Source organism: Ruegeria sp. B11, from assembly GCF_056539785.1.
In genome coordinates this window covers 1,287,241-1,343,003 of the sequence record NZ_JBQFVO010000001.1, presented here as the reverse complement: position 1 = coordinate 1,343,003, position 55,763 = coordinate 1,287,241, and the positions used below count along the sequence as shown (strand labels likewise).

Below are 55,763 nucleotides of genomic sequence, written 5' to 3'. Positions count from 1 at the left end.
GCAGCTAATCGGCCAGCTGTTCCAGGTCGCGCTCAAACGGCGGGAAGATCGCGTTACCATTGTCGGCGCGACGAGCGGTGACACCGGTTCAGCCGCCATCGAAGCGTTCCGTGGGCTGGATGCGGTGGATGTGTTCATCCTGTTCCCACATGGCCGTGTTTCAGAAGTGCAGCGCCGTCAGATGACTACGCCTGCAGACAGTAATGTGCACGCTTTGGCGGTAGACGGCGATTTCGATGACTGTCAGGCAGCGCTCAAAGACATGTTCAACGACTTTGATTTCCGCGACGGTGTGAAACTTGCAGGCGTCAATTCGATCAACTTCGCCCGCGTGTTGGCACAGATCGTTTACTATTTCTCCGCCGCCGTCAGCCTCGGCGCGCCGCATCGCAAGGTCAGCTTTACCGTGCCGACCGGCAATTTCGGCGATATCTTTGCAGGCTACTTGGCCAAGCGTATGGGCCTGCCCATCGATCGTCTTGTCGTGGCGACCAACCAGAACGACATTCTGCATCGCTGTCTCTCGGGTGAAGGCTATTTCAAGGGCGATACGATCCCCTCGATCAGCCCGTCGATGGATATTCAGGTCAGCTCGAACTTTGAACGCGCGCTGTATTATGCCTATGGCGAGGATGGTGGTGCCGTTGCTCAGTTGATGGATGAACTGAAGAACGGTGGCTTCAACGTCAGCCAGGGCGCGATGGAAGCGCTGCGCGAAAACTTCGACTCGGATCGCGTGTCCGAGGATGAGACGCTTGAGACGATCAAACACACGCTGGCTCACAGTGCGGAACTGGTCTGCCCGCACACCGCCGTTGGGATCAAGGTCGCCGAAGAACATCGCTCCGCAGACGTTCCGATGATCACTCTGGCCACCGCGCACCCCGCGAAATTCCCGGCGGCGGTCGAGAAGGCAAGCGGCGAACATCCGCCTCTTCCATCCCGCATGTCTGATCTGTATGAACGTCCGGAACGGGTGACACGGATTGCCAACGATCTGGGCACCCTTGAGGATCATATCAGAAGGCATATCGCTGAGTGACAGTCAGACAGGACCAACTGAAGAACGGTTTTCGTATCGTCAGTGAACATATGCCGGGGCTGCAATCTGCGGCCATCGGCATCTGGGTAACCGCCGGTGGGCGGCATGAACGGATCGAGCAGAATGGCATCGCCCATTTTCTTGAGCATATGGCGTTCAAGGGAACCGAGCGTCGTTCCGCGCTGCAAATCGCCGAGGCGATCGAGGATGTGGGCGGCTATATCAACGCCTATACCTCACGCGAGGTGACGGCCTATTATGCGCGCGTTCTGAAGGACGACGTGGCGCTGGCGATGGACGTGATCGGCGACATCGTTCTGAACCCGGTTTTTGATCCGCGCGAGATTGAGGTCGAGCGTGGCGTGATCCTGCAAGAGATCGGTCAGGCTTATGATACGCCCGACGATGTGATCTTTGATTGGCTTCAAGAGCAGAGCTATCACGACCAGCCTCTGGGCCGGACCATTCTGGGGCCGACCGAGCGCGTCAGTGCGTTTTCCCGCGAGGACTTGTCTGGTTTCGTGGCCGAACACTACGGGCCGGAACAGATGATCCTGTCTGCAGCTGGAGCTGTGGACCACGATGCGCTGATGAAACTGGCCGAAGAGATGTTCGGCCACCTGCAGCCGCGCAAGGGTCTGATCCCCGACGCTGCGCGGTTCACTGGTGGTGAGGCGCGGCAGGAGAAAGAACTGGAGCAGGCGCATTTCGCGCTGGCGCTGGAAAGTCCGGGCTATCGCGATGATGCGATCTATACGGCCCAGATTTACTCGACCGCTCTGGGTGGAGGCATGTCCTCGCGCCTGTTTCAGGAAGTGCGCGAAACTCGCGGGCTTTGTTATACGATCTTTGCTCAGACCGGTGCTTATGCGGATACCGGTACGACAACGATTTACGCAGGCACCTCGGCCGATCAGGTGGGCGAATTGGCGACGATTACCATCGACGAGATGAAGCGCGCTGCCGAAGACATGAGCGCAGAAGAGGTTGCCCGCGCGCGGGCCCAGATGAAGGCCGGGATGCTGATGGGGCTGGAAAGCCCGTCGAACCGGGCCGAACGTCTGGCGCGGCTGGTGCAGATCTGGGGACGTGTGCCCTCGCTTGAGGACACCGTGGCCAAGATCGATGCGGTCAGCACTGAGGACGTGCGTGCCTTTGCCGAAGACATGGCAGTCAAAGCCCCTGCAGCGCTGGCGCTGTATGGGCCGGTCTCGGGCGCACCGACGCTGGTGGATCTGCAGGAGAGGCGTGCGGCGTGATGCTGTTAGGCAGACGCAAGCTGAAACTCGAAACCGAGCGCTTGACGCTGCGCCCGCCCATGCATTCCGACTTCAACGACTGGACCGCCTTGCGGCGTGCTTCAAAGGACTATCTGGTGCCGTGGGAGCCGGTTTGGGCCAAGGACCATCTGAGCCGAAAGTCGTTTACCAACCGGGTCTATTGGGCCCAGCGCTCAGTCGCGGGTGGTACGGCGATACCTCTGTTCCTGTTTCGTCGCACAGACAATATTCTGCTGGGGGCGATCACGTTGGACAATGTTCGCCGTGGTCCGGCGCAGGCTGGCACCTTAGGCTATTGGACCGGGCAGGCCTTTGCGCGTCAGGGGTTCATGCGCGAAGCAATTGGCGCCGTTGTTCATCACGCCTTCACCCGTCTGGATTTAAGCCGGATCGAGGCCGCGTGTTTGCCTGAGAACAAGGCCTCTCGCGGTCTGCTGGAAAGCTCAGGCTTCAAATACGAAGGCGTGGCGCAGTCTTATCTGCAGATCAATGGGCGCTGGCGAACACATGTTCTGTATGCCAGCTTAAGGTCCGATCGTCGGGGCAAGACTGAGGCAGGCTAGAGGGCACTGCCGCCAGGCATGGCAAGCCTCCTGTCCTGGAGATATCCGTGGCCAGATCAACAAGGGCATGACTTGTTGGCCCATTGCGCTACACTTGCCCTATGTGGCGGTTTGTTGCGGGACTGATGATGATTGCAGGCGGGGCTGTGGCGCAGGAGCGGCGGCCTAGTCACTGCATCGCCATCGCAGATGCGGCACCGGGGATTGAATATCTTCACAAAGCGGCGTGGCAGGATCCCGTGCCCGAGTTTTCGGTTCGTATCAGCTATGTCGCGCATGCATCGTTTCTGATCCAGACACAGGGCGGGCTGAACGCGGTGACCGATTTCACCGGTTTTATCGGCGGCGCTGCGCTAATTCCTGACGTGGTCACAATGAACCATGCGCACAGCACCCACTGGACTGCCCATCCCGATCCGGCCATCCCGTATGTCTTGCCGGGTTGGGGAGAGTTCGGCGAAGGCATCGAGCACCATCTTGATCTGGGTGAGATGCTGATTCGCAATGTGTCGACCGATATCCGTTCGGCCTATGGCGGTATTGAAGATCGCGGAAACTCGATCTTTGTGTTCGAGGTCGAAGGGTTGTGCATCGGCCATCTGGGGCATCTGCATCACATTCCGTCGGATGAACAATTCGCTGCACTGGGTCGGCTGGATGTGGTCATGGCGGCGGTGGACGGAGGCACCACGATGCCCTTGCCCGAGATGGTTCAGGTTCTGAAACGCCTCAAAAGCTCGGTCATTATCCCGATGCATTGGTTCTCGGACTTTTCGCTTGAGCGGTTTTTGGTGGATATTCGGGATGAATTCCCGGTTGAACGGGATGGGGTGTCCGAGATTGTCGTCTCGTTGCGCACGTTGCCCGACAGGCCGACGGTTGTGGTGCTGGAGCCTCAGTACCTGATAGAGCTGGAATAGGGCTTGTCGCGGCCCGTGGCCTTTGGCAGGGAAGAGCCATGAAACTGAACCCTGCAGACAGCCGCCTTGCCGAAGCAATCAGAGCCCGATTGGGTGCTGACGTTTTGCGCCCGATTGCAGATCGTTACCTTGAAGAGCCGCGTCAGCGGTTTGTCGGGCAGCCCGGTTTGCTTGCCTTGCCGCGCACCGTGGAAGATGTGTCGGCTCTGGTGCAATTGGCCGCAGACGCTCGGGTGCCTGTTGTCCCTTATGGCGGCGGCACCGGTCTGGTAGGAGGGCAGGTTGTTCCGGATGGTCCTGTCCCTTTGATCGTTTCCCTGGAACGGATGACGGCGATACGGGCGACTTACCCCACCGAGAACATACTTGTGGCCGAGGCCGGTGCCATTCTGGCCGACGTCCAGACTGCCGCTGAAGACGCGGACCGTCTATTTCCCCTGTCGCTGGCTGCGCAGGGTTCTTGCCGGATTGGCGGCAATCTGGCCACTAATGCGGGTGGCGTGAATGTGCTGCGCTATGGCAATGCACGCGATCTGTGCCTGGGGCTTGAAGTGGTATTGCCCAGTGGTGAGATATGGCACGGGCTTAGCCGGTTGCGTAAGGACAACACCGGTTATGACCTGCGTAACCTGATGATCGGGTCCGAAGGGACACTTGGCATCATTACGGCGGCGGCGTTGAAGCTGTTCCCGCGACCCAAGGGCGTTGGAACCGCAATGTTTCAGGTCTCCTCACCCGAGGCTGCCATTGATCTGTTGTCAGTGGCGCGGGATCAAGTGGGGGAAGCGGTCAGTACGTTTGAGTTGATCCATGGGCAGGGCCTCGAATTCCTGACCGAGGTTTTGCCCGACGTGCGGCAACCCTTTGCGGCAACACCTGAATGGAGTGTGTTGATCGAGCTGGGCCTGTCTGTCGGCCAAGACCCTTCGGACATGCTTGAGGCGATTTATGTCGCCGCTGATGAGCGCGATCTGGTCCGCGATGCGGTTATCGCGCAGAGCGAAGCACAGCGGTCCGAACTCTGGGCCGTGCGCGAGCGCATCCCCGAGGCCAACCGGCTGATCGGATCAGTTTCCAGCCATGATATCTCGGTCCCGATTTCCCGCATTCCAGAGTTCATTCGGCGCGGCGCGGATGTGGTGGCCGGGCAGGGGCCGTTTCGCGTGAACTGCTTTGGACATCTGGGCGACGGTAATCTGCATTATAACGTGTTTCCACCCGCCGGGCAGGACAAGTCAGAGTTTGTTGCGCAGCGGGGCGCGGTCAAACGCGCGGTACATGATCTGGTTCATGAATTTGGTGGATCGGTCAGTGCCGAACACGGTGTCGGTCGGCTCAAGACAGATGATCTGGAACGCTATGGCGATCCGGTCAAGATGCAGGCCATGAGGGCGATCAAAGCAGCGCTTGATCCTCAAGGGATTATGAACCCCGGGGCGGTTCTGGCCTAATAGACGCGCCCCGGACGTATACCGGGGCGCTGCGGTTCTTTACGAAGCGGGCAGAATGACCTTGTCGATCACATGGATCACGCCGTTCTCGGCTTCGATATCGGCTTGCACAACGTTGGCATCATTCACCATGACGCCATTGTCGAGATCGATGGTGATATCTCCGCCCTGCACGGTGGCGGCGGTCATGTCATCGGACAGATCACCCGACATCACTTTGCCCGGGACAACGTGATAGGTCAGCACTGCGACCAACTGGTCCTTGTTTTCGGGCTTCAGCAGATTTTCGACCGTGCCCTCGGGCAGCGCTGCAAAAGCCTCATCCGTTGGGGCGAAAACGGTGAACGGCCCTTCGCCTTTCAGCGTTTCAACCAGTTCGGCGGCCTGAACGGCAGCGACGAGCGTTTCAAAACTGCCCGCGCCCACCGCAGTATCGACGATATCCTTGGCGTGCCCATCTGCCAAAGCAGAGGTGGTCAACAGAAGACTGGCAACTCCAGCAACAGCGAATTTGCGCAACATGACATGATTTCCCTTGTTGAGAATGCCCTAGGTGGCATCATTCGGGGTACGCAGTCAGGTCGCGACAAGATCACAGAATCCAGAGGCAACTGTTTCTTGAATGTGACCCCAATCGCGCTAAGCCTGCGGCGCACGCGATTTCCAGTCACGAGTTTGTGAAGTTTGTGGAGATCAGAGCCCTTCGAACTCGCAAAGAACGTGCACGTCCATGCCCAAATCTTCCAGCGCTTTGCGACCACCCAATTCGGGCAGATCGATGATGAACGCGCATGAGATGATCTCGCCGCCCAGCCGTTCGATCAGCTTGATCCCCGCGGCGGCGGTGCCTCCGGTAGCCAGAAGATCATCAACGACCAGGATCTTCTCACCCGGCTGGATGGCGTCATCGTGAATTTCGACGATCGCCTCGCCATATTCCAGCTTGTAGTCCTGGCTGATCGTGGTGCCGGGCAGTTTGCCCTTTTTGCGGATCGGCACGAATCCAACGCTCAGCTGGTGGGCAATCGCACCGCCCAGAATAAAGCCGCGCGCCTCAAGGCCTACAACCTTGTCGATTCGCTCACCGGCGTAAGGGTGCAACATCTGGTCGATTGCCATGCGGAACCCGCGCGGGTCGGCAAACAGGGTGGTGACATCGCGGAACATGATCCCTTCATGCGGGAAATCGACGATGGTCCGAATGTAATCCTTGACCGTTTTGTTTCTGGACATGGGCCACCCCTTTGGCATCAAACACGCGCGGGGTATTTCGCCCATAAGGTGCGGTCATGCAAGAGAACTCTGGCCCCTGCGGCTACTTGCTGCGGCCGCGCATGTCGTTAGGCAGGCCGTAGTAGCGATACAGCGCGTTCGGAAGCCAGGCTAGGTGCGGCTTGCGCCAGTTGCGTTGATCCCGAAGAAGAATGGCTTGCGCGACATGAAGGTTCATTGCTTTAATCTCACTTTTGCTGTTATGTGCGCGATATCTACATTTTATATTCTATGTATATACAATGCATCGCACTTAGAATCAAGGGCAGGACGGGGACTGGACGTGTGACCAAGAAAGATGGAAAGAAATCTACCAAGAAAAACAGTCAGTTGGTTTTGCGCCTCGACAAGGATGAGCGCGATGCATTCGTCGAGCTGTGCAGGGATCTGGACACCTCTGCCGCCCGCGAAATCCGCCGGTTTATCCGGGGGTTCATGAAGGAAAACGCTGAAAACTGAAATCACGCCGGGCGGCGCAGAACCGCTGTGGCGATGCCCATTCCGATCAGGGTCAACCCTCCGAACCGGGTCATGGTCGTGATGACATTCGCACGTCCGATCATACGGCGCAGCTTGTCCGCCAGCAGCGCATAGGCCAGCGCGTTCAGCCCCGCGAGACCCACAAATGTTGCGATCAGGATCGCGAATTGCGGACCCAAAGGTTCGGCTGGACGCAAGAATTGCGGTACGAAAGCGATGAAGAAGGCAATGGACTTCGGGTTCAGCGCGGTGACTGCAGCGGCATGGCCAAAAACACTGCGGGCGGTCACGTCACGTTCGGTTTCAATTGCTTGCAGCCCGCCCGACGGCGCGCTGCGCAAGAGTTTGACACCCAGCCAGACCAGATAGGCTGCCCCAACCCATTTCAGCACGGTAAACAGTGTGGCAGAGGCCAGCACCAGCGCCCCCAGCCCCAGCAGCGACGCGGTCATCGCCACCAAATCCCCCAATGCGACCCCAGTGGCCGAAGCAACCGCCACACTGCGTCCTTTCGACAGCGCATAGCTAAGCACCAGCAACACGGTCGGGCCTGGGATCAGCAGCAGCGCGGTCGAAGCGGCCACAAAGGCCAGCCAGATTTCAATGGACATGGAGTATCCTATTAGAGTGTTTCCCACACCAAGCCTTGGCACGACGTATTGGTCAAGGCTTTGCGGGCGCATTCTCGTGGTGAAACACCGACTCCAACGGGTTGGCGTTCGGATTTGCGAAGCCGGGGTCGCCTAAACACCGAGGACATGGGGCAGGGAATTCAGGCGTGCAATGCGATCTGGGATTGCCGCAACAGGTTTAAGATTGGATGAAGCTTGGCTTATGCATCTTGAAACGCCTCCAATGTACCCCACTCTCGCAATGCGACCCAAAGGAGGGAGCCATGGTTCAAACCCAACACGCTGAGGCCGATACCGGCCGCGCCAGATCCGGAGTCGAGCGCCTCAAAAGCATCTTGGTAGGACTGCTGTTGACCGGGGCGATCTTGTATGCGGGCGTCCTCGGATACATGTTTTTCAACCAGCAATCTCTGCTGTACAAACCCGAAGGTACGTTACCGGATCCGGCTTCGGTGGGGTTGGCGGATGTTGATGCGCTGTCGCTGACAATGGCTGATGGTACTGCCCTGACGGTCTGGGCTGCACCCGCTGCAATCCCGGATGCACCGACCGTCCTATTCTTCCACGGCCAAAGCGGCAATCTGGGGGACCGTGCTGAACGGCTGCGCGAAATCCTCAACTCGGGCTACGGGCTGCTTGCCCCCAGCTATCGCGGCTTTTCGGGCAGCGAAGGCGAGCCCTCGGAACTGGCGCTGATCTCTGATGGAGTTCAGCTCTATGACAGGCTGGCGGGTCAGGGCAAAGCTGTGGTGCTGCACGGTCAGAGCCTCGGCACCGGCATTGCTGCCGCTGTGGCAGCCGAGCGTCCCGATGCAGAACTTCTGGTGCTTGAGGCCCCGTTCACTGCAACCGTTGATGTCGCGGCGGAACGCTATCCTTTCCTGCCGGTCTCAGCCTTGATGAGGGATCAGTTCGCCACACGTGATCTTATCGAACAGATCTCGGTGCCGACGTTGATTTTTCACGGCACCGAGGATGAAACTATTCCACTGCATCACGGAAAAGCTCTGGCCGAGATGTCCGATACCGCGCAGATTTACGTGATCCCCGACGGTACCCACAACGATTTGTGGTCGCATGGCCTATGGGACGAGGTGCAAAAGAACCTGTCTCAGAACTGAGTTCATAACACCCGCCCAGCCACAGCATCCAGCTTGGCCAACAATTCCGGATCGCGCTTTTCAGGCGCGGTCAGGATGGCATACTCCAGCGCCCGGTCGCAGCCATGCGGGCAGGGCGCACGGTCGGTCCCCAGCATAGCGGGCAGACCTTTGACCAATGCCCGGCCTTTTTCCGCATTACCGGTCAGCGTGGCGATGATCGCGGCCACGTCGACTTCACCGTGATCAGGGTGCCAGCTGTCATAGTCGGTGACCATGGCGATTGAGGCATAACAAAGCTCGGCCTCGCGGGCGAGTTTCGCTTCGGGCATGTTGGTCATGCCGATCACGTCGCACCCCCATTGTTCGCGATATAATTTGGATTCCGCCAATGACGAGAATTGCGGTCCTTCCATCGCCAGATAGGTTCCACCTCGGTGGATGGTGATGCCAGCCGTCTTGCCAGCAGTCTCGCAAGCGTCCGACAGGCGCGGGCAGGTCGGATGCGCAACACTGACATGGGCGACGCAGCCAGTCCCGAAAAAGCTCTTTTCACGGGCAAATGTTCGATCGATGAACTGATCCACGATCACGAAATCACCCGGCGCCATATGTTCGCGGAACGACCCGCAGGCCGAGACCGAGATCACATCCGTTACGCCAAGCCGTTTCAACGCGTCGATATTGGCGCGATAGGGCACCTCGGTCGGCGAGTGCACATGTCCGCGACCGTGACGCGGCAAGAAGGCCATTTCGACCCCATCCAGCGACCCGGTCAGGATCTGATCCGACGGATCGCCCCATGGCGTTTCTACTGTGACCCACTCGGCATTCTCCAGACCATCGATGTCATAAATGCCCGATCCTCCAATGACGGCGATTTTTGTTTGGGTCACGAGTGCTCTCCGTTGAAAATTCCTGCTGTGTGAGTTCTGCGGGCCACAGCACCTTTTGACAAGTGGGTTCAACGGTTTGTGTGCGCTTGGGTCAAGCTATGCGCAGGGCGCATATCAGGGTCCCGCCTGGCGCGGTATCTCGAGACCGGTTTGACCGCTAGAAGGCCCCTTTCGCGCGAACAATACCGACCAACAGGACCGATCCATGCCCCGAGCCATGCTGGCAAGCTTTGCCAATCGTATAGCCAAACCCGATTTGCGCTGGGTCCCGGATGAGGGATTGACCTTTTCCCGCCTGCGGATCGAACTGCTGTCCGGTCTCACCGTCGCCTTGGCGCTGGTCCCCGAAGCCGTGGCCTTTGCCTTTGTCGCCGGGGTGCACCCTCTGGTCGGGCTTTACGCGGCGTTTCTGGTCGGTCTGATCACTGCGTTGATCGGTGGTCGCCCCGGCATGATCTCGGGCGCGACCGGGGCGCTTGCGGTTGTCATGGTCGCACTGGTCGCACAACACGGGGTCGAATACCTGTTCGCAACGGTGGTGCTGATGGGGATTATGCAGATCATCGCAGGTGCGATGCATTGGGGCCGGTTCATCCGACTTGTGCCGCATCCGGTGATGCTGGGCTTTGTGAACGGCCTGGCGATTGTGATCTTTCTGGCGCAGCTGGGGCAATTCAAAGTGCCCGGAACCATGGAAAATACCGGCCACGGCATGGGCGGTGGCGAGTGGCTTTCAGGCCTACAGCTCTACACAATGCTGGGTCTGGTTGCTCTGACCATGGCTGTGATCTGGATCATGCCCCGCATCACCCGCGTCATCCCAGCGCCTCTGGCCGGGATTTTTGTTGTCGCTGCTTTGGTCATTGGCATTGGGCTGGACGTCCCGCGTGTCGGTGATCTGGCTTCGATCGAAGGCGGCCTGCCCAGCTTCCATATACCTATGGTGCCGCTGAACTGGGAGACCTTTGAAATCATCCTGCCCTATGCCCTGATCCTTGCCGCAATCGGTCTGATTGAATCCCTGCTGACGCTGAACCTTGTGGGTGAGATTACCGGCAAGCGCGGTGGTGCCTCGCAGGAATGTATCGCGCAAGGCACAGCGAACGTGGTCACTGGCTTCTTCGGCGGTATGGGCGGTTGTGCGATGATCGGTCAGTCGATGATCAACGTGAAGTCAGGCGGGCGCACGCGTATCGCAGGTATCGCTGCAGCGCTGTTTCTGTTGCTCTTCATCCTAGTGGGTTCGCCTCTGATCGAGCAGATTCCACTGGCCGCACTTGTCGGTGTGATGTTCATGGTGGTGATCGGAACCTTCGCCTGGAATTCGCTGAAGATCATGCGCAAAGTGCCTTTGATGGATGCGTTCGTGATCGTACTGGTGACAGTCGTCACCGTGATGGAAGACCTTGCGGTGGCTGTTGTGGTCGGTGTGATTGTCTCTGCCCTGGCTTATGCATGGAATAACGCCAAACGCATCCACGCGGTTACGCGCGACTCGGAAACGGAAGAAGGGGCGAAGGTCTATGAAATTCAGGGCCCGCTGTTCTTTGGTTCGTCCGAGGGCTTCGTGGAGCTGTTCGACGTAAGAAACGACCCCGAGACCGTCATCATCGACTTTGCAGCCAGCCGTGTGGTGGACCAATCCGCGCTGCAGGCTATCGAAAACATCGCCGCCAAATACGAAGCGGCTGGCAAACGCGTCATGCTGCGGCACCTGAGCCGTGACTGTCATACACTGCTGAACAAGGCCGGCCATCTGATGGTCGACAGCGATGATGACCCGGATTACGAACTGGCTGTGGATTATTCGGTCCGCACCGGTATTCTGGGCGGGCACTGAATACGCGAAAGGGCGGCCGGATTGGCCGCCTTATATCTCGGAAGCAATGCGCTCCAACGCATCGATATTGCCTGAAAGCAAGGCATCTTCGGCCCGAGTGATGGTTTCTGCGGGCCAATCCCACCATCGCAAGTCTTGCAGCCTTTCAATCACATCGCGATCAAAACGATAGCGCCGGACTTTTGCCGGATTGCCGGTAACGACTGCATAGGGTGGAACCTGACCCCGCACGACCGAGCCTGCGCCAACAATCGCGCCATTTCCGATCTGCGCTCCGGGTAAAATCAAAGCTCCGTAACCGATCCAGACATCGTGCCCGATAACGGTATCACGTGTATCAGGCTGGTAGCCTGACATGCGATCCGGATCGAAGATTGGAAATGGAAAGCAGGTCAAGCCATCGGTCGCGTGATTTGCGGAGGCAGTGATAAACCTTACTCCATGAGCGATTTGGCAGAACTTGCCCAGCATCAGCTTTTCTTCTGAAAAGGGAAACAGATACGGTGCAAGCCGCTGCGCCCAGTCCTTCGGTGCATCGAAATCCGACGCATAAGTGTAAGCTCCTGCCTCAAAGCGGGGATGATCGATGGCCTGAGACAGAAACACTGTTCCGTTGTGGCTAGAGCCGTCGGGCAGAACAATCGGATATCTGCGTGTAGGATCAGGCAGTGGCATTAGTCATCCGGGCGTGAAAGGCTGAACAATTCTGTCACCACAGAATAGTCCCGATAACCCAACCGCGCGAGCGGGTTGAATGAGGTCACGTCAAATTTGCCGTCACGGATGTGGTCATCGTGCAGGTGCACACCAGTGACCTCTCCGAACACCACCCGATTGGACTCACCCGGCAGAGTTACGATCTGGGTAAGTTTGCATTCCAGCGCTGCGGGCGCTCCCTCGACCCGAGAGCAATTTATGGTTTCGCATTCAACGGGTGTCAGCCCAGCATGAGTGAACTCGTCGACGTGCTTTCCCAAACCCTCTGAGCTGGCATTCATTGCGTCGCGATGCGCATGGGCCACCACGTTGACACAGAATACCTTCGTGGCCTCGATATTGGCGATGCTGTCCTTGCCGCCATCCTGATCGTGTTTGGAGCCGGTTGAGGCGAACATCACCTGGGGCGGTGTATAAGCGACACCATTGAAGAAGGAATACGGGGCCAGGTTGTTGATCCCGTCAGCATCGCGCGTCGAAATCCAGCCGATCGGGCGTGGGGTTATGATGGCGTTGAAGGGGTTGTGCGGCAGGCCGTGGCCGTCTTCGGGGCGATAGAACATATGGACTCCAAGCGTTTGCCCAAGGCCTATCGAAGTGCTAGGGCGATTTCCAGCAAGGATAAGAGGGCGCGCGTGCAGCAATTCAAGATCAGGCCGGAAGAGCCGGAAGACTGGTGGGAGGTCGAAGCGCTCTATGACCTGTGCTTTGCTCCGGGGCGCGAGGCGTTGTCGTCTTATCGTCTGCGCGATGACGTGCCGCCTGTCGCTGGCCTGTCGCAGGTCGCGCGCGATGGGCAGGGCATTCTGGCTGGTGCAATCCGGTTCTGGCCCGTGCATGTGGGTGAACATGACGCGCTGCTGCTAGGTCCAGTGGCGGTCCACCCGACCCATCAAGGCGAAGGGTTGGGCGGATATCTGATCCATCAGGGGGTAGAGGCCGGGCGCGCCAAAGGGTGGGATCGCGTCATGCTTGTGGGCGATGCGCCCTATTATGCCCGGTTCGGGTTCACCCCGCTGACGGGTGTCGAAATGCCCCCGCCCACCAACCCTGATCGCATACTGGGTTTGGAACTGACCCCCGGAGTTTGGTCCGAAATTCAGGGGCTTGTTAGTCGCTGGACCCGTTGACCCATTGAAAACCCGCTGCAAAGTCCCGATGTTTTCAGGACAGGAGGGCACAGATGCAGGACGTGGTTCTTGTCGAAAAACTCGATCCCGAGGCCGAGCTTGATCGGCTTGCGCAGCTGTACGGTGCGGCAGGTGGCGCAGGAGTGAATCTGCTGAACAAGCTTGGTGGTTCGGCGGAATCCTTATTGGATCAGTTACCTAAGCCGGTGCGAGAAGGTCTGACCGAAGCAACCGAACAGGCGCTTTGGCTTGCCATGCATGCGGCCGAAGGCTCTCGGCGTGCCGTGCCGGACCAGAAACCATGGGTCAACACAGCCTTGACTACTGCCATGGGCGCAGCCGGAGGTCTGGGTGGAGTGTCCACAGCACTTGTCGAGCTGCCCGCGACAACCGCCATGATGCTGCGCGCGATCCAAGGCGCAGCGATGCGGGAAGGATTTGATCCGACCGCCGAGAACGTGAAATTCGACTCGATCCGAGTCTTGTCAGCCGCAGGTCCTTTGGCCGAGGATGACGGGGCTGATCTGGGCTTTTTCTCAATGCGCATGACCCTGACCGGACCGACCATGCAACGCTTCATTGCGATGGTGGCGCCGCGCCTGTCCGTAGTGCTGGGCCAGAAGCTGGCGGCGCAGTCTGTACCGTTGCTTGGGGCGCTTGCCGGGGGCGGTACAAATTTTGTCTATACCCGCTACTACCAGCAGATCGCGCATGTGCATTTTGGGCTGCGTCGATTGGCGATTGATGCCGACATCCCTCATGACGAGCTGGTGCGGCGTTTGTCGGGGCGGATGGCTCTGAACAAGGGGGCTTTCCCGTAAAGCTTGGCAGACTCTGCCGGATATGATAAATATCACTTTATAAACCGCAACATAAGCGGAGCGAGCAGTGGATATGAACCGTGTTTGACGGGCGCAGTATTGATGCGATTGCCGGGCTTTCGGCAGAAAACCTCTCCCTTTCCGGGGCGCTGCCTGTTTATGCACAATCCGCTGCGCTTTGCTATCGAACCAATGATGACCTGCCAGAGATTTTATTGATCACAACGCGCAGGGCACGGCGCTGGATCATTCCCAAGGGTTGGTTGATCAACGGGCTGACCCCGTCTGAAACAGCCGCCCGCGAGGCCTGGGAAGAGGCTGGTGTTTTGGGGCAGTGCGGAAGCGAAAGCCTTGGTCGGTTTGCCTATATCAAGAACCGGCCTGGCAAGCCATCGGCGCTGTGTCTAGTTGATGTGTTTCCGCTGCATGTGCAGCGATTGGAGGCGCAGTTTCCCGAAGCGGGTGAGCGCAGGCGCAAATGGGTTTCGCCCAAAAAGGCATCGTTGAAGGTGTCGTCGCCCGATCTTGCTGCGCTTTTGGGCGGATTCGGGTTGCATCGGCAATAGCGGGCCAAGATCAAGACTTGATATTGCCATGTTGGTCGGTATCTATTCGCCAACCGGACTTTGGATGTGATATGATTCAATACGCATTGAAATGCAGCAATGACCACAGCTTTGACAGTTGGTTTCAATCCGCAGCCGGCTTTGACAAACTGTCAGCGGCCGGGTTGGTAACCTGCGCGGTATGCGGCTGCGACAAGGTGGAAAAGGCGGTGATGACACCGCGTGTCCGGCCTGCGCGCAAGGCGGTGACCGAGGTTGCACCAGCGCAGCCTTCTGCGGATGAGATCAGCATGGCAACACCTTCGCCCGAGATCGCTGAGGTCCTCAGCGAACTGCGTCGAAAGGTCGAGGAAAACTCGGACTATGTGGGCAAGGATTTCGCCAAAGAAGCCCGCAAAATCCATCTGGGGGATGCGCCCGAGCGCGCGATCTATGGTGAGGCCAAGCCCGAAGAGGCGCAATCGCTGATTGAAGACGGCGTGCCGGTCGCACCGTTGCCGTTTGTTCCTAGCCGCAAGACCAACTGACCCATGCACATCGTTATTACGGGCACGAACCGAGGGATCGGGAAATCCATTGCGGATCAGTATCGTGCAGAAGGTCATGAAGTGACCGGAACTGCCCGGGACGGTAGCGCAGATATCGTGCTGGATGTCACGGACCCAGAACAGCACGCTGCAATGGCCGAGCAACTGCGAGGCCGCCAGATTGACCTGCTGATCTGCAATGCGGGCGTTTATCTGGACAAAGGACACGACATTAGTGGCTATCCCGCCGAGATGTGGGCGCAAAGCTTCGCCGCCAACGTGACAGGCGTGTTTCTTACCATCCAGTCCTTGTTGCCGAACCTGTGTACCGCGCGGGGCCGGATCGCCATCGTTTCGTCTCAGATGGCGTCACATACGCGCGCGCCGGGTGGCAGCTATATCTACCGTGCGTCAAAGGCGGCGGCGCTGAATTTGGGCCGCAACCTAGCGACTGACCTACAGGCGGATGGCATTGCGGTGGGAATCTACCATCCGGGCTGGGTGCAGACGGACATGGGCGGAACTGCGGCAGAGATCACGGTCGATCAGGCGGCAAACGGCTTGATCGAGCGATTTGCGGCTCTCTCGCTCGATACTACCGGTTGTTTTGAAACCTGGGATGGTCGGGCGCACCCTTACTGAGAGTTCAGGGCCGCCTTGGGGATTTCGTAGACTTCACCGGGATCAATGAAGATCACCATGATATCACCGCGTGTCTCATAGGTCAGTTTCGATGTCGAACTGCTGGAATCCGGCACGCCTTTGGTGAAGTAAATCCGCCGAACCTCGCCAGTGTTCAACTGAACCGCCAACGTCGCCGTTCCATCTTCGCGCTTCCGCAATTCGGCCGGACAACTGGCCAGTGTATCACCTGCCAATGCAGCGCATGGAACGGTGCCTAAAGAGTTCTCGCCATCCGTTCCCGATAGGGTGGCCACTTGGGCATTTGCGGCAGTCGAAACCAGGCTTAGGGCAAGGGCAAAGCGGAACATTGAAATCCTCGTGGAATAAGACTTTGACCGAACGCTTACACCACGCACGACCAAAGTAAAGCACTGCGGTGCAGACTTTGCCCACTTGCCCTTGCGCCCCCCCTCGCATAAGAGGCACGGGATCAGAAATTCAAGGCGCGGAGACACTAGCCCCCATGCCCGTACTCGTGATGAAATTCGGCGGCACATCGGTCGCCAATCTGGACCGGATCCGCCGTGCTGCCAAACGGGTTGGTGTCGAGGTAGCCAAAGGCTATGACGTCATCGTCATCGTTTCGGCGATGTCCGGCAAGACCAACGAGCTGGTGGGCTGGGTCGATGAAATCTCTCCGCTCTATGACGCGCGCGAATATGATGCCGTTGTCTCCTCTGGTGAAAACGTTACAGCTGGCCTGATGGCGCTGACCCTGCAGGAAATGGACATCCCGGCGCGCAGCTGGCAGGGTTGGCAGGTGCCGCTGATCACCAACGGTGCTCATTCAGCGGCCCGGATCGAAGAAATCCCGCCCGAGAATATCAACCAGAAATTCGGCGAAGGGATGCGCGTTGCGGTGGTCGCGGGCTTCCAGGGCATCAGCCCCGAAGGTCGCATCACCACGCTGGGTCGGGGCGGTTCGGACACCACTGCGGTGGCTTTTGCTGCCGCTTTCGAAGCCGAGCGCTGCGACATCTATACGGATGTGGACGGTGTCTATACGACCGACCCGCGCATCTGTGAAAAGGCGCGCAAGCTGGACAAAATCTCGTTCGAGGAAATGCTCGAACTGGCCTCGCTGGGGGCCAAAGTGCTTCAAACCCGCTCGGTCGAGCTGGCGATGCGCTACAAGGTGAAACTGCGCGTTCTTTCAAGCTTTGAGGAACAAGCCGACGAGGCCGGTACACTGGTCTGCGACGAGGAGGATATCATGGAATCCAATGTTGTGGCCGGTGTGGCCTATTCCCGCGACGAAGCCAAGATGACCGTCGTTTCGGTGGCGGACCGTCCCGGCATCGCCTCGATCATCTTTACCGCGCTCAGCGACGAGGGCGTGAACGTGGACATGATCGTCCAGAATATCTCGGACGAAGGGCGCACCGACATGACCTTCTCCTGTCCGACCAATCAGGTCTCCCGCGCCGAAAAGGCATTGCTGGCGATCAAGGATCAGGGTGAGCTGAACTACGCCGAACTGGTTGCGGATGAGGATGTTTGCAAGGTCTCAGTTGTCGGGATCGGCATGCGCTCGCAATCCGGTGTTGCGGCCAAGATGTTCAAGATTCTCTCGGATGAGGGGATTAACATCAAGGTCATTACAACCTCCGAGATTAAAATTTCCGTCCTGATCGACAGGAAATACATGGAACTTGCGGTTCAGGCACTGCATGATGCCTTTGAACTGGACAAGGCGGCCTGAGCTTTCAGCCAAGTGTCCTGTCTGAAACCGTAACGTGGGTGGGCCATGGCGGAAGGCACGGAAACAGAATCTCGCAAGTTGCTGGGACGGCTGCGCGAAGAAATGGCGAGCGAAGCCGCCGGTCAGGAACGTCTTGACCGGATCACGCACCTGATCGCCGACAGTACCGGTCGCGAAGTTTGCTCGATCTACCTGTTTCGGGATGAGGATACGCTTGAACTGTGCGCCACCGAAGGTCTGTCCCCAGAAGCGGTGCACAAGACGCGGATGCGTATGGGCGAAGGGCTGGTCGGTCGCGTCGCCAAATCTGGCAAGGTGGTGAATACGGCGGACGCGCCCTCGGCCAAGGGCTTTCGGTACATGCCGGAAACCGGCGAGGAACGGTATTCGTCCTTTCTTGGTGTGCCGGTACAGCGTCTGGGTCAGAAACTGGGCGTGCTGGTGGTTCAGTCCCGGGACGCGCGCGAGTTTTCGGCGGATGAGGTTTATGCGCTGGAAGTTGTCGCGATGGTTCTGGCCGAAATGGCCGAACTGGGCGCGTTCGTCGGCGAAGGCGCGGCCTTGTCACCGCTGCACCAGCAATCGGTGCAACTTACCGGTGGCCCGGCGCAGGAGGGATCTGCTGAAGGCCATGTCTGGCTGCATGAACCTCGTGTTGTTGTCACCAATCCCATTGCCGAAGACCCGCATCGTGAGCGTGAGCGGCTGACCGAGGCAGTTGAAGAGCTACGCGTCGGCGTCGACAAGATGCTTGAGATTTCTCAGGGCGGCGACAAAGAGCAGTTGCAGGTTCTGGAAGCCTACCGGATGTTCGCCAACTCCAAGGGTTGGATGCGCCGGATGGAGGAGGACATCGCTCTTGGTCTCAGCGCAGAGGCGGCGGTCGAGAAAGAACAATCTCAGGCGCGGGCCCGCATGGGGCAGGTCACCGATCCGTATTTACGTGAACGGTTGGCCGATCTGGACGACCTCAGCAATCGGTTGCTGCGAATTTTGACTGGACAGGGTAACGGAAATGGGGCTGACCTGCCGCCCGATCCGATCCTAATTGCGCGAAATATCGGCCCCGGTGATCTGCTTGAATATGGCCGTTCTCTCAAAGGGATCGTGTTGGAAGAAGGCTCGGTCGGAAGCCATGCCACTATCGTGGCGCGCGCGTTGGCGATCCCGTTGGTGGTGCATGTAGGCCGCATCACCACCGAAGCCCTGAACGGCGATCACATTCTGGTTGATGGCGATAGCGGTGTCGTTCATCTGCGCCCCGAAGACACCGTCGTTAGTGCATTCCGTGACAAGATCGCGATGGAGGCCAAAGCGCAGGAGCGCTACGCCTCGATCCGTGAAACGCCCACCGTTACTCAGGATGGTGCGCGAATCAACATGGTGATGAATGCGGGCCTGATGGCCGATCTGCCCTCACTTAGCAATTCTGGTGCCGAGGGAGTGGGCCTGTTCCGCACTGAGTTGCAGTTTCTGATCCGCAATCAGATGCCCAAGCGATCCGAGCTGGTGACGCAATACAAACGGGTTCTGGATGCTGCGGGCGAAAAGCGTGTGGTGTTCCGTACACTCGATATCGGGTCAGACAAAGTTCTGCCCTATATGAAGCATGTGGAAGAACCGAACCCTGCGCTGGGCTGGCGGGCGATCCGGGTGGGTCTGGACAAGCGCGGCGTGATGCGGATGCAGTTGCAGGCGCTGATCCGGGCCGCCGATGGCCGCCCCCTGACGATCATGTTCCCGTTTGTCGCGCAGGCTGACGAATTCCGTGAGGCGCGCTGGGAGGTCAAGAAAACGATCGAGCGTGAACGGCGCCTGGGCCATGTTCTGCCTGAATCGCTCGAAGTGGGGGCGATGCTGGAAACGCCTTCACTTGCCTTTGCGCCGCAGAAGTTCTTTGACGAAGTCGGCTTTATCTCGATCGGTGGGAACGACCTGAAACAGTTTTTCTTCGCCGCCGACCGCGAAAATGAACTGGTTCGCCGTCGCTACGATACTCTGAATGTCAGCTTTCTGAGTTTCATTGAACGTATCGTTGAGAGATGCTCGATCTCGGACACACCGCTCAGCTTCTGTGGCGAAGATGCCGGCCGCCCGGTCGAGGCGCTGTGTCTCGCGGCCATGGGCATCCGTACCCTTTCGATGCGCCCGGCCTCAATCGGGCCGGTCAAAAGCCTGTTGTTGCGGTCGAACCTTCAGGATGTGCGTAAAATTATCGCCGATGCCCGCCATCGTGGAGAACAATCCGTGCGTCCGGCGGTGATGGACTGGCTGCGGACGCAGTCCTGACTGATCTTCCGCGATGCCAGCTGCAAATCCGCGCTTGATTTTTGCGCTCAGGTTTTCTATTCAGCCGATGAATGTTAGCGATAACATAGCTAATGACGCACATGCGTTTTAATCCCGGGCTGAAACCTCGCTTATGCTGGCGGGGAATTCGAAAGGAGCCTTGCAATGGTCTCACGCGTAATTCCGGTAGATCCGTTCGACCTGGTGTTGTTCGGCGCGACGGGCGATTTGGCGCAGCGTAAAATCCTGCCGGGCCTCTATCATCGCTTCGAAGTCGGCCAGATGCCTGAGGATGCGCGCATCATTGGAACCGCCCGATCCGACATGGACAGCGACGGGTTCCGTGAACAGCTGCGTGCGTCGATGCAAGAGTTTGCGCCGGGTTTCAAAAAGGATACGCTTGATCGCTTTCTGACCCGCGTCGAGTATGTTCCGGTAGATGCGCTTGGCGATGCGGGTTGGTCTGACCTTGCGAAAACGCTGCGACCGGATGTGGTACGCGCCTTCTATCTGTCAGTAGGCCCAAGCCTTTTCTCGGGCATCGCCCAACGTCTGAACGAGTACGGCCTGTCCACACCTGACAGTCGTATCGTGGTCGAGAAACCCTTTGGTCACGATCTGGCATCAGCCAAAGCGTTGAACGAAGGGCTGCGGGCCTGTTTTGAAGAACATCAGATTTACCGGATCGATCATTATCTGGGCAAGGAAACCGTGCAGAACCTGATGGCGCTGCGCTTTGCCAACTCGCTTTTCGAACCGCTTTGGAATGCCACCCACGTGGATAATGTTCAGATCACGGTGGCCGAGACCGTGGGTGTCGAGGGGCGCGGCGCCTATTACGATCAATCCGGCGCGATGCGCGACATGATCCAGAACCATCTGGTTCAATTGCTGTGCCTGACGGCGATGGAACCGCCTTCGAAATTCTCACCCAACGCGGTGCGCGATGAGAAAGTCAAAGTGATCGAAGCGCTGGAGCCGGTGGAACCCAAGGATATCGCTCGTGGTCAGTACCGCACCAAAAAAGGGGGCGATGGCTATCTGGATCACGTCGGCAACCCCGCCAGCCGTACCGAAAGCTTCATTGCGCTGAAGGCGCATATCGGCAACTGGCGCTGGGCCGGTGTCCCGTTTTATCTGCGGACCGGCAAGCGCCTGCGCGCACGTGAATCCGAGATTGCAGTGTTCTTCCGCGACCCGCCGCATACGATTTTTCCGAATGTCGGCCCATTGCATGGCAACGTGCTGGTGATCCGCCTGCAACCGGACGAAGGCATCACGCTCCGCACCACCATCAAGGAACCGGGGCAGGGCGGGTTCCGCCTGTCCGACGTTGCACTCGATATGAGTTTCGCTGATGCGCTGGGCGACGACGGCCAATCCCCGGATGCCTATGAACGCTTGATCATGGATGTCATCCGCGGCGACCAGACTTTGTTCATGCGCGGGGATGAAGCCGAGGCCGCATGGGCCTGGGTCGATCCCATCATTCACGGCTGGGAAGAGCGTGGAGATAAGCCCGCGAAATACGATCAGGGCAGTTCGGGGCCCGAAGAAGCATTGATGCTGATGCATCGCGATGGGCGCCGCTGGCGTCAGATCGGAGGGTAATCATGGTCAACACAGTTATATCCGACGTCACCAAACGCATCATCGACCGCAGCGCCGATCTGCGTGGTCCGCATCTTGAACGAATGGAGCAGGCCAAATCCAAGGGCCCTGCGCGTGCGCACCTGTCCTGCAGCGGGCAGGCCCACGCCTATGCCGGGGCGGGCGAAGATCAGGACTCCATGGCCACCGGCACGGCTGGCAATCTGGGGATCGTTACCGCCTATAACGATATGCTCTCGGCCCATCAGCCTTTCGAACGCTACCCGGCCCTGATCCGCGATGCGATCCGCGCAGCAGGCGGCACAGCGCAGGTTGCAGGCGGCGTGCCAGCCATGTGCGACGGCGTCACGCAAGGCGAGGCGGGGATGGAACTCTCGCTGTTCTCGCGCGATGTGATCGCGCTGGCGACCGGAGTGGCGCTAAGCCACAACACTTATGACGCCGCCGTTTTCCTGGGCGTCTGTGACAAGATCGTGCCCGGCCTGATCATCGGCGCGCAAGCCTTTGGGCATCTTCCTGCCGTCTTCCTGCCTGCAGGTCCGATGACCAGTGGCCTGCCGAATGACGAAAAGGCCAAGGTCCGCCAGAAATTCGCCGCCGGAGAGGTGGGCCGCGAAGAGCTGATGAAGGCCGAAATGGCCGCATATCACGGCCCCGGCACCTGCACCTTCTACGGAACTGCCAACACCAACCAGATGCTGATGGAATTCATGGGCCTGCACCTGCCAGGGTCCAGCTTCATCAACCCCAACACCCCCCTGCGCGATGCCCTGACCGAGGAAGGCGCGCGCCGCGCCCTGTCTCTCAGCGCGCTGGGCAATCACTACACACCGGTCTGCCAGATCCTTGACGAGCGCGCTTTCGTCAATGGCATCGTCGGCCTGATGGCCACCGGCGGTTCCACCAACCTACTGATCCACCTGATCGCCATGGCGCGTGCCGGTGGTATCGTGCTGGACTGGGAGGATTTTTCCGACATCTCCGCTGTCGTGCCTTTGGTCGCGCGCGTCTATCCCAACGGTCTGGCAGACGTGAACCACTTCCACGCTGCGGGTGGCCTGGGCTTCGCCATCGGTACGCTGCTGGAAGATGGCTTGCTGCACCCCGATACGCTGACTGTCGCGGGGCAGGGCCTGCACAACTACACCAAAGAACCCAAGCTGAAAGACGGCGAGTTGGTCTGGGAAGAGGGCGCGGGCCACAGTCTGAACGAAAAGATCGTTCGCCCGGCCAAAGACCCGTTCCAACCCACGGGCGGGCTCTCTCGCTTGACGGGCAATCTGGGCACAGGGGTCATGAAGGTGTCGGCTGTAGCACCTGAACACCAAGTGGTCGAAGCGCCCGTGCGTGTATTCCACGACCAGAACGCCGTTAAAGCCGCTTTCAAAGCCGGAGAATTCACCGATGACGTCATCGTTGTTGTTCGCTTCCAAGGGCCAAAAGCCAACGGTATGCCTGAACTTCATTCGCTGACGCCGATCCTGTCGATCCTGCAGGGCAGGGGGCAGAAGGTGGCTCTGGTCACCGATGGCCGTATGTCGGGCGCATCCGGCAAAGTGCCCGCCGCCATCCATGTCTGCCCCGAGGCGCTGGATGGTGGACCGATCGCCTATCTGCAAGACGGTGACCTGTTGCGCGTTGATGCGGTCAAGGGCGAGTTGGAAATCCTGACCCCCGGTGTTCTCGACCGCAATCCGGCCACCGCCGACCTTACGGCAAACCAACACGGTGTTGGCCGTGACCTCTTCGGCGCCTTCCGTCAGAATGTCGGCTCAGCCGACACCGGCGCCAGCATTTTCGGAGTGTAACCCAATGTCCAAAACCCAACGCACCCGCGAGATCTGCGCGCTGGCCCCGATTGTTCCAGTCCTGGTCGTCGACGACGCGGCCCATGCGCGCCCGTTGGCCGAAGCTTTGGTCGCCGGTGGCCTCCCGGCGCTTGAAGTCACCTTGCGCACTCCCGCCGCGCTCGCCGCGATCCGCGCCATGGCCAACGTCCCCGGCGGTGTTGTCGGGGCGGGTACACTGGTCACGCCCGAAGATGTCCGCGCTGCCAAAGAGGCTGGCGCTCAGTTCGGCGTCTCCCCCGGTGCGACCGATGCCCTGATCGCCGCCTGCGAAGCCGAAGGTCTGCCCCTTCTCCCCGGTGCGGCTACTGCAAGCGAAGCCATGGCTCTGCTGGAAAAGGGCTATGACATGCTGAAATTCTTCCCCGCCGAGGCCTCAGGAGGGGCTCCCGCCCTAAAAGCCATCGGCGCACCGCTACCGCAGATCACCTTCTGCCCAACTGGTGGCGTATCGCCGTCAAATGCCCTCGATTACCTGTCACTGTCGAATGTTGTCTGCGCCGGCGGCAGCTGGGTCGCGCCGAAGCAGATGGTTCAAAACGGTGATTGGTCCGGGATCGAAACACTTGCCCGCGAGGCCGCCAGTCTGCTGGATTGACGCCGCAGGGCAAGACGCTAGGGTAGGCCTCAATTCAAACAGGTTGCCCTCATGACAAACCAAACCTCCCTCGCGCATGGGCGCGAGTATCTGGCCATCCCCGGCCCTTCGGTCATGCCCGATACGGTGCTGCAAGCGATGCACCGTCCGTCGCCCAATATCTATGACGGTGAATTGATCGAGATGATGCCCGCGCTCACCCGAGATCTGAAACGCGTTGCCGGAACTCAGCACAACGTCGCCATCTATATCGCTAATGGTCACGGTACATGGGAGGCTGCGCTTTCCAACGTCATTGCACCCGGTGAAACCGTGCTTGCCCCGGCCTCTGGCCGCTTCACCCACGGTTGGGCCGAGATGGCCGAAGGAATCGGCGCCAAGGTTGACCTGATCGATTTCGGCATGTCCTCGCCCTGGGATCTTGACCGCATCGCCGAGGCCCTGCGTAACGATACCAGCCACAAGATCAAAGCGGTCCTTGCGGTCCACGTCGATACGTCCACATCGATCCGCAACGATATCCCGGCCTTGCGAGCGTTGCTCGACGACATTGACCACCCAGCTTTGCTGATGGCTGACTGCATCGCGTCGATGGGCTGCGACCGGTTCGAGATGGATGCCTGGGGTGTCGACGTCACTGTCACGGCTTGCCAGAAAGGGCTGATGACCCCGGCGGGCACCGGCTTTGTCTTCTTCAACGACAAGGCGCAAGCCAAGCGCGCCACAATGCCCCGCGTCTCGCATTATTGGGACTGGCAACCACGCGCCAATCCAGATCTGTTCTATCAGTATTTCAACGGCACCGCGCCAACCCACCACCTGTATGGCCTGCGCGCCGCGCTCGACCTGATCCATGGCGAAGGGATCGAACAGGTCTGGGCCCGCCACGAACACCTGGCAACGGCCATCTGGGCCGCCTGTGAAATCTGGGCGCAAGGTGGCGCGCTGCATTTCAACGTCGCCGACCCGGCCCATCGCAGCCACGCGGTCACTGCCCTCCGCCTGACCGAGGGGCGCGGCACGCCGCTGCGCAGCTATACCGAAACCCAACTGGGTCTGACGCTGGGCATCGGTCTGGGAATGGAGGATTGGGATGGCTGCTTCCGCCTTGGCCACATGGGGCACGTAAACGCTCAAATGGTCATGGCCATGCTGGGTGGCGTCGAAACCGCTATGGCTGCGCTCGATATACCCCGTGGTCAGGGTGCGCTCGAAGCCGCCGCCGCGACGCTGGCCGGATAAGCCCGATCCGCCTCTTCATCTGGCCCGAAATACCTTCGGGGGAAATCGCGCATGTGCGCGATAGGGGGCAGACAGCCCCCTTTACGAGGCTCGGGCTTTTGCCAAGGCCGTGGGCAGAGCAGCTTCAAACGCCGCCATTTCCGCCTCACCTCCGCAGCTGACCCGAATGCACCGGTTCTGGGGCGCGGCAAATGGCATCCGCACGAACACGCCTTGTTCAACGAGCGCGTCCAACACGGCCTTGGCAAACACCCCATCGCGCCCACAATCAATCGCCACAAAGTTTGTCGCAGACGGCAAAGGCACCAGACCATTCGACCGTGAAATCTCTTCGATGCGGTTCCGGGACCCGGCAATCCTTTGCTGCACATGCGTCAGCCAATCGTCATCTTTTAGCGCGGCCAATGCCCCTGCCTGCGCGGCTCGGTTCATGCCGAAATGGTTGCGCACTTTGTTGAAGCTCGCAATCAACTCGGGCGAGCCGATAGCGTAGCCTACCCGCGCCCCGGCCATGCCATAAACCTTGGAAAATGTTCGCATCCGGATCACACGTGAATCATCAGCAGCGACAGGTGCAGCGGTCCCCTCGGGCGCGCATTCGACATATGCCTCGTCAAGAACCACCAAACAGCCCTCTGGCAAAGCCTCCAGAGCGGACACGATATCCTCACCTGAATGCCATGTTCCCATCGGGTTGTCCGGGTTGGCCAGATAGACCAACTTGGCGTCTACCTCCGCCGCTTTGGCGAACAGCGTCGTCGGGTCCTCGTGATCGTCGTGGTAGGGGACCTTGTGCAATACCCCACCAAACCCGGCCACGTGGTAATTGAAAGTCGGATAAGCTCCATCCGAAGTCACAACTGCATCGCCGTGACCAACCAGCAGGCGCACCAGATAGCCCAGCAACCCGTCAATGCCTTCGCCAACCACGATATTTTCAGGCGCAACCCCATGATGTACCGCCAGCGCATGGCGTAGTTCGTAATTCTCGGGATCGCCATACATCCATATCTCGCCTGCGGCCCGTTGCATTGCATCGATGGCGCGCGGGGACGGGCCATACACGCTTTCATTCGCACCGATCCGGGCCACGAAGGGCGCGCCACGTTGGCGCTCCTGCGTTTCGGGGCCGACAAAAGGCACGGTCGCGGGCAGTGTGAGGGCAAGCGGGGTATAACGAGGACCAGTCATGGCCGCAGATAAGCGCAACCGATCAGGCGGGGCAAGCCTTGCCAGAAGTTCAAAGTAGGCTTCGGATGTGCGGTTTGCCCTGACGTCGCTGTGGCGCTGCTGGCGTCTTGCTGGCATGTTTACACAACAAAACACGCCCCGGAGGTCCCATGTCCCGCGTATCCATCGAATACAAAGACCACATCGCACGTGTCACGCTGACCCGTGGCGACAAGATGAACGCGCTGGACGATGCGATGATCAAGGCGATCCTTTCGGCCGGTCAAGAGGTCGCCGCAGCCGACATCCGCGCGGTGGTGCTATCGGGGGAAGGCAAAAGCTTTTGCGCTGGGCTCGATATGGCCAGCTTTGCCAGCATGGCGCACACAGACCCAAGCGAATGGCTGATGACCCGCAGCCACGAAGATGCCAACGAAATGCAGGAACTTGCCTTGATCTGGCGGCGCGTCCCGGTGCCGGTGATCTGCGCTATTCAAGGCGTCGCCTATGGCGGTGGGCTACAGATCGCGCTGGGTGCTGACATCCGCATCGCGCATCCCGAAGCCAAGCTGGCAGTGATGGAGATGAAATGGGGCATTATCCCCGACATGGGCGGCATGGTTCTGCTGCCAGAGCTCGTGCGCTCGGACGTGCTGCGCCTGCTGACCTATACCGCCCGCCCTATTGGAGCGCCACAGGCGGCAGATTGGGGGCTTGTTACCAAACTGTCGGATGATCCCCTGACCGAAGCGCTTGCGCTGGCCGAGGACATCGCGGGTAAAAGCCCGTCCGCCATCCGCGCCGCCAAACGGTTGATTGATGTGGCCGAAACCCGTGACCGTGCTGATGTGCTGTTGGCCGAATCTACCGAACAGGTCGACCTGATCGGTAAGTCGGATCAAATGGAAGTTGTCATGGCACAGATGCAGGGCCGAAAGCCCGAGTTCAAATGATCACCGCATGAATGCGCGCCGTGCATCGCGGGCCATGTTGTATCGCATCTCAAGATCAGCAATCTTTGCCATTGCGGCCCTGCGGTCCTGATTGTCAGTCAGCGCTGCAAACTCCTTGCGGGCGGCGTCGAGCTGTTTCTTGATGTCGAACTCCTCGGGTAGCACTCCGGCCTGCGCCATGATCCGATGACCCGCAGCAATGGCGGGATCGCCTTGTGCCTCGCCCGAGCGGTCGGGTAACGGGGCACCTTCGCCTTCAAGACCCTGCAGTTGGCCTTCGGCCTGCGCCTTTTTGATCTGGCGTTCAATCAGTTTTCCAAGCGATCCGAACATGCGCTCATTTTACCGCCTGAGGGGTTCTGATGAAAGGGCTCAGCGCACTCGGTTTGTTGCCAGATATGCGATACCGCCAGCCAACAGCCCCCAGACTGCCGCGCCCAATCCAAAAACCGTTATTCCAGAGGCTGTGATGGCCAGTGTCAAAATAGCCGCTTCGCGCTCGACAGGGACGTCCAGTGCGGCATGCATGGCATTGGCCAGGACCCCGATCAGGGCCACACCTGCCAGAGTGCCCATAAGCAGCGGGTCGGCATGGGCGGCAAAACTGGTGATCGCCACGGCAAAGATACCGAAGAGGCAGTAGAACACGCCACCCATGATTGCCGACCAATAACGCTGCGCCGGTTCGGGGTGGCTTTCCTCGTTGGAACACATCGCTGCGGTGATTGCGGCCAGGCAGGTTGCGGGCGCCCCGAAAGGGGCCGAAAGCATGCTTGCGCCACCGACGGATGAAAACAACCGGCCGGGAACAGGATCAAAGCCAAAGCTGCGCATCACCGCGACGCCGGGGATATTCTGTGTCGCCATCGTGACGATAAACAGCGGTACGCCGATCCCGATGGCCGACGCGACCGAGAATGATGGCATGGTCCAGATCGGAGCCGCGATCAAACGATCCGGCATCAATTGGGCATCTCCTGCGTTCAGCGACACAATAATAGCCGCCGTGACCACAGCTGCCGGAACCGCGATCAACCGATTGAAACGGCCCGCGACAAACCACGTCAGGATCACCGGCAACGCCTGCCATGGAATCTCGACCGCCGCCTGGAAGGGCACAAGGCATAGTGGCAAGAGCACACCTGCCAGCATTGCTTGCGCCAGTGTTGTGGGAATTGCTGCTGCCAATCGTCCCAGCGGCTTCCACAGCCCTGCCAGAACCGTTAATGCTCCGGCGCACAGGAACGCACCAATCGCGCCTGAAAATCCCTCGACCGGGGTGGCCGAAACGGCTAACAGAGCGGCCCCCGGGGTCGACCACGCAACGCTGATCGGCATTTTGTACCGCAGGCTGAGGACGATGGCTGCAAGCCCCATGGCAATCGCCGCACTCATCAGACCCGAGGCGGCTTCCTGCGATGAAGCTCCCATCGCGCCCAACCCCTGCAGCACGATGGGAAACGAGCTGAAGAACCCGACAATGGCCACAACCAACCCGGTTGAGACGGTCTGCATCGGAGGGAAAGATCGCATCGTCAGTGCCTCGCCAGGTTGTTTCGCCGAAGTGCTAACAAGCGGGGCGTGGCGTGAACAAGGGGAAAGCTCTGAGGGTAAAGAAAAACCTCACCGCCGGTTGGGTGGTGAGGTTCGATTTCAATATATCAGCAGCAGGAAAAAGATCAGGCAATTTCAGCCAAACGGGCGAGAGCTTCGTTTAGCTTGGCTTCTTCTTCTTCGCGGGCGGCAAGGTTAGCTTTGGCTTCTGCAACAACCTCTTCCGGGGCCGATGCCACGAATTTCGGGTTGTTCAGGCGCCCGCGCAGACCGCCGAGTTCCTTGGCCAACTTGCCTTTGGCTTTTTCCAGCCGTTCCTTTTCCGCACCAATGTCGATGATGTCCGCCAGTGGCAGGCCAAAGGAGGCACCGGGGGCGGCAATCGAGATCGTGCCCTTTGGCAGTTCATCCGCCTTGGTCAGGCTGTCGATCCGCGCCAGACGTTTGATCAGCGCTTCGTTGCGGTCCCATGCAGCTTGGCCGTGCGCGTCAATCTCAGTCACCAGCATCGGCACGTAGAGGCCAGCAGGAACCCGCATCTGTGCACGGGCCGAGCGGGTGTTTTCGATCACCGAGATCACCCAGTTCATTTCTCGATCCGCATCCGCGTCGATCAGGTTAGCCGCCGTATAGGTTGGCCAGTCTGCATGCACGACCATCTTGGGCCGCGTGCCGGTCAGGCCCCACAGCTCTTCGGTGATGAAAGGCATGATCGGGTGCAGCATGACCATGCACTGGTCCAGAACCCAGCGCATGGTGGCGCGGGTCTCGGCCTGTGCCTCGGCGTCATCGCCTTGCAGCAAGGGTTTAGAGAGTTCCACGTACCAGTCGCAGACCTTGCCCCAGACAAAGGCATAAAGCCCGTTGGCCGCATCGTTGAAACGATAGCTTTCCAGCGCCGCGTCGACCTCTTCCCGCACACGGGCGGTTTCACCGATGATCCAGCGGTTCACGGCGGCTTTGGGTTTCAGGTCAGTCACGTCCAGTTGCGGGACAGCGTCGGTGAAGACCTCATTCATCTCGGCAAAGCGGACGGCGTTCCACAGTTTGGTGCCGAAGTTTCGGTAACCTGTGATGCGCTCGCGCGACAGTTTCAGTACCCCGCCAATAGCCGCCATTGAGGCATTGGTAAAGCGCAGCGCGTCAGCACCGAATTCGTCCACGATCTCCAACGGGTCGATCACGTTGCCGGTGGTTTTGGACATCTTCTTGCCCTTCTCGTCGCGGACGAGCTGGTGCAGATACACGGTGTGGAACGGGATTTCGTTCACCACCGCCAGTTGCATCATCATCATCCGCGCGACCCAGAAGAACAGGATGTCAAAGCCGGTGATCAACACATCGGTTGGGAAATAGCGCTCTAACTCTTCAGTCTTTTCAGGCCAGCCCAGCGTGCCGATAGGCCAGAGGCCGGAAGAGAACCATGTGTCGAGTACGTCGGGGTCGCGCCAGACCGGGTAGACCAGCTTGGTCGGGTCTTGTTCGACTGCGTATTGAGCAAGGCTTTCGGCGAACTGATGGATCGCTTCCTGCTTATCGGCAACTTCGATGACAGTCGCGTGGCTCAGCGGGCTGGGTATATTGGCATTGTCGTCGAGGAATTTCTCTGTAACGGCCTCAAGGCTTGCCGCGCATTCCATGACATTGCCACGATGCAGCATGCCGCCTTCGTTGAGCAAACGACCCAATTCGACCAAATCAAGGTCGCCGTCGTTTTCGTCGTCCTTGAAATTCTCAGCCGAGAGATCGAGACCATACCAAACCGGTATCTGATGCCCCCACCATAGCTGGCGCGAGATGCACCACGGCTCGATGTTTTCCAGCCAGTGGTAATAGGTCTTCTCGCCCGACTCGGGGATGATCTTGACAGTGCCGTCCTTGACCGCGTCCAGCGCAGGGCCGACGACCTTGGCGGCGTCGACGAACCATTGGTCGGTGAACATCGGCTCGATGACGACTTTCGAGCGGTCGCCGAAGGGCTGCATGATCGGTTTGCTTTCGACCAGCGGCACCAGCTTGTCCGCGCCTTCGTGTTCCGGCTTTAAAGCGGTCGAACCCAGACGTTGATCATCCGCGCGAGTCATGACAGCCAGACCGTCTGTAGTGATCTCCTCGACGACCTTCGCACGTGCCTCGAACCGGTCGAGGCCGCGCAGATGATCAGGGATCAGGTTGATCGCGTCGATCTCGTTCTCGGTGAACTCTCGCCCGCGCGCGTATTCCTGCGCCTTGTCCGCCTCTTCGGCATAAGGCGCACCATCGGCGCGCATTGCGCCTTTGGTGTCCATCAGGCGATACATTGGAATGCCGCCGCGCTTGGCGACCATATTGTCGTTGAAGTCATGTGCACCGGTGATTTTCACCGCGCCCGAGCCGAAATCTGGATCAGGGTAATCATCGGTGATGATCGGGATCTGACGGCGATGCTCTTTCGGGCCAACCGGGATTTCGCAGAGTTTTCCGACGATGGGCGCATAGCGCTCATCCGATGGGTGAACCGCAACTGCGCCGTCGCCGAGCATGGTTTCGGGGCGAGTCGTGGCGATCGAGATATAGTCGCGCTCTTCCTCCAGCACGATATTCCCGTCCTCATCTTTCTCGACGTAGGTATAGGTCTCGCCGCCCGCCAGCGGGTATTTGAAGTGCCACATGTGGCCTGCAACTTCGATATTCTCGACCTCAAGGTCCGAAATTGCGGTCTCGAAATGCGGGTCCCAATTGACCAGCCGCTTGCCGCGATAGATCAGGCCCTTTTCGTACATGTCGACAAAGACCTTGATCACTGCGTCGTGAAAATTCGCAGAATTTTCGTGGCCTGTGCGCGGGTCACGCGGCGCACCCGCCATGGTGAAGGCGTTGCGCGACCAATCACAGGACGAGCCCAGGCGCTTGAGCTGCTCGATGATCGTGCCGCCGTATTCTCCCTTCCATTCCCAGACCTTGTCCAGAAACGCCTCACGTCCCAGCTCACGACGTCCCGGCTGCTGGGTGTTGGCCAACATCTTTTCCACCTGCATCTGCGTGGCGATACCAGCGTGGTCCTGACCGGGCTGCCATAGCGTGTCGAACCCGCGCATCCGGTGCCAGCGGGTCAGAACATCCTGCAGCGTGTTGTTGAACGCGTGGCCCACATGCAGCGCACCCGTCACGTTCGGCGGTGGGATCATGATGGTAAAGCTCTCGTCGCGCGATTTGTTCGCGCCTGCCTTGAAGGCTCCGGCCTCTTCCCAGGCCTTGTAGATGCGGGCCTCGGCTTCGGCCGCGTTGAATGTCTTTTCCATCGCCATGGGGTGCGTCCTGCGTCATCAATCTCGGGTCAGCGCCTGCAATAGCGAATGCGTAAGGGAAGGGGAAGGGTCTGCGCGGCGGTCCTGCAATGATCAGCCGGGATTTGATGGGGCGGGCGCATAAAGATCCAGCTTTTCGCTGGCCCCTTGCCCCATCGCCTTGGCCTGATCGCTGCGGATGCGCGCGTGCAGGTCCAGCGCCTCAGGAGCAAACAGCTCGGTCGGCTCAGGGATATGGATGAAATTCCCCACCCGGTCCTCGCCCCGCGCCAGAATGGCATAGTCGCGATCCGCCACTTTTTGCTGCGCATTGGGGTTGAGATAACGGATAGCCAGGCCAATTCGACGATCATCAGATACGTTCGGCCCTGACCCATGAATGGTCAGCCCATGGTGCAGCGACATCTGGCCGGGCTGCAACTCGATATGGGTTTTGTCTTCCTCCGCGACATCGACTGCCACCTCTTGCCCACGCGACAGCAGGTTGTTGTCGGAGAACGTATCATTATGCGGCAGGATCGGGTTCTTGTGGCTGGCCTTCACGAAATCCATGCAGCCACTCTCAACCGTCGCAGGGGATAGGGCGATCCAGGCGGTCAACTGGTCCGAGGTTTCACCCATACCCCAATATGTCAGGTCCTGATGCATGCCCACCACTTGCGTCGTGCGCGGTTCCTTGATGAACAGCTCAGCCGACCACAACAGCAGGTCTGGGCCCAAAACACCTTCGACAACGTCCAAAACGCGCGGGTCCAACGCGATGCGAGTGGCAAATGGCATCACCACATGCGCGTTGATGCGTTTGTACATGTTCAGGGGTAGCGGCAGGTCAGCCTCGCGCCAGCTGGCCTCGACATCTTCCAACTCGGCACGGTACCCGGCGGCTTCTGCGGCAGAGAACACGGGGATCGGAAATATAAACCCATCATCCCAATAGGCCTCGGCACTTTGGCTGTCCAATCGGCCATTCGTCAGCTTGATTTCTTTGGGCATGGAAACCTCCACTCGACTGAATTTAGGTTCAGCCTAGGCGCGGCCCAGATCGGCGTGCAACGCTGTTTCCAGACATGAATGTCGCTTTCAGACCGTGCGGGGTTAATTTTCTCAGCCACTGGACAAGGTCCTGCTTCACGCTAGGGTCGCGCATTCAGGCAGCCAGAGGATCATCCCATGGAAAAATTCGGCAAAAGCCAGCCCATCAAACGGACCGAGGACCAGCGGTTTCTGACCGGGCAGGGGCAATACATGGACGATTCTGTGCCCGAGAATGCGCTGTTCGCAGCATTCTTTCGCAGCCCGGTGGCGCATGCCACCATCACGTCGCTGGACCTTGAAGATGCACGTACAGCGGATGGGGTGCGCTTGGTCATGACGCTGGAAGATCTGACTGCTGCCGGGATCGATACGGTGATGAACGCGACTACAGTCGCCAACCGCGACGGCAGTCAAGGCGCTGCGTCCGAGCGGAACATGCTGGCCAAGGACCGCGTGCGTTTCGTCGGAGAACCCGTTGCGGTCGTCATTGCCGACTCGTTGTTACAGGCCCGCGATGCAGTCGAATTGATCTGGATGGAAACCGAAGACCTGCCGGTCAAGATGGATGTCGCTGCGGGTGGCGAACCTTTGCATCCACAAGCCCCCGACAACCGCGCCTTTGACTGGGGCTTGGGTGATGAGAAGGCGACCAATGACGCCTTTCAGGCAGCGGCGCGCACCGTCGCGCTGAACGTGCATGACAACCGGGTCATCGTGAGCTCGATCGAACCGCGTGGCTGTCAGGCCGATTGGTCGGGTGGCCGTATGCATTTCTCATATGGCGGGCAGGGTGTCTGGGGGATGAAAGCGCAGCTGGCACAAAAGCTGAAACTGGACCCCGAGGCGATCCGCGTCACTACGCCAGATGTCGGCGGCGGATTTGGTATGAAGGCGATGCCTTATCCCGAATATTTCACCGTTGCTGTTGCTGCCATGAAACTGGGCCAGCCGGTGCACTGGATGTCGGACCGGTCCGAAGCGATGTTGTCCGATCACCACGGCCGCGACCTGACCTCACTGGCGGAGCTCGCCTTTGATGCCGATCACAAGATCACTGCTTACCGGGTCCACAGCAAGATCAACCTTGGCGCTTATAACAGCCATTTCGCGCAGGCGATCCAGACCAGCCTGTTCAGTAAGGTTTTGATGGGTGTCTACGATGTTCAGACCACCTACTTGCGGGTCGAAGGATTCTTCACCAACACCACGCAGGTCGACGCCTATCGCGGTGCCGGGCGACCCGAGGCGATCTATGTGCTGGAACGCGTCATGGACCGTGCTGCGCGTGAGTTGGGGATTGATCCGTGGGAGTTGCGGCGCAAGAATTTCATCCGACCCGAAGCCTTCCCCTATAAGACCGCAACCGGCGAAACCTATGATGTGGGTGAGTTCAACATGGTCCTCAGCCGCGCCGCCGAACAGACTACGGGCTTTGAGGCCCGCAAAGCGGCGGATGCGGAAAACGGCCTGATCCGGGGGCAGGGGCTTTGTTACTATATCGAAAGTATTTTGGGAGACCCTTCCGAAGGCGCGAAGATCGAGTTTTGCGAGGACGGAACGGTGAACCTCTATGTCGGCACTCAGTCCAATGGGCAAGGGCACGAGACCGTCTATGCCCAGTTCCTATCGGACCAGACAGGGATTCCTTCGCACCTGATCAATGTTGTGCAAGGCGACACGGACAGGCTGGCGCAGGGCGGCGGAACCGGCGGATCACGCTCGGTCACGATCCAAAGCAACGCGACACTGGTCACAGTTGATACGATGATCGCCGCATTCACGCCCTATCTTGCGGATAAGATGGGGGTCGAGGAAAGCGATGTGACCTTCGACCATGAAACCTTCCGCGCGCCGGGGTCCAACCTGACCCCCACGCTGACCGAGGCGGCCGAGATGGCGCGCGCTGACGGGCGCACCGATCTGTTGCAGCACGAAGCCCGCGCTACGCTAGATGCACGCAGCTATCCCAATGGTGCACATGTTGCCGAAGTCGTTATCGATTCTTTCACTGGTGAAACATGGGTCGACCGCTACACGGTGGTGGATGATTTCGGCAATCTTATCAACCCGATGCTGGCCGAGGGGCAGGTGCATGGCGGGGTAGTGCAGGGTATCGGCCAAGCACTGACCGAGCATGTTGTTCATGATGCCGAGGGGCAACTGCTCACGGCTTCGTTCATGGACTACGCCTTGCCCCGCGCTGCTGAGATACCCATGATAGAGTTTACCTCGGCGCCGGTTCCGTCAACCGCCAACCCGATGGGGATGAAAGGCTGTGGCGAGGCAGGCACCGTGGGCGCACTGGCCGCAGTGGCGAACGCGGTACAGGATGCGCTCTGGGATCACGGGGTGCGGCAGGCGGATATGCCTTTCACACCTCACAAAGTTTGGGAATTGTTGACGCATGGTTTTGTCGCGGCTGAGTAGAAAGGTACTGGGATGGCTCGGACGGCCTCTGCGGTCCGAGCACTCGGCCGAAACGCGCCACCGCGAACCTGTCAGCCATGTCATCATTCTTGACGGCACCATGTCGACGCTGGAAGCAGGGCGGGAAACCCACGCGGGCCAGACTCTGCGCCTGTGCTGCGAGATGGGCAGCCAGGTTTCGGTTTTCTACGAATCCGGCGTGCAGTGGGAAAGCTGGAAGTCCACTATGGACGTGATGATGGGGCGGGGTATCAACCGTCAGATTCGTCGGGCCTATGGTTATTTGGCTTCGCGTTACAAACCCGGTGATAAGATCTTTTTCATCGGCTATTCACGCGGCGCATACGGGGTCCGCAGCCTTGCGGGCGTGATCGATGCTATCGGGTTGCTCAAGGCCGAACACGCCACTGTCCGCAATATCAAACAGGCCTATCGACACTATGAATGTAACGCCAATGGCGAAGCGGCGGCGGTCTTTCGTCGGGAGTTCTGTCACGAGGATGTCGCCATCGAGATGGTCGGCGTCTGGGACACGGTCAAGGCGCTGGGCCTGCGCCTTCCGCTGCTCTGGCGCTGGGCCGAGGAACGCCATGCCTTCCACAACCACCAGCTTGGCCCTGCCACCCGCCACGGCTATCACGCCATGGCGCTGGACGAGACCCGCGAGGTGTTCGAGCCGGTGCTGTGGAAATGCACCCCCGACTTCAAGGGCCATATCGAGCAGGTTTGGTTCCGCGGCACCCACGGCGATGTTGGCGGCCAGCTGAACGGGTTCGAAGAGGCCCGCCCCCTCAGCAACATCTCCCTGATCTGGATGCTGGACAAGGCCGAGCTGCACGGCCTGCCATTGCCCGAGGGCTGGCGCGACCGTTTCCCTACCGATCCGCATGCGCAATCCGTGGGCACCTGGCGTGGCTGGGGTAAGATTTTCCTGCTGCGCAAGCATCGCAAAGTAGGGCGTGACCGGTCAGAGAAACTGCATGTCTCGGTTTCGCCCGAGGAACTACCCCGATGGGTGCCGATGCCAAATCTGCCTTCGCATCCGGCGCAGTAACAGAAGCAACAGCTTGCCTTCCTATGAAAGTTGTATCAACAGCAGCCACAGCATTTCTGTCCCGTCAGTGCCGGGTGGACGTCTTAGCATCATCGAAAGACATGTGATTTATGCCGGATCCATACTTTTCTGAGCTCAAATACTTAGGTGGCCCGACCCTGGATTTTATCGAGGTCGCGGTTGACGCTGGTACGGATGTCTCGGGGTTGGTCGTGACGATCTATTTGAGCAATGGCTCGATCCGAACCACCAATACTCTGGCCGGTATCACGCCGACAACGGTTGCCGGTCGCGATATCTATGTAATCGACACGACAAGTTCCGGGACATTTAACGGATTGGGTAAAACCAATGGTATCTCGCTTTCCGAAGGGACAACGGTTTATCAGTTTAATTCTTTCAGCGATCCTCCAAGTCCCGGCCCGATCACTGCGAACACTGGCCCGGCCAATGGTATGCAATCCACAGTCATCGGGCAGGCCGGCGCTGGCGATTCCCTGATTTCGACCGACAATGGCGGCACATATACAGTCAATACCGATCCCACCCCGGGCAGCATCCCCTGTCTGACTGCGGGCACACTCGTATCCACTGATTTGGGTCCGGTGCCGGTAGAAGATCTGAAGCCTGGCCAGCTGCTTTTGCTGGCGCGGGGTGGCAACCAGCCTTTGCTGCAGATCTTGCGCCGTTCACTCACTGCGCGCGAGTTGCGCCGCAATCCGAAACTTTATCCAGTGCGAATTTGCGCGGGCGCACTTGGACAAGGCCTGCCCCGACGTGATCTGCTTGTCTCGCGTCAGCATCGCATGCTGGTGTCCTCGGCGATTGTGAAACGCATGTTCGGTCGTTCTGAGGTTCTGGTCGCCGCGATAAGGCTGACCGATCTGCCGGGGATTTATGTCGATGAAACCGTAGACAGCGTCACGTATTTCCATCTGGTCCTGGCGACGCACGAAGTGATTATCGCCGAGGGTGCCCCGACCGAAAGCTTGCTGATAGGACAGGAAGCGTTGAATTCACTCCCTCCTGCAATGGTCGAGGAACTTACTGTATTGTTTTCGGGCATTTCGACCGGGGGCCTCTCGGATACCAGTTATCTGGTGCCGGACAACGCGCGTCAGAAACAGCTGGTGTCGCGCCACGCTCAACACGCCCGATCATTGCTATCCGACTATACGGAAAGCACCCGTTCTGCAGACTAATGTTGATAGAGCGTTGGCCAACCAAGGCCAACACCCGCTGTCATGTCTAAGAATTACCGCCGACGATCTCTGCGCGAGCTCATCGGCTGGAACGCCACGCCCACATGCGCTTCGCAATAGGGTTTGCCTGCCTCGACGGGCAGGCCGCAGAACCAGAAATCCTCGGTCGCGGGGTCGCCGACAGGCCATTTGCAGGTCTTTTCGGTCAGCTCCATCAAAGACAGCTTCTTGGCCTTCTTTTCAATCTCGTTGACCTTGGCCAAAGCCTCGGGGCTGATCTCATTGGCCGACGGTTGCGGAGGCAACGGCTGGCCGGCGGGTATGATCTGGCGACGGGCCGGGGTGACCGGTTTGGCCTCGGGGGCTGGCACCGGACGGGCCGGTTCAGTCTTGGGTGTCGGTTTCGGTTTGGCCTCGGCCTTGGGCGCGGGGGCCGGTTTTTCCTTAGGCTCGGCCTTTGCCGGGCTTGCACCGGTGGCGCGATTCGACAGACCCAGACGGTGCACCTTGCCGATCACCGCATTGCGGGTCACGCCGCCCAGTTCCTTGGCGATCTGGCTGGCCGACTGGCCCTCGCCCCACATCTTTTTCAGCAGCTCTACACGCTCGTCAGTCCAGGACATCATTTGCCTTTCAAAAGCGGAAAGCGGCCCCGGATTCGGGCCGCCTTGGGAAATCATCTCAGCGCCCTATTCTAAACACTGCGGCCCGAGTTACAAGCGGTCTTCGAATCAGGTATGGGGCAGAGCATGCATAATCTCATGGATCACGACGCACGCCGCTTTGGCGCGGTGAATTGGATGGGCCTCTATACACTGGCGCAGCGCGAAACCCTGCGCTTTCTGGCCGTGTGGACGCAGACCCTGCTGGCACCGCTGGTGACGGCAGGCCTGTTCCTGCTGATCTTCAACATTGCCATTGGTCCCAGCCGACCGGATGTGATGGGGGTGCCGTTTCTGACCTTTCTGGCACCGGGCATCATGATGATGACCGTGATTCAGAACGCCTTTGCCAATACATCGTCATCGATGGTGATCGCCAAGGTTCAGGGCAATATCGTCGATACGCTGATGCCGCCGCTATCGCCGCTGGAAATCCTGTTGGGTTATCTGGCCGGAGGCATCGCCCGCGGTATCCTGATCGCCCTTGTTGTCGCAATCGCTCTGGCGTTGGTTCTGGGCATCGTGCCGCAGAACCCGATGATCGCACTGATATTCGTGGTTTTAGGCGGCGCGTTCATGGGCGCGCTTGGGCTTTTTGCCGGGATTTTTGCCAACAAGTTCGACCAGATGGCGGCGATCACCAATTTCATCGTCACGCCTTTGGCTTTCTTGTCCGGCACTTTCTATTCTGTGCAGGCGCTACCGCCAGTGCTCAATCGGCTAAGCCATGCGAACCCGGTCTTCTATCTGATTGACGGGTTGCGCTATGGGATGATCGGCGTGTCCGACAGCTCTCCTTGGTTGGGCATGGCGATCTGCGCCAGCGCGACATTGTTGGTTGGAGGATTGACCTGGCAGATGTTGCGCACCGGCTACCGGCTCAAGGCCTGACGGTGTATCGCCTCGCGCCAGACCAGAATCAGACCTCCGGTCAGGATGATGGCCGAGCCGATCAGGCTGATCCCATCCGGTATCACCTTGAATACCGCGAAATCGTAGAAGGCAGCGAAGATCAGCGTAGCGTAGCTGATCGGAGCCACAAAAGAGGCATCCGCCCGCGCCATTCCGTTGACGAAACAAGCCTGCGCACAGGCCATTAGCACACCAATCGAGGCCAGCGCCGCCCATTGCTGAGGCGTCGGCATCTGGAAAATGAAACTTACCGCGACTGTCGCAATGGTCAGACCCATCGCATTGTTGATCAGCAGAATCTGGATCGGTATTTCTCGGCCCGAGAGCTTTTTGATAAAGATCAGTTCCATCCCAATTATCACTGCTGCGGTCAGGGCCAGTAATGCAGCGGGTTGAAAGCTAGCGGGCGTTGGACGCAACAGAACCAAGGCACCGATCAAGGCCACGATGGCGGCCAACCAGCGCCACGGGCCGACACCTTCTTTCAGCAGCGGGATCGCCAACATCATGGCAAAGACCGGGTTCAGGAACGAGATCGCCGTCGCATCCGCAATCGGTATGAAAGCAACGGATGCAAACATCAGCGTGATCCCCAGCCAGCCGAAGCTTGTCCGTCCGATATGCAGACCCCAATGCGGGCGGCTCAGGCGGGGGCGCATGATGCCGACGGCTGTCACGATTACCAGAAAGGCAAACAGAAACCGTCCATGGCTGATCTGCATCGGATGCAGGGCAGGGCCAAGCACATCCGTCCCCAGTGCTTTCGCCAGCAATGTGGTCCCTGCGAGAAGGGCGCTGGCCGCAAGGATCAGCAAGGCCGCAAGGGCAGGATTCTGACGTACCGGTGTCATGGTTCAGCCGTGCGCCAGCGTCGGGTAAATGACAAGCGGTAAATCACGGTCTCAGAATGATTTTTGCCCCGATCGCAAAAACGGGGTTTTCAGACCCGGTGCACCCCGCTATACGGCCTCACATGATCAATACCGCACATATCCTGCGCCTCCGACGCCGACGCCTGACCGCATAATCGGCCCGTTTGATCCATTTGCGCTGTCCAAATCCGCGCAAACCCCACCAAATCAGTTGACGACCATGGCTCCAGTGTATCACTCACAGGGCTCAAGCTATTCGAAAAGGATGATCCGATGATCCCGTCCGTTCTGCCGACCTATAACCGCGCGCCCCTGACATTCGTGAAGGGCGAAGGCGCCTGGCTGACCGAGGCGGATGGCCGACGTTTTCTGGATCTGGGCGCGGGCATAGCGGTGAACGCGCTGGGTCATGCACATCCGGCGCTGGTGGCGGCCCTGACGGAACAGGCGCATGCGCTGTGGCATGTTTCAAACCTCTATAACATCCCGCAACAGCAGGCACTGGCGGACAAGCTGGTGGAACACACCTTTGCCGATACTGTGTTCTTCACCAATTCGGGCACCGAATCCTGCGAATTGGCCGTCAAAATGGCCCGCAAGTGTTTCTATGACAAAGGTCAGCCCGAGAAGGTCGAGATCATCACTTTCGACGGCTCATTCCATGGCCGGTCATCGGCGGGTATCGCCGCCGCCGGGTCCGAGAAAATGACCAAAGGTTTCGGCCCGCTGCTGCCAGGCTTTGTCCATCTGACATTCGGAGACCTCGACGGTGTCACCAACGCCATCACCGACACCACGGCAGCCATCCTGATCGAACCGGTTCAGGGCGAAGGCGGCATCCGCCCCGTTCCGGATGCAGAGCTGAAAGCCTTGCGCCAGATTTGCGATGATAACGGCCTTTTGCTGATCCTCGATGAAGTCCAATGCGGCGTTGGGCGGACCGGCAAACTCTTTGCACATGAATGGGCCGGCATCACGCCGGATATCATGATGGTCGCCAAAGGCATCGGCGGCGGTTTTCCTCTGGGTGCGGTTCTGGCCACCGAAGAGGCCGCCAGCGGCATGACGGCAGGCACCCACGGCTCGACCTATGGCGGCAACCCCTTGGGCTGTGCCGTTGGCTGCGCGGTGATTGATCAGGTCGCTACTCCGGCCTTCCTCGAAGGTGTGAATCGCAAGGCAGGCCTGCTGCGTCAGAAGCTCGAAGGCCTGATCGCGGACCACCCCGAAGTATTCGAGGAGGTGCGCGGCTCAGGTTTGATGCTTGGCCTGAAATGCAAACCCGCCAATATCGACGTGGTCAACGCTGGCTATGACAACGAGGTCATAACGGTCCCCGCCGCAGATAACGTGATCCGCCTGCTGCCGCCGCTGACCCTCACCGAGGATGACATCGCACAAGCCCTGATCCGCCTCGAGAAAACTGCGGCACAAGTCGAAAACGCAATGGCTTCGGCCTGAACTCGCCTGATTGAAAAGTGAATTAAAATGAACCACTTCCTTGATATCCACAAAACTGACGCAGGTGATCTGCGGAACATGATCGATCAGGCCAGCGCGATGAAACAGGCGCGCCTTGGGCGTCCCAAAGCCGCCCCCGACGACGAGCAGCCTCTGGCAGGCCGCATGGTTGCGCTGATCTTTGAAAAGCCGTCAACACGGACCCGCGTGTCCTTCGATGTCGGTGTGCGCCAAATGGGCGGGCAGACCATGGTGCTATCCGGCAAGGACATGCAGCTGGGCCATGGCGAGACCATCGCCGACACCGCCCGGGTCCTGTCGCGCTATGTCGACATGATCATGATCCGGACCTTTGATGAAACCATCCTGACCGAGATGTCCGAATACTCGGACGTTCCTGTCATCAATGGTCTGACCGATCGTACACATCCCTGCCAGATCATGGCCGATGTGCTGACCTATGAAGAGCATCGCGGCCCCATCGCAGGAAAAAAGGTCGTCTGGACCGGCGATGGCAACAATGTCTGCGCTTCATTTCTGCATGCCGCCGGTCAATTCGGTTTCGACCTGACATTCACCGGCCCGGCGCAGCTGGACCCGGAAGAAGAATTCATGGGGCTTGCACGCCAGAAGGGCTCGAAAATCGTGATCGAACGGGACCCGCACAAAGCTGTTGAAGGGGCCGACCTTGTAGTCGCCGACACCTGGGTTTCGATGCACGATTCCCAATCCGCGAAGGAGCGCCGCCACAACATGCTGCGGCCCTATCAGGTCAACGCCGAGCTGATGTCGCATGCCAAGCCAGACGCGTTGTTCATGCACTGCCTGCCTGCGCACCGCGAAGAAGAGGCCACATCCGAGGTCATGGACGGCCCGAACTCGGTGATCTTTGACGAGGCCGAAAACCGCCTGCATGCGCAAAAAGCCGTGATGCGCTGGTGTCTGGGCGTCTGAGGCCGACAGCAATCTGGGAGAGCCATAGATGGCTCTCTTAAATCTCGGAGCAACCAATGCCACACATCACTCTGGAATTCTCTGCCGGGCTCGAAAAAACTCATGATTTTCAAGCCATCTGTGAGCAGCTCTATTCCGTGCTCGCCGCGCATGAAGAATTCGATGCCCCAACACTCAAAATCCGTGCCACCTCGTTTCCGTATTTCCGCATCCGGACCGAACCGCAGACGTTCATTCATGCCACGCTCTTGTTGTTGCAAGGCCGAGATGAGGCAACGCGCGCCGAGTTGAACGCGATCATTCTGAATGTTCTGGCTGCGTCTGCGCCCACGGTCGGCAGCATCACCGTGCGGGATGTTGAAATAGATCGCGCGACCTATGCCAAACGCCTGTCAACCTGACGCGGCCCCGGTATGCGTATGGGAGGACTAAACGCGTCGGGACACTTCCCAGACCCGTAGTCTGGCGAGCGTAGCGACGCACGCCAGAACTACCAGCACACACAATGCGATCTTGGTCATGATCTCCATTGTGCCCTCAATCAGCAGGGCGTGTACGACACTGCCCAGAATGGTTACCAGCGCCAGTCCTGTGTGCCCCAGACGCCAGAGCCGAAATCGCAGGTTCAGGCGTAGGCGCAGAACGCCCATCGTTGCTGCAGCAAAACCCGTCCACATCGCGATCACACCCCAGACGGAAAAGGGTGTGGCTGATACGAATAGAAGCGCGTCCACGACATCCGGCGGGCTCGTGATCCACAAACCGCCCACATGGATTACGATCGCTGCGACAAGGGCCAGACCGCACCGCTTGTGCCATAAGCGGCTGCGCACAGGTGAAAGCCCAGGCAACCAGCGTCCGGCCAGCAAGGGTTGCATCAGCAGAAGGCACATCCCGACGATGCCCGCAAACCCGGCTAGGATGTAGATCGGCTCGCGCCACGCCAGATAAGGGCTGAATGCTGCCGCGATAACCGGCACCAGAAGGGCGACAATCAACGCTGCCCAGATCAGTATGCGCCTCAACACGTATCAGGCAGGCTGCAAGACGAAATGCGCTGCAAGCGTTTTATCCTTCGCGCTCGACATCACCGGGCGCAGGAACACCGTTTCGAATTCGCCGCTGTCATAGGCCAGATGCCCGTGCGGTTGGCCAAAGGCGGGCACGATTTGTGGCATCTCAAGCCGAAATTCACCGTTCGCATCCGTCAGCGTCGCCCCATGGCTGCGCTGGTCGCGCTCGTGCCCCTCGGTCGTATGCGCCCAGATCTGGATACGTTGGCCGGGCAAGGGGGCACCGTCGCCTGCGCGGCGCACGGTGCCGGTCATCCAGAAACCTCCGCCGCCGATGCGCTGCACAATAGGGGCGCCGGGGCGATAGTTGTTCGATCCGCCCCGCATGGACGGGGTCGGTGCAACGCCCTGCGCCCGCGCGGGCGTGGTCAGCCCGGCCGTGCCTAGCGCTGCAAAACAGCCCGCCGTAACCAACGCGCTGCGGCGGGTAAGAAGAACGTGCGACATCGAGAGGGCTCCTTTCGATAACGGGCATGTTGTCTGGCCTGATACTCAATCTAGCACGTTTGTTGCGAAAGCCGAGTTAAGCTGGTCTGAAGATCGGGTCATTTCATCACCGTCACGTGAGCGTTGCCGCCGTTTCCGCCCATCGTGCACTGTATATGTGCACTCATGCGCTATGCCAGATAATAAATCATACTATATTCCACATTATCAAACATATTGAAGCCCAAGCCAGATCCTGACCTAAGGGAGAGCGAGAATGAGCTGGAATCCGACCCATACCCCCGACTGCCGGTCCGAGAACCCGGCGCTGGACAGCCTGATCATCCCCCGTGCCCGTGATCTGGGCGGGTTCGAGGTGCGCCGCGCGCTACCCTCGGTCAAACGGCAACTGGTCGGCCCCTTCATCTTCTTCGACCAAATGGGTCCGGCCGAATTCATCACCGAAGGCGGTATTGACGTACGGCCGCATCCCCATATCGGACTTGGTACCGTGACCTATTTATATCAGGGCGAGTTTGAACACCGCGACAGTCTCGGCACGCATCAGATGATCTACCCCGGCGAGGTCAACTGGATGGTCGCTGGGCGTGGTGTGACCCATTCCGAACGTACCAGTGACCAAACACGCGGCAAGAAACACAGCCTGTTTGGCATCCAGACTTGGATCGCCCTGCCCGAAACTCACGAAGATATGGCCCCCGATTTCGAACACCACAAACAGGGCGCGTTGCCCCATATTCAGGATGCAGGCGTCAGCGCCCGCCTGATCCTTGGCTCCGCCTATGGCGAAACCAGCCCGGTCACCATGCTGTCCGAGACCTTTTATCTCGACGTCCAGCTCGAACCGGGTGCCTCCTTCCCGCTGCCCGACAATCACGAGGATCGCGGTGTCTATGTCACCACAGGCTCGGTCGAGATCGCAGGCGACAGCTTCGAGGCGGGTCGCATGATGGTCTTCCGCCCCGGCGATCACCTGTCCGTGAAGGCCGGACCACTGGGTGCGCGGCTGTTGTTGCTGGGCGGCGCGACCTTGAACGAAGATCGCTACATCTGGTGGAACTTCGTCTCCTCCTCGAAGGAGAAGATAGAAACCGCCACACGCGAATGGAAAACTGCCGACTGGGCGAACGGCGCCTTCCACCTGCCGCCCGGTGATGATCAGGAGTTCATTCCGATCTCGGAAGACCTCGAACGCACCCGACCCAGACGCGCCCGCGTCTGACCTCACGTCACGCTGGCTCCGTTGAACGATCCCGGCGATCCTTGGAGGCACAGCGGAGGTAAGCCATGAATATTGTCATCGCCGGTGCAGGCAGCATTGGCTGCTTTTGCGGCGCATTGCTGGCCGCAGCGGGACACAGCGTGACGCTGCTGGGCCGCGCGCGGGTGCTGAACGCCATCCGGGGACAAGGGCTGACGGTGACAGATTTCTCGAACCTGCATCGCCACGTCGCCGCCGCACAACTCACGCTCAGCGAAAACCCTGCCTGTCTTGGGGATGCCGAGTTGGTCATCGTCACGGTAAAAACCGGCGCGACCGCCGAGATGGCAACGCTGATCGCCGCACACGCCACGGAAACGGCCCCGGTTCTGTCTTGGCAGAATGGGCTCGAGAACGCCCGCACCCTGCGCACCGCTCTTCCCGGACGCGACGTTCGGGCTGGAATGGTGCCGTTCAACGTGGTGCCGACGGGCCCGGCAACCTATCACCGCGCCACATCGGGCGAGATCGTCATCGAGCATGGCTCCCGGTTTCTGGCTGAACGCCTAAGCGCCCCAGATCTACCCGTCAGCGAAAGCGACCAGATCGAGGCAGTGCAATGGGGTAAGCTGGTGATCAACCTCAACAATGCATTGAACGCATTGTCCGGCCTGACCTTGCAAAACCAACTGCTCGACCGAAACTGGCGTCGCCTGATGGCTGATCAGATGGCCGAGGCGCAGCGTGTTTTGAAAGTCGCCGAGATCGAGGCCACCTCCACAACGCCACTACCCGCATGGATGACACCGCACATTCTACGTCTGCCAACGCCAATTTTTACACGAATTGCGGCAAAAATGCTGACCATCGACCCAAATGCGCGCACCTCGATGGCTTATGATCTGACGGCGGGTCGCCCGACCGAAATCGACAGTCTACAGGGCGAAATCATCAAACTCGGCCAACAGTACGCGATCCCAACCCCGATCAATAGCCGAGTCTCTCAACTCATCCACCAATCACCGGACACGCCGCTCACAGTCGACCAGATCATAACCTGATCCGTCTCTTCATCTGGCCTAAAATACCTCGGAGCGCGAGGCAGAGCCTCGCAAATTCCGATCAAGCGAACGCAGTCAAAACCCAGAAAATTAGCGCCGACATCACTGCCGCTGCCGGTACCGTGACCACCCAGGCCGCCACGATGGTCATGAAATGCGACCGCCGCACCAGCTTGCGCCGCCGCCGTTCCTCGCGCGCCAGTCGCAGCTCCGCCGGCCGCTGGCGGTTCGAGTATTTCCACCGCCGTTCTGCATGCCACTCCCGATAGAAGCCAACACCAAAGACGGCCCCAACCGCGATATGAGTCGAACTGACCGGCAGACCCAGCCAACTGGCGACGATGACCGTGATCGCCGCCGATAGCGCGACACAGAACGCCCGCATCGGGTTCAGCTTGGTGATCTGGCTGCCGACCATACGGATCAGCTTGGGACCGAACAGGAATAGGCCGAACGAGATGCCAAACGCGCCGATCACCATGACCCATGTCGGGATCGAGACTTTCGTGGCAAAATCTCCGAACTCGGCCGCATGCACGATCGCCGCCAGTGGACCCACCGCATTGGCCACATCATTGGCCCCATGCGCAAAGCTCAGAAATGTGGCCGAAATCACCAGAGGCAGGCCAAACAACGTCTTCAACGACCGGGTCCGGTTCTCCAACCCTTCAGACTTGCGCTTGACCCACGGTACCGTCGCAGTCCAGACCAGGCCGCCAAAGGTCAGGCCGATCAAAAGGGCAAATTGAAGATCAATTTTGACGATCCGCTTCAGGCCTTTGACCGACAAGTAGGTGGCAAACGCCCCTGCCATCACGGCAACCAGAATGGGCACCCAGCGCCGCGCTGCCGCGATCTTGTCGTCCTGATACTGGATCTTGTGTTTGATCAATGCCAGAAAGGCGGCTGCAATCATTCCGCCCAAAACGGGTGAGATCACCCAACTGGCGGCAATCGCGCTCATCGTGCCCCAACTCACCGCGCTCAGGCCCGCCGCAGCTATGCCGGCACCCATCACGCCGCCGACCACCGAATGCGTGGTCGAAACCGGTGCCCCGACCCAGGTAGCAAGATTGACCCACAGTGCCGACGATATCAGGGCCGCCATCATCGCCCAGATGAACACATTGCTGTTCTGCACCGACATCGGATCGATGATGCCCTTAGAGATGGTCGAAACCACATCCCCCCCTGCCAGCAACGCACCTGCGCTTTCTGCGATAGCGGCAATCAGGATGGCTCCGCCCATGGTCAGAGCATTGGCCCCCACTGCCGGGCCCATATTGTTGGCCACGTCGTTGGCACCGATATTGATCGCCATGTAAGCGCCGAATGCCGCAGCTGCGACAACGATCACGCCACCATCGGCCCGTCCGAACAGAAGCGCTGCAGCCAAACCTGCCAGCGCGATAAAGGCCAGTGCAATTCCGGGGGCCAACAGAGGACGCGATACTTGGGCATTGGCGTGCTCAACGCGCGAGATACGCTGTAGGTCACGGTCCAGTGCGTGCCAACGGGCTTTAGTGGGGTGGTCTGACATCGGTTCACAACGGCTGTTTTGAATGATGCCCGCCGCTAAACGGTTCCAATGGGCGCGGCAACCTTTGTCATCAGTTTTTTACAATATTGTTACAATTGCAGTAGCAAGTCGCGCAATTCCGGCTCTTGCACGCGTTCGGCGGCCACCTTCGAGGACACCCAGCAGCGCTTACGCTGATCGGACTCGGGGAATACATCCGCCAGTCCGGTCACCTCGATCCGATAAACGCTGGTGATAACCGGCAACGCCGTGCCGTCATCCAACCTTTTGTCGTAAGAGTAATGACCAACGGGATCTTTCTGCACCTCAGTCGCGCGCACTCCAGCCTCTTCCCAGGCTTCCCGCAATGCGGTTTCCGGCCCGTTGAGCCCATCAATGGGCCAGCCTTTGGGGATAATCCAGCGTCCGGTGCCCCGACTGGTGATTAACAAAACGTCGTCACCGGGACCTGCCTTGCGGGTACACAACGCAGCAACCTGCACCCGGCTTGGGCGCTGGATCAGCGGTCGCGCGACCTCTTCCCAGATGTTGCGTATCCATGTCGTCATGTAAGGCCTGCTCGGGCGTGTTCTTTTTGTAATTCGAAGAAGTTACATAATCATGTATTGCTGAGTTAACAATACCGCCCTCGGATAACCGCAAAATATGGCCTGAACTTTCAGTGTTTCGTGTATTTTTGCAGCAATTTGTGCGCTTTGCACTGTTTCCGCCAATGAGGCTTATTTACGCCCACCTGATCAACTCAGCCTTTGCGCCGCTTCGCGCGCAGCGTCGGATCCGCCTGAGTTGGATCTTCGGGCCAGGGATGTTTTGGGTACTGCGCCCGCATGTCCTTTCGCACTTCGGCATATGACCCGGCCCAGAATCCGGGCAGATCACGGGTGATCTGGATCGGTCGCTGGGCCGGTGACAGCAGCGTGATCTTCAAAGGCTCGCCCCCAACCACCGGATGTTGCGTAACGCCGAATACCTCTTGTAGCCGAACCGAGATTTCGGGCACCGCACCGCCATAGTCAATTGGCAGCTTGCGGCCCAACGGAGTCACAAACGAGCCCGGCGCCCGCCGATCCAGTTCCTGCATCTGGTCCCAGTCCAGCCGGGCGCGCAGCGCGGGCAGCAGGTCGAACCGCTTCCAGTCATCGGCATTGCGCACACCCGAGAGCATCGGCAGCAGCCAGTCTTCCAGCGAATCCATCAGCCCGGTTTCCGAGAAGTCCGGCAAATCCGCGCCTTCCGCGCGGATCAACTCGACCCGAGCGGCCAATCGCGCTGCGGCCCCGTTCAGCCGCACACCCAGATCGCGCACCCCGTCCAACATCGCCTGCGCCAATGCATCCCCGGGGACATCTTTCCAGATGCGGTCGTCCAGCGTGATCGCTCCGAACCGCTCTTGCCTGCGCGCCACCACACGGCGTTCGCGTTTCGACCAGTCGCAGCTGTCGACCCACGCGATCTGATCGCCGAATAGATCGCGAATTTCCCCCTCGGAAATCTGCGCTGCCATGCGCACGCGCGCTTCACGCGGGTTCCCATCCGTATCCGTCACCACAAGATAAGGTGCACCCGCCAGCGTATCACCGGCTTCCAGCACGACGCCTTTGCCACCCGACAGGACATAACGCGGGACATCTCCCTTGCGTCGCTGTCCGATGCGATCGGGATAGGCCAGCGCCGCCATCGCTGCCGGGCTCAGACCGCCCGCATCCTTAGATTGCGCGCGCAACCGCTTTGCTTCGCCCTTGATCCGATCCAGCGCGCCCATGTTGACCTGCCAGACCCGATTGCGCTGAAACGCGCGCACGTCCCGCAGCACCTCAAGCCTCAAAGACAGATCGACCGGAGCGCCCCTTAGCGGATCGCGTTCCGCCATCAGCGCCGCCAGTGCCGCGGCCTCAGGTCCTGCGTGCAGCAACATATGCCCCAGCCGAGGATGCAGCGGCAGCGCCGCCAGCGCCCGCCCATGTTCGGTGATCCGACCTTTGCCATCCAGGGCACCCAGCATCGCCAGCAACGCGCGCGCCTCAGCCAGCGTGCCTTCGGGCGGCGCGGTCAGAAATGCAAGATCACCCGGTTCTGCGCCCCAGAGCGACAATTCTAACGCCAGCCCGGTCAGATCGGCAGCCTCGATTTCGGCAGGCGGGTAGGCGACCAGTGCACCTTCTTCGCCCTTGGACCACAACCGATAGCAGACACCTTCGGCCACACGCCCCGCACGGCCTGCGCGCTGCGTCGCTTCGGCCCGCGTCACCCGCTCGGTCACCAGCTGCGACATGCCTGATCCGGGATCGAACCGTGCCCGCCGGGCTTGCCCCATATCGACCACCACGCGGATATCGGGAATAGTCAGCGAGGTTTCGGCAATCGACGTCGCCAGAACCACCTTGCGACCTTGCTTAACCGGCGCAATCGCCGCGCGCTGGGCGGCAAAGGGCAGTGCTCCGAACAAAGGCCGCACTGAACAGGTGTCGGGTAGACGGCTGGCCAAAGCCGCCTCGGCCCGCCGAATTTCACCTTCACCGGGCAGGAACACCAGCATGCCCCCTTTGGTTTCCCGTTCGGCTCGCACCACCAGATCGATCAGCGCGTCCAGTCGCCGCGCCTGCGGCGCCAAAGGCCGGTCCAACCAGCGGGTCTCGACCGGATAGCTGCGCCCTTCGGATGTCACCAGAGGCGCGTTCATCAGCTGGCCCACCGGTTCAGCATCCAGCGTCGCGGACATCGCCAGCAAGATCAGGTCATCGCGCAACGCTCCAGTCACCTCAAGGCACAGTGCAAGCCCAAGATCGGCGTTCAGGGACCGTTCGTGGAATTCATCGAATATCACAGCACTTACGCCGGGCAGGTCAGGTTCGGATTGCAGCATCCGTGTCAGGATACCTTCGGTCACAACCTCGATGTGCGTCGCCTTTGAAACTTTCACGTCTCCACGGACACGATAGCCCACGGTCTGGCCCACGGGCTCACCCAGCGTCTCAGCCATGCGTTCGGCGGCGGCGCGGGCGGCCAGCCGCCGGGGTTCCAGCATGACGATCCGGCCCTCGCACAGACCGGCCTGCAGCATCTCAAGCGGCACGCGGGTTGTCTTGCCCGCACCCGGCGGCGCCTGCAGCACCGCGCGCCCATGCGTTCGCAAGGCGTTCAGAAGATCGGGAATGGCGTCATCAATGGGCAACCGGGTCATATCGCCTTATCGCCAAAGCCTCGGCCAAGGTCCAGCGTCGCCAAACTCAGCTCCGGTTGGGGCTGGACAAACCGGGTCATCCCCCCTCATCTAGGGCAAATTCCAGCCGGGGACTTACCGATGAACATTGCCGAGCTTGGCGACAGGATCTTGAACGGAGAGCGCAGGGCATTGGCCCGTGCGATCACACTGGTCGAAAGCGGGCGTGAAGATCATCGAGCGCAGGCAACCGCGCTGCTGGATCAATTGAGCGGCGCCGGACGCCAGGCGTTGCGGATCGGCCTGTCGGGCACGCCGGGTGTAGGCAAATCGACCTTTATCGAAAGCTTCGGCATGATGCTGACGGGGCTGGGGCTGCGCGTTGCGGTTCTTGCAGTTGACCCTAGCTCGGCCCGTTCGGGGGGCTCGATCCTGGGCGACAAGACCCGCATGGAAAGGCTGAGCCGCGAGAAAAACGCCTTTATCCGCCCGTCCCCCAGCCAGAGCCATCTTGGTGGCGTGGCGCGACGCACACGCGAAGCGATTGCACTTTGTGAGGCGGCTGGTTTTGACGTCGTGCTGATTGAAACCGTGGGTGTGGGCCAATCGGAAACCGTTGTGGCCGAGATGTCTGACCTGTTCCTGCTGCTGCTGGCCCCGGCGGGCGGCGATGAGTTGCAGGGCGTCAAGCGCGGCATCATGGAGATGGCTGACATGATCCTGATCAACAAGGCGGATGGCGACCTGAAAGCGACTGCCACCCGCACCTGCGCCGACTACGCGGGCGCGCTGCGTCTGCTGCGCAAACGCCCGCAGGATCCCGAAGGGTTTCCCAAGGCCATGACCGTTTCAGCGGTTGAAGAGCATGGGCTGGAACAGGCCTGGGACGAGATGCAGGCCCTGACAACCTGGCGGCGCGAAGCCGGGCATTGGGTATCGAACCGCGCCACACAGGCACAATACTGGTTCGAGCAAGAGGTACGCCACGCATTGCTTGCGCGTCTCGAAACGCCACAGATGCGCAGTCGGATGAGCGATCTTGGCGCTCAGGTCAGTGCGGGCCACCTCAGCCCATCGGCGGCGGCCGAACAAATCCTCTCCGGGCTGTCCGACGCGTAACACTCTGGCGGTATGATGCGTGCGCGGCTGGTGCGCTGACCGCTAATCGTGTATTAAAGCTACATATATTGTTGTGTTTGAGTGTAAGTCACTGCGTTTGAACCGGGTTGAGAAAGGGCTTGGTCAGCTCGGATCGTGCCCGGATTCTCCGAGGAACGGGACACGTCAGAATGCCCAATATCAATGGTACCAACGGCGACGACGATATCGATGTCACAAATGACAACGGTACTCTGAACGGAAACCCGGCGACGCCTCCGGTGACCGGTATCCGCGGCCGTGGCGGCGATGACGATATCACCATCACCAATAGCACCATTGCCAACAATGTCCTGGGCAATGCAGGCACCGACACGATCATTGTCACCAACAGTACGGTTGGCGGGCGCATCGCTAGCGGGTCCGATGCGGATACGGTTGATATCAGCGGGTCAACCGTCGGCGATATCCGGCTTGGTGCCGGTAATGACACGCTGAATTTCACCAGCACCACGGTGTCGGGTGACATTCGCGGCGGCAGCGGAACCGACACGCTGAACCTCCCTGAGGGCACTGTTATCACGGACGATACTTTCGGGGTGATTACGGTCGAAGACGGGGTTGGTTATTCAGTCTCTAGCGGCACATTTACCCTGCCTTCAGGCATCACCGTCACGTATTCAGCGTTCGAGAACGGGTCGGGTATGCCCTGTTTCACGCGCGATACATTGATCACGACACAGGATGGGCGATCCCTGATCCAGTCGTTGCGCACTGGTGATCTGGTCCACACTCTTGGGCAGGGCCTACACCCGATCCGTTGGATCGGGCGGCGCGAATTTGATCGCTTCCAGCTTGAAGCCAACCCCAGACTCTGGCCTGTGCGTATCCTTGCAGGGGCATTGGGCGAGGGGCTGCCGCATCGCGATCTGCTGGTCTCGCGCCAGCATCGGATGCTGGCGCACTCAAAGATCGCCCAACGCATGTTCGGCACGACCGAGGTTCTGATTCCGGCCATCAAACTCACCGCAATGCCGGATATCTACGTTGATGAAAGCGTGGAAAGCGTCGAGTATTACCACCTGCTGTTCGACCGCCATCAGGTGATCTTTGCCGAGGATGCGCCAACCGAAAGCCTCTATACCGGCCCCGAAGCGCTGAAAATGCTGAGCGCCGCGTCGCGTCGCGAGATATTCGAGATTTTTCCCGAACTGACAGACCTTGACTATCGCGCCGACCCGGCCCGCATGATCCCCGGCGGGCGGCTGCAAGCGCAGTTGATCACGCGGCATTTGAAGAATAACAAGCCACTGTTGCGGATGCCTCGGATCTGAACTGCCAAGGAATTCAAGAAGGGGCAAAGATTTCGCCGCAGCCGTCTTGACCCTCCGCGCGATTCCCACTAAACGCATCCAACCAGTTTTCGGGCGCGACTTCGGGTTGCGCCCCTTGTGATTTGGCCGCGGGTCTTGTACCCGGCCTCCAGAAACAAAGGAAGAAACCATGTCGCGCCGTTGCGAACTGACCGGAAAAGGCCCGATGACTGGCAACAATGTCAGCCACGCCAAAAACAGAACTCGTCGCCGTTTTCTGCCCAACCTGAACGACGTTACCCTGCAGTCGGAAACTCTGGGTCGTGGCGTCAAGCTGCGCATCTCGGCAGCTGCCCTGCGCTCGGTCGACCACCGCGGTGGTCTGGACGCGTTCCTGGCCAAAGCCAAGGATGACGAGCTGTCGGCGAACGCCCTGAAAGTGAAGAAAGAAATCGCCAAGGCACAAGCCTCGGCCTAAGCGCTTTCTCACGCAAGAATTCAGCCCTGCACCCTGCGGTGTGGGGCTTTTCTTTTTTGCATTCGCTGCCCCTGTGCGAATAATTGTCTCTGAAATGGTAATAAAACGCCCCGCTTCGTGACGTTGTTCACAGAACGCCTGCTGAATATCGCATATGTTTATGCATATTCATGTTGAGGGGGTTACCATGTCACTCAAAGCAAAGAATTTTCTGTTTTTACTGCCACGATCAATTGCAAAAGCTGTGATCCGCTGCACCCGGATGCAGCGCCGGGTAAACCGACTGCATACGGGGATGAATGCCGAGGCGTTCAGGCCGCCGAAAAGCTGAGCTAGGCCATACTGTCTCAGCCACTGCTTTGCGCTTGAAGCCGGTTCAGCGGGCGGCGTATATACCAAGCTGACATGACAGGCTTTTTCCGCACATTTCTGCCTTATGCGCTGTCCTTGATGGTGATCCTCACCGGGCAGGGACTAGCCGTGTCGCGGGGTATGGAGCGCGCGGTCGGGCAGATGGTTTTGTGCACCGGCAGCGGGCCGGTCGTCGTCTATATGGACGAAGACGGCCAACCGACCCGCGCGCCGCAATACTGCCCTGACTATGCGCTCAACCTGCTGGGCGCGATACATGAAGCCTCGGTTGCCGTACCTCCGGCCCCGTCGCGCGCGCTCCCAGCGCCGTCGCTCCTTTCCCAGCATCTGATTGCCGCGCCGCTGCCGCGACACCCAGCTCGTGCCCCGCCGGTTTCTGCCTGATTCCAGTTTCCAAATTCTATCAGACAGTTACCAAGGAGAGGCATAATGACCCTCAAATCCAGCCTGCTTGCAGTCCTGACTACCTTTTCGCTGACCGGTGCGGCGCTGGCTGCCGATACCATCTCGGTCGAAGACCCTTATGCACGGTCTTCGGGCAAAACCGCGAAGGCGGGTGCCGCCTTCATGATGATCCAGAATCAAGGCGATACCGATGACCGCCTGATCGGCGTGACCTCGGATGCGGCTGCCCGAGTGGAACTGCACACTCATAAGGTTGACGAAAACGGTGTCGCCAAGATGGTGCATGTGAAGGAAGGCTTCGCCATTCCGGCGGGCGAAACCCACATGCTGAAACGCGGCGGTGATCACGTCATGTTCATGGGCCTGACAGCGCCCTTCGAACAGGGAGGGAGCGTTCCCGTCACATTGATCTTCGAAAACGCCGGAGAGGTCGCGGTCGAGATCCCGGTCGATCTTGAGCGCCAGGACAAAGGCGGCCATTCGAACTAACGCCTGTCTTCAGGCTGTGGTACAGCCATCATCCATACGTCAGGCCGGGCAATGCCCGGCCTGTTGCGTCATCTGTTGACGGTTTTCATCTCCAATCGATCGCCCGCTTTTTTGAACCGTGCCGCCAGAAAGAACATCACCACCGCCGAGGTCAGCGCGAAGAAGGCAATTGCCCAGCCCAACGCCACCATGCCGCTGCCGGGCCAGAAGATCAGCACCAGCCCGACGATGAGTGCGAAGATACCTGAATTACGCACCGTTGCGCGCTCGGGGTCTTGTGGATGCATTTGCGGCAGCGCCATGAACGAGCCGATCGCAACGAACAGCGCCATCGCCCCCATGAGGGTGAAGGCCAGCCAGGCCACGCCCTGTG

The 55,763-nt window shown here is 59.5% G+C and carries 54 protein-coding genes (2 of these 54 only partly in view); 34 read left to right on the top strand and 20 right to left on the bottom strand.

Annotation, left to right across the window (positions count from 1 at the left end):
- From thrC to ACR0I1_RS06775, 5 genes are all read left to right on the top strand, one after another.
- Positions 1-1,042, top strand: the 3' portion of a protein-coding gene (thrC, locus tag ACR0I1_RS06795) for a threonine synthase (protein WP_480705555.1). Its footprint begins 347 nt before the window's first position; the window shows 1,042 of its 1,389 coding nt (coding positions 348-1,389); its start codon lies beyond the left edge, outside the window; its stop codon occupies positions 1,040-1,042.
- Positions 1,039-2,301 (top strand): M16 family metallopeptidase, encoded by a 1,263-nt coding sequence (locus ACR0I1_RS06790; protein ID WP_480705553.1) that lies wholly within the window; start codon positions 1,039-1,041, stop codon positions 2,299-2,301. Before thrC ends, ACR0I1_RS06790 begins: the two co-directional genes overlap by 4 nt.
- Positions 2,301-2,885, top strand: a complete 585-nt coding sequence (locus ACR0I1_RS06785; RefSeq protein ID WP_480561164.1) for a GNAT family N-acetyltransferase — start codon at positions 2,301-2,303, stop codon at positions 2,883-2,885. Before ACR0I1_RS06790 ends, ACR0I1_RS06785 begins: the two co-directional genes overlap by 1 nt.
- Positions 2,886-2,986: 101 nt before the next feature.
- Complete coding sequence (locus ACR0I1_RS06780) at positions 2,987-3,805, top strand: MBL fold metallo-hydrolase (RefSeq protein WP_170647537.1); 819 nt, start codon at positions 2,987-2,989, stop codon at positions 3,803-3,805.
- Positions 3,806-3,843: 38 nt separating this feature from the next.
- Positions 3,844-5,256, top strand: a complete 1,413-nt coding sequence (locus tag ACR0I1_RS06775) for an FAD-binding oxidoreductase (RefSeq protein ID WP_223117684.1) — start codon at positions 3,844-3,846, stop codon at positions 5,254-5,256.
- 39 nt (positions 5,257-5,295) lie between these two features.
- On the opposite strand, the gene ACR0I1_RS06770 is transcribed toward ACR0I1_RS06775, so the two are convergent.
- Together ACR0I1_RS06770 and ACR0I1_RS06765 are read right to left on the bottom strand one after the other, a co-directional pair.
- A complete protein-coding gene (locus tag ACR0I1_RS06770; RefSeq protein ID WP_170424274.1) occupies positions 5,296-5,778 on the bottom strand; it encodes a fasciclin domain-containing protein in 483 nt (160 codons plus the stop codon).
- A 171-nt stretch (positions 5,779-5,949) separates the two neighbouring features.
- Positions 5,950-6,489 (bottom strand): adenine phosphoribosyltransferase, encoded by a 540-nt coding sequence (locus ACR0I1_RS06765; RefSeq protein WP_010441681.1) that lies wholly within the window; start codon positions 6,487-6,489, stop codon positions 5,950-5,952.
- A 324-nt stretch (positions 6,490-6,813) separates the two neighbouring features.
- On the opposite strand from ACR0I1_RS06765, the gene ACR0I1_RS06760 reads away from it, so the two are divergent.
- Entirely contained in the window at positions 6,814-6,987 is a 174-nt protein-coding gene (locus ACR0I1_RS06760) for a hypothetical protein (RefSeq protein WP_170397300.1), read from the top strand.
- Positions 6,988-6,989: 2 nt separating this feature from the next.
- Here ACR0I1_RS06760 and ACR0I1_RS06755 read toward each other — a convergent pair whose 3' ends face one another.
- Positions 6,990-7,619: a LysE family translocator gene (locus ACR0I1_RS06755; RefSeq protein WP_170397298.1), complete on the bottom strand. Its 630-nt coding sequence runs from the start codon at positions 7,617-7,619 to the stop codon at positions 6,990-6,992.
- 284 nt (positions 7,620-7,903) lie between these two features.
- Between ACR0I1_RS06755 and ACR0I1_RS06750 the strand changes: the two genes are divergently transcribed.
- The gene (locus tag ACR0I1_RS06750) at positions 7,904-8,761 is read left to right on the top strand and encodes an alpha/beta hydrolase (protein WP_480705550.1); all 858 of its coding nucleotides are present in this window, start codon (positions 7,904-7,906) and stop codon (positions 8,759-8,761) included.
- Positions 8,762-8,763: 2 nt separating this feature from the next.
- On the opposite strand, the gene ACR0I1_RS06745 is transcribed toward ACR0I1_RS06750, so the two are convergent.
- Positions 8,764-9,636, bottom strand: a complete 873-nt coding sequence (locus ACR0I1_RS06745; protein WP_170511367.1) for an S-methyl-5'-thioadenosine phosphorylase — start codon at positions 9,634-9,636, stop codon at positions 8,764-8,766.
- Positions 9,637-9,841: 205 nt separating this feature from the next.
- Here ACR0I1_RS06745 and ACR0I1_RS06740 point away from each other — a divergent pair, with 205 nt between their 5' ends.
- A complete protein-coding gene (locus tag ACR0I1_RS06740; protein ID WP_170404268.1) occupies positions 9,842-11,476 on the top strand; it encodes a SulP family inorganic anion transporter in 1,635 nt (544 codons plus the stop codon).
- Between the two features lie 30 nt (positions 11,477-11,506).
- Here the strand turns inward: ACR0I1_RS06740 and ACR0I1_RS06735 are convergent, their stop codons facing one another.
- Positions 11,507-12,151 (bottom strand): CatB-related O-acetyltransferase, encoded by a 645-nt coding sequence (locus ACR0I1_RS06735; RefSeq protein ID WP_170397291.1) that lies wholly within the window; start codon positions 12,149-12,151, stop codon positions 11,507-11,509.
- Positions 12,151-12,756, bottom strand: a complete 606-nt coding sequence (locus tag ACR0I1_RS06730; RefSeq protein ID WP_170397289.1) for a flavin reductase family protein — start codon at positions 12,754-12,756, stop codon at positions 12,151-12,153. Before ACR0I1_RS06730 ends, ACR0I1_RS06735 begins: the two co-directional genes overlap by 1 nt.
- 72 nt (positions 12,757-12,828) lie before the next feature.
- On the opposite strand from ACR0I1_RS06730, the gene ACR0I1_RS06725 reads away from it, so the two are divergent.
- From ACR0I1_RS06725 to ACR0I1_RS06705, 5 genes are all read left to right on the top strand, one after another.
- A complete protein-coding gene (locus ACR0I1_RS06725) occupies positions 12,829-13,323 on the top strand; it encodes a GNAT family N-acetyltransferase (protein ID WP_170397287.1) in 495 nt (164 codons plus the stop codon).
- Positions 13,324-13,376: 53 nt separating this feature from the next.
- A complete protein-coding gene (locus ACR0I1_RS06720; protein WP_170511359.1) occupies positions 13,377-14,144 on the top strand; it encodes an EcsC family protein in 768 nt (255 codons plus the stop codon).
- A gap of 80 nt (positions 14,145-14,224) precedes the next feature.
- Positions 14,225-14,710 carry an NUDIX hydrolase gene (locus ACR0I1_RS06715; protein ID WP_170736487.1) on the top strand — a complete coding sequence of 162 codons (486 nt, stop codon included), beginning with the start codon at positions 14,225-14,227 and terminating at the stop codon, positions 14,708-14,710.
- Between the two features lie 71 nt (positions 14,711-14,781).
- The gene (locus tag ACR0I1_RS06710) at positions 14,782-15,237 is read left to right on the top strand and encodes a DUF1178 family protein (RefSeq protein ID WP_170736481.1); all 456 of its coding nucleotides are present in this window, start codon (positions 14,782-14,784) and stop codon (positions 15,235-15,237) included.
- Between the two features lie 3 nt (positions 15,238-15,240).
- Positions 15,241-15,879, top strand: coding sequence for an SDR family NAD(P)-dependent oxidoreductase (locus ACR0I1_RS06705; protein ID WP_480705547.1), 639 nt, complete (start codon positions 15,241-15,243; stop codon positions 15,877-15,879).
- On the opposite strand, the gene ACR0I1_RS06700 is transcribed toward ACR0I1_RS06705, so the two are convergent.
- Positions 15,873-16,229: a hypothetical protein gene (locus ACR0I1_RS06700; protein WP_170397277.1), complete on the bottom strand. Its 357-nt coding sequence runs from the start codon at positions 16,227-16,229 to the stop codon at positions 15,873-15,875. The two genes, ACR0I1_RS06705 and ACR0I1_RS06700, sit on opposite strands and share 7 nt — an antisense overlap.
- A gap of 155 nt (positions 16,230-16,384) precedes the next feature.
- On the opposite strand from ACR0I1_RS06700, the gene ACR0I1_RS06695 reads away from it, so the two are divergent.
- The 6 genes from ACR0I1_RS06695 to ACR0I1_RS06670 all read left to right on the top strand — a co-directional run bounded on the left by ACR0I1_RS06695 (position 16,385) and on the right by ACR0I1_RS06670 (position 25,210).
- A complete protein-coding gene (locus ACR0I1_RS06695) occupies positions 16,385-17,623 on the top strand; it encodes an aspartate kinase (RefSeq protein ID WP_480705545.1) in 1,239 nt (412 codons plus the stop codon).
- 45 nt (positions 17,624-17,668) lie between these two features.
- Positions 17,669-19,912, top strand: a complete 2,244-nt coding sequence (gene ptsP / locus ACR0I1_RS06690) for a phosphoenolpyruvate--protein phosphotransferase (RefSeq protein WP_170397273.1) — start codon at positions 17,669-17,671, stop codon at positions 19,910-19,912.
- A gap of 165 nt (positions 19,913-20,077) precedes the next feature.
- A complete protein-coding gene (gene zwf / locus ACR0I1_RS06685; RefSeq protein ID WP_480705542.1) occupies positions 20,078-21,523 on the top strand; it encodes a glucose-6-phosphate dehydrogenase in 1,446 nt (481 codons plus the stop codon).
- A 2-nt stretch (positions 21,524-21,525) separates the two neighbouring features.
- Positions 21,526-23,331 (top strand): phosphogluconate dehydratase, encoded by a 1,806-nt coding sequence (edd, locus tag ACR0I1_RS06680; protein WP_480587035.1) that lies wholly within the window; start codon positions 21,526-21,528, stop codon positions 23,329-23,331.
- Between the two features lie 4 nt (positions 23,332-23,335).
- Positions 23,336-23,968, top strand: a complete 633-nt coding sequence (gene eda / locus ACR0I1_RS06675; RefSeq protein ID WP_223117696.1) for a bifunctional 4-hydroxy-2-oxoglutarate aldolase/2-dehydro-3-deoxy-phosphogluconate aldolase — start codon at positions 23,336-23,338, stop codon at positions 23,966-23,968.
- Between the two features lie 51 nt (positions 23,969-24,019).
- Positions 24,020-25,210, top strand: coding sequence for a pyridoxal-phosphate-dependent aminotransferase family protein (locus tag ACR0I1_RS06670; RefSeq protein WP_480705540.1), 1,191 nt, complete (start codon positions 24,020-24,022; stop codon positions 25,208-25,210).
- Between the two features lie 81 nt (positions 25,211-25,291).
- Here ACR0I1_RS06670 and ACR0I1_RS06665 read toward each other — a convergent pair whose 3' ends face one another.
- Positions 25,292-26,401 carry a pyridoxal phosphate-dependent aminotransferase gene (locus tag ACR0I1_RS06665; protein WP_480705538.1) on the bottom strand — a complete coding sequence of 370 codons (1,110 nt, stop codon included), beginning with the start codon at positions 26,399-26,401 and terminating at the stop codon, positions 25,292-25,294.
- A 149-nt stretch (positions 26,402-26,550) separates the two neighbouring features.
- Here ACR0I1_RS06665 and ACR0I1_RS06660 point away from each other — a divergent pair, with 149 nt between their 5' ends.
- Positions 26,551-27,333: a crotonase/enoyl-CoA hydratase family protein gene (locus ACR0I1_RS06660; protein WP_170564757.1), complete on the top strand. Its 783-nt coding sequence runs from the start codon at positions 26,551-26,553 to the stop codon at positions 27,331-27,333.
- Here ACR0I1_RS06660 and ACR0I1_RS06655 read toward each other — a convergent pair whose 3' ends face one another.
- The 4 genes from ACR0I1_RS06655 to ACR0I1_RS06640 form a co-directional block, all read right to left on the bottom strand.
- Positions 27,334-27,666 carry a DnaJ family domain-containing protein gene (locus tag ACR0I1_RS06655; RefSeq protein WP_170511344.1) on the bottom strand — a complete coding sequence of 111 codons (333 nt, stop codon included), beginning with the start codon at positions 27,664-27,666 and terminating at the stop codon, positions 27,334-27,336.
- A gap of 39 nt (positions 27,667-27,705) precedes the next feature.
- Complete coding sequence (locus ACR0I1_RS06650; protein WP_480705536.1) at positions 27,706-28,866, bottom strand: benzoate/H(+) symporter BenE family transporter; 1,161 nt, start codon at positions 28,864-28,866, stop codon at positions 27,706-27,708.
- A 146-nt stretch (positions 28,867-29,012) separates the two neighbouring features.
- A complete protein-coding gene (locus ACR0I1_RS06645; RefSeq protein WP_480705534.1) occupies positions 29,013-32,174 on the bottom strand; it encodes a valine--tRNA ligase in 3,162 nt (1,053 codons plus the stop codon).
- 93 nt (positions 32,175-32,267) lie between these two features.
- The gene (locus tag ACR0I1_RS06640) at positions 32,268-33,167 is read right to left on the bottom strand and encodes a phytanoyl-CoA dioxygenase family protein (protein WP_170404230.1); all 900 of its coding nucleotides are present in this window, start codon (positions 33,165-33,167) and stop codon (positions 32,268-32,270) included.
- A 177-nt stretch (positions 33,168-33,344) separates the two neighbouring features.
- Between ACR0I1_RS06640 and ACR0I1_RS06635 the strand changes: the two genes are divergently transcribed.
- From ACR0I1_RS06635 to ACR0I1_RS06625, 3 genes are all read left to right on the top strand, one after another.
- Positions 33,345-35,636 (top strand): xanthine dehydrogenase family protein molybdopterin-binding subunit, encoded by a 2,292-nt coding sequence (locus ACR0I1_RS06635; RefSeq protein ID WP_480705532.1) that lies wholly within the window; start codon positions 33,345-33,347, stop codon positions 35,634-35,636.
- A complete protein-coding gene (locus ACR0I1_RS06630; protein WP_170397244.1) occupies positions 35,614-36,690 on the top strand; it encodes a DUF2235 domain-containing protein in 1,077 nt (358 codons plus the stop codon). Before ACR0I1_RS06635 ends, ACR0I1_RS06630 begins: the two co-directional genes overlap by 23 nt.
- 110 nt (positions 36,691-36,800) lie before the next feature.
- The gene (locus tag ACR0I1_RS06625; protein WP_170663854.1) at positions 36,801-37,892 is read left to right on the top strand and encodes a Hint domain-containing protein; all 1,092 of its coding nucleotides are present in this window, start codon (positions 36,801-36,803) and stop codon (positions 37,890-37,892) included.
- A gap of 53 nt (positions 37,893-37,945) precedes the next feature.
- Here the strand turns inward: ACR0I1_RS06625 and ACR0I1_RS06620 are convergent, their stop codons facing one another.
- Positions 37,946-38,515, bottom strand: coding sequence for a GcrA family cell cycle regulator (locus tag ACR0I1_RS06620; protein ID WP_170397240.1), 570 nt, complete (start codon positions 38,513-38,515; stop codon positions 37,946-37,948).
- Between the two features lie 126 nt (positions 38,516-38,641).
- Here ACR0I1_RS06620 and ACR0I1_RS06615 point away from each other — a divergent pair, with 126 nt between their 5' ends.
- On the top strand, positions 38,642-39,445 hold the full coding sequence (locus ACR0I1_RS06615) for an ABC transporter permease (protein ID WP_170511463.1): 804 nt from the start codon (positions 38,642-38,644) through the stop codon (positions 39,443-39,445).
- On the opposite strand, the gene ACR0I1_RS06610 is transcribed toward ACR0I1_RS06615, so the two are convergent.
- Entirely contained in the window at positions 39,427-40,317 is an 891-nt protein-coding gene (locus ACR0I1_RS06610) for a DMT family transporter (RefSeq protein ID WP_480705529.1), read from the bottom strand. The genes ACR0I1_RS06615 and ACR0I1_RS06610 overlap by 19 nt on opposite strands.
- A 294-nt stretch (positions 40,318-40,611) precedes the next feature.
- Here ACR0I1_RS06610 and ACR0I1_RS06605 point away from each other — a divergent pair, with 294 nt between their 5' ends.
- The 3 genes from ACR0I1_RS06605 to ACR0I1_RS06595 are packed head-to-tail and all read left to right on the top strand — an operon-like array spanning position 40,612 to position 43,154.
- A complete protein-coding gene (locus ACR0I1_RS06605; protein WP_480705527.1) occupies positions 40,612-41,799 on the top strand; it encodes an acetylornithine transaminase in 1,188 nt (395 codons plus the stop codon).
- 27 nt (positions 41,800-41,826) lie between these two features.
- A complete protein-coding gene (gene argF / locus ACR0I1_RS06600; protein WP_170404219.1) occupies positions 41,827-42,753 on the top strand; it encodes an ornithine carbamoyltransferase in 927 nt (308 codons plus the stop codon).
- Positions 42,754-42,809: 56 nt separating this feature from the next.
- Positions 42,810-43,154, top strand: a complete 345-nt coding sequence (locus ACR0I1_RS06595) for a 5-carboxymethyl-2-hydroxymuconate Delta-isomerase (protein WP_480705524.1) — start codon at positions 42,810-42,812, stop codon at positions 43,152-43,154.
- A gap of 27 nt (positions 43,155-43,181) precedes the next feature.
- Here ACR0I1_RS06595 and ACR0I1_RS06590 read toward each other — a convergent pair whose 3' ends face one another.
- Positions 43,182-43,778: a ferric reductase-like transmembrane domain-containing protein gene (locus ACR0I1_RS06590; protein WP_480705760.1), complete on the bottom strand. Its 597-nt coding sequence runs from the start codon at positions 43,776-43,778 to the stop codon at positions 43,182-43,184.
- A gap of 6 nt (positions 43,779-43,784) precedes the next feature.
- On the bottom strand, positions 43,785-44,273 hold the full coding sequence (locus ACR0I1_RS06585; RefSeq protein ID WP_170397223.1) for a peptidase associated/transthyretin-like domain-containing protein: 489 nt from the start codon (positions 44,271-44,273) through the stop codon (positions 43,785-43,787).
- A 256-nt stretch (positions 44,274-44,529) separates the two neighbouring features.
- Between ACR0I1_RS06585 and ACR0I1_RS06580 the strand changes: the two genes are divergently transcribed.
- Both ACR0I1_RS06580 and ACR0I1_RS06575 read left to right on the top strand, forming a co-directional pair.
- On the top strand, positions 44,530-45,495 hold the full coding sequence (locus ACR0I1_RS06580; RefSeq protein ID WP_170424227.1) for a pirin family protein: 966 nt from the start codon (positions 44,530-44,532) through the stop codon (positions 45,493-45,495).
- A gap of 65 nt (positions 45,496-45,560) precedes the next feature.
- A complete protein-coding gene (locus ACR0I1_RS06575; protein WP_480705522.1) occupies positions 45,561-46,535 on the top strand; it encodes a 2-dehydropantoate 2-reductase in 975 nt (324 codons plus the stop codon).
- Between the two features lie 61 nt (positions 46,536-46,596).
- On the opposite strand, the gene ACR0I1_RS06570 is transcribed toward ACR0I1_RS06575, so the two are convergent.
- From ACR0I1_RS06570 to hrpB, 3 genes are all read right to left on the bottom strand, one after another.
- Entirely contained in the window at positions 46,597-48,075 is a 1,479-nt protein-coding gene (locus ACR0I1_RS06570) for an inorganic phosphate transporter (RefSeq protein WP_480705520.1), read from the bottom strand.
- 89 nt (positions 48,076-48,164) lie between these two features.
- Entirely contained in the window at positions 48,165-48,623 is a 459-nt protein-coding gene (locus tag ACR0I1_RS06565) for an NUDIX hydrolase (protein WP_480705518.1), read from the bottom strand.
- A 194-nt stretch (positions 48,624-48,817) separates the two neighbouring features.
- Entirely contained in the window at positions 48,818-51,256 is a 2,439-nt protein-coding gene (gene hrpB, locus ACR0I1_RS06560) for an ATP-dependent helicase HrpB (protein WP_480705516.1), read from the bottom strand.
- A gap of 120 nt (positions 51,257-51,376) precedes the next feature.
- Between hrpB and meaB the strand changes: the two genes are divergently transcribed.
- The 5 genes from meaB to ACR0I1_RS06535 all read left to right on the top strand — a co-directional run bounded on the left by meaB (position 51,377) and on the right by ACR0I1_RS06535 (position 55,390).
- The gene (meaB, locus tag ACR0I1_RS06555; RefSeq protein WP_170733232.1) at positions 51,377-52,354 is read left to right on the top strand and encodes a methylmalonyl Co-A mutase-associated GTPase MeaB; all 978 of its coding nucleotides are present in this window, start codon (positions 51,377-51,379) and stop codon (positions 52,352-52,354) included.
- A gap of 170 nt (positions 52,355-52,524) precedes the next feature.
- Positions 52,525-53,667 carry a Hint domain-containing protein gene (locus ACR0I1_RS06550; RefSeq protein WP_170733231.1) on the top strand — a complete coding sequence of 381 codons (1,143 nt, stop codon included), beginning with the start codon at positions 52,525-52,527 and terminating at the stop codon, positions 53,665-53,667.
- Between the two features lie 169 nt (positions 53,668-53,836).
- The gene (gene rpmB, locus ACR0I1_RS06545; protein WP_008756960.1) at positions 53,837-54,124 is read left to right on the top strand and encodes a 50S ribosomal protein L28; all 288 of its coding nucleotides are present in this window, start codon (positions 53,837-53,839) and stop codon (positions 54,122-54,124) included.
- Between the two features lie 405 nt (positions 54,125-54,529).
- On the top strand, positions 54,530-54,880 hold the full coding sequence (locus ACR0I1_RS06540; protein ID WP_170424215.1) for a glycosyltransferase family protein: 351 nt from the start codon (positions 54,530-54,532) through the stop codon (positions 54,878-54,880).
- 45 nt (positions 54,881-54,925) lie between these two features.
- On the top strand, positions 54,926-55,390 hold the full coding sequence (locus tag ACR0I1_RS06535; RefSeq protein WP_170397208.1) for a copper chaperone PCu(A)C: 465 nt from the start codon (positions 54,926-54,928) through the stop codon (positions 55,388-55,390).
- A gap of 68 nt (positions 55,391-55,458) precedes the next feature.
- Here the strand turns inward: ACR0I1_RS06535 and ACR0I1_RS06530 are convergent, their stop codons facing one another.
- Positions 55,459-55,763, bottom strand: partial view of an HdeD family acid-resistance protein gene (locus ACR0I1_RS06530; RefSeq protein ID WP_170397206.1) — the 3' portion only. 304 nt of this gene lie beyond the right edge of the window; the window shows 305 of its 609 coding nt (coding positions 305-609); its start codon lies beyond the right edge, outside the window; it ends in the stop codon at positions 55,459-55,461.

Excerpts from the sequence above, each read along its gene's own strand:
- ACR0I1_RS06535 (WP_170397208.1), top strand. The coding sequence starts at position 54,926 with ATGACCCTCAAATCCAGCCTGCTTGCAGTCCTGACTACCTTTTCGCTG.
- hrpB (WP_480705516.1), bottom strand. The coding sequence starts at position 51,256 with ATGACCCGGTTGCCCATTGATGACGCCATTCCCGATCTTCTGAACGCC.
- ACR0I1_RS06755 (WP_170397298.1), bottom strand. The coding sequence starts at position 7,619 with ATGTCCATTGAAATCTGGCTGGCCTTTGTGGCCGCTTCGACCGCGCTG.
- ACR0I1_RS06780 (WP_170647537.1), top strand. The coding sequence starts at position 2,987 with ATGTGGCGGTTTGTTGCGGGACTGATGATGATTGCAGGCGGGGCTGTG.
- ACR0I1_RS06720 (WP_170511359.1), top strand. The coding sequence starts at position 13,377 with ATGCAGGACGTGGTTCTTGTCGAAAAACTCGATCCCGAGGCCGAGCTT.
- ACR0I1_RS06640 (WP_170404230.1), bottom strand. The coding sequence starts at position 33,167 with ATGCCCAAAGAAATCAAGCTGACGAATGGCCGATTGGACAGCCAAAGT.
- zwf (WP_480705542.1), top strand. The coding sequence starts at position 20,078 with ATGGTCTCACGCGTAATTCCGGTAGATCCGTTCGACCTGGTGTTGTTC.
- ACR0I1_RS06700 (WP_170397277.1), bottom strand. The coding sequence starts at position 16,229 with ATGTTCCGCTTTGCCCTTGCCCTAAGCCTGGTTTCGACTGCCGCAAAT.
- ACR0I1_RS06635 (WP_480705532.1), top strand. The coding sequence starts at position 33,345 with ATGGAAAAATTCGGCAAAAGCCAGCCCATCAAACGGACCGAGGACCAG.
- ACR0I1_RS06705 (WP_480705547.1), top strand. The coding sequence starts at position 15,241 with ATGCACATCGTTATTACGGGCACGAACCGAGGGATCGGGAAATCCATT.
- ACR0I1_RS06775 (WP_223117684.1), top strand. The coding sequence starts at position 3,844 with ATGAAACTGAACCCTGCAGACAGCCGCCTTGCCGAAGCAATCAGAGCC.
- ACR0I1_RS06670 (WP_480705540.1), top strand. The coding sequence starts at position 24,020 with ATGACAAACCAAACCTCCCTCGCGCATGGGCGCGAGTATCTGGCCATC.
- ACR0I1_RS06565 (WP_480705518.1), bottom strand. The coding sequence starts at position 48,623 with ATGACGACATGGATACGCAACATCTGGGAAGAGGTCGCGCGACCGCTG.
- ACR0I1_RS06615 (WP_170511463.1), top strand. The coding sequence starts at position 38,642 with ATGCATAATCTCATGGATCACGACGCACGCCGCTTTGGCGCGGTGAAT.
- ACR0I1_RS06735 (WP_170397291.1), bottom strand. The coding sequence starts at position 12,151 with ATGCCACTGCCTGATCCTACACGCAGATATCCGATTGTTCTGCCCGAC.
- ACR0I1_RS06750 (WP_480705550.1), top strand. The coding sequence starts at position 7,904 with ATGGTTCAAACCCAACACGCTGAGGCCGATACCGGCCGCGCCAGATCC.
- eda (WP_223117696.1), top strand. The coding sequence starts at position 23,336 with ATGTCCAAAACCCAACGCACCCGCGAGATCTGCGCGCTGGCCCCGATT.
- ACR0I1_RS06770 (WP_170424274.1), bottom strand. The coding sequence starts at position 5,778 with ATGTTGCGCAAATTCGCTGTTGCTGGAGTTGCCAGTCTTCTGTTGACC.
- ACR0I1_RS06570 (WP_480705520.1), bottom strand. The coding sequence starts at position 48,075 with ATGTCAGACCACCCCACTAAAGCCCGTTGGCACGCACTGGACCGTGAC.
- ACR0I1_RS06540 (WP_170424215.1), top strand. The coding sequence starts at position 54,530 with ATGACAGGCTTTTTCCGCACATTTCTGCCTTATGCGCTGTCCTTGATG.
- ACR0I1_RS06660 (WP_170564757.1), top strand. The coding sequence starts at position 26,551 with ATGTCCCGCGTATCCATCGAATACAAAGACCACATCGCACGTGTCACG.
- ACR0I1_RS06695 (WP_480705545.1), top strand. The coding sequence starts at position 16,385 with ATGCCCGTACTCGTGATGAAATTCGGCGGCACATCGGTCGCCAATCTG.
- ACR0I1_RS06605 (WP_480705527.1), top strand. The coding sequence starts at position 40,612 with ATGATCCCGTCCGTTCTGCCGACCTATAACCGCGCGCCCCTGACATTC.
- ACR0I1_RS06595 (WP_480705524.1), top strand. The coding sequence starts at position 42,810 with ATGCCACACATCACTCTGGAATTCTCTGCCGGGCTCGAAAAAACTCAT.
- ACR0I1_RS06630 (WP_170397244.1), top strand. The coding sequence starts at position 35,614 with ATGGTTTTGTCGCGGCTGAGTAGAAAGGTACTGGGATGGCTCGGACGG.
- ACR0I1_RS06610 (WP_480705529.1), bottom strand. The coding sequence starts at position 40,317 with ATGACACCGGTACGTCAGAATCCTGCCCTTGCGGCCTTGCTGATCCTT.
- ACR0I1_RS06655 (WP_170511344.1), bottom strand. The coding sequence starts at position 27,666 with ATGTTCGGATCGCTTGGAAAACTGATTGAACGCCAGATCAAAAAGGCG.
- ACR0I1_RS06785 (WP_480561164.1), top strand. The coding sequence starts at position 2,301 with ATGCTGTTAGGCAGACGCAAGCTGAAACTCGAAACCGAGCGCTTGACG.
- argF (WP_170404219.1), top strand. The coding sequence starts at position 41,827 with ATGAACCACTTCCTTGATATCCACAAAACTGACGCAGGTGATCTGCGG.
- ACR0I1_RS06645 (WP_480705534.1), bottom strand. The coding sequence starts at position 32,174 with ATGGCGATGGAAAAGACATTCAACGCGGCCGAAGCCGAGGCCCGCATC.
- ACR0I1_RS06765 (WP_010441681.1), bottom strand. The coding sequence starts at position 6,489 with ATGTCCAGAAACAAAACGGTCAAGGATTACATTCGGACCATCGTCGAT.
- meaB (WP_170733232.1), top strand. The coding sequence starts at position 51,377 with ATGAACATTGCCGAGCTTGGCGACAGGATCTTGAACGGAGAGCGCAGG.
- ACR0I1_RS06550 (WP_170733231.1), top strand. The coding sequence starts at position 52,525 with ATGCCCAATATCAATGGTACCAACGGCGACGACGATATCGATGTCACA.
- ACR0I1_RS06580 (WP_170424227.1), top strand. The coding sequence starts at position 44,530 with ATGAGCTGGAATCCGACCCATACCCCCGACTGCCGGTCCGAGAACCCG.
- ptsP (WP_170397273.1), top strand. The coding sequence starts at position 17,669 with ATGGCGGAAGGCACGGAAACAGAATCTCGCAAGTTGCTGGGACGGCTG.
- ACR0I1_RS06575 (WP_480705522.1), top strand. The coding sequence starts at position 45,561 with ATGAATATTGTCATCGCCGGTGCAGGCAGCATTGGCTGCTTTTGCGGC.
- ACR0I1_RS06740 (WP_170404268.1), top strand. The coding sequence starts at position 9,842 with ATGCCCCGAGCCATGCTGGCAAGCTTTGCCAATCGTATAGCCAAACCC.
- ACR0I1_RS06650 (WP_480705536.1), bottom strand. The coding sequence starts at position 28,866 with ATGCGATCTTTCCCTCCGATGCAGACCGTCTCAACCGGGTTGGTTGTG.
- ACR0I1_RS06665 (WP_480705538.1), bottom strand. The coding sequence starts at position 26,401 with ATGACTGGTCCTCGTTATACCCCGCTTGCCCTCACACTGCCCGCGACC.
- rpmB (WP_008756960.1), top strand. The coding sequence starts at position 53,837 with ATGTCGCGCCGTTGCGAACTGACCGGAAAAGGCCCGATGACTGGCAAC.
- ACR0I1_RS06585 (WP_170397223.1), bottom strand. The coding sequence starts at position 44,273 with ATGTCGCACGTTCTTCTTACCCGCCGCAGCGCGTTGGTTACGGCGGGC.
- ACR0I1_RS06710 (WP_170736481.1), top strand. The coding sequence starts at position 14,782 with ATGATTCAATACGCATTGAAATGCAGCAATGACCACAGCTTTGACAGT.
- ACR0I1_RS06620 (WP_170397240.1), bottom strand. The coding sequence starts at position 38,515 with ATGTCCTGGACTGACGAGCGTGTAGAGCTGCTGAAAAAGATGTGGGGC.
- edd (WP_480587035.1), top strand. The coding sequence starts at position 21,526 with ATGGTCAACACAGTTATATCCGACGTCACCAAACGCATCATCGACCGC.
- ACR0I1_RS06730 (WP_170397289.1), bottom strand. The coding sequence starts at position 12,756 with ATGTTCTATCGCCCCGAAGACGGCCACGGCCTGCCGCACAACCCCTTC.
- ACR0I1_RS06625 (WP_170663854.1), top strand. The coding sequence starts at position 36,801 with ATGCCGGATCCATACTTTTCTGAGCTCAAATACTTAGGTGGCCCGACC.